Origin of the sequence: Agrobacterium tumefaciens (genome assembly GCF_005221385.1) — a bacterium.
GTDB lineage: Bacteria > Pseudomonadota > Alphaproteobacteria > Rhizobiales > Rhizobiaceae > Agrobacterium > Agrobacterium tomkonis.
On sequence record NZ_CP039904.1, the window covers coordinates 115344 to 172280 of the forward strand.

Annotated in this window: 51 protein-coding genes (2 of these 51 running past the window's edge); 15 read left to right on the forward strand and 36 right to left on the reverse strand. The window is 60.6% G+C overall.

All coding sequences use genetic code 11. From position 1 onward, the window contains the following. Nucleotides 1-944, forward strand: the 3' portion of a protein-coding gene (locus CFBP6623_RS15760) for a TonB-dependent receptor (protein WP_232370441.1). The gene continues 1561 nt to the left of window position 1, outside the view; 944 of the gene's 2505 nt are visible here — the last part of the coding sequence; the start codon falls outside the window, past its left edge; it ends in the stop codon at nt 942-944. Between the two features lie 59 nt (nt 945-1003). On the opposite strand, the gene CFBP6623_RS15765 is transcribed toward CFBP6623_RS15760, so the two are convergent. The 6 genes from CFBP6623_RS15765 to kduI all read right to left on the reverse strand — a co-directional run bounded on the left by CFBP6623_RS15765 (nt 1004) and on the right by kduI (nt 6846). Then, nucleotides 1004-2098 (reverse strand): glycoside hydrolase family 88/105 protein, encoded by a 1095-nt coding sequence (locus tag CFBP6623_RS15765; RefSeq protein ID WP_046800403.1) that lies wholly within the window; start codon nt 2096-2098, stop codon nt 1004-1006. A 105-nt stretch (nt 2099-2203) separates the two neighbouring features. Then, on the reverse strand, nt 2204-3082 hold the full coding sequence (locus CFBP6623_RS15770) for an amidohydrolase family protein (RefSeq protein WP_046800402.1): 879 nt from the start codon (nt 3080-3082) through the stop codon (nt 2204-2206). Further along, nucleotides 3079-4215: a D-galactarolactone cycloisomerase gene (locus CFBP6623_RS15775; protein WP_046800401.1), complete on the reverse strand. Its 1137-nt coding sequence runs from the start codon at nt 4213-4215 to the stop codon at nt 3079-3081. The genes CFBP6623_RS15770 and CFBP6623_RS15775 overlap by 4 nt, the downstream gene beginning before the upstream one ends. Before the next feature lie 40 nt (nt 4216-4255). After that, the gene (gene kdgD, locus CFBP6623_RS15780) at nt 4256-5167 is read right to left on the reverse strand and encodes a 5-dehydro-4-deoxyglucarate dehydratase (protein WP_046800501.1); all 912 of its coding nucleotides are present in this window, start codon (nt 5165-5167) and stop codon (nt 4256-4258) included. Nucleotides 5168-5281: 114 nt separating this feature from the next. Then, nucleotides 5282-6025, reverse strand: a complete 744-nt coding sequence (gene kduD / locus CFBP6623_RS15785) for a 2-dehydro-3-deoxy-D-gluconate 5-dehydrogenase KduD (RefSeq protein ID WP_046800400.1) — start codon at nt 6023-6025, stop codon at nt 5282-5284. Next, nucleotides 6022-6846, reverse strand: a complete 825-nt coding sequence (gene kduI, locus CFBP6623_RS15790; RefSeq protein WP_046800399.1) for a 5-dehydro-4-deoxy-D-glucuronate isomerase — start codon at nt 6844-6846, stop codon at nt 6022-6024. Before kduI ends, kduD begins: the two co-directional genes overlap by 4 nt. Nucleotides 6847-6983: 137 nt before the next feature. Here kduI and CFBP6623_RS15795 point away from each other — a divergent pair, with 137 nt between their 5' ends. From CFBP6623_RS15795 to CFBP6623_RS15805, 3 genes are all read left to right on the forward strand, one after another. Next, a complete protein-coding gene (locus tag CFBP6623_RS15795; protein WP_046800398.1) occupies nt 6984-7781 on the forward strand; it encodes an NAD-dependent epimerase/dehydratase family protein in 798 nt (265 codons plus the stop codon). A gap of 89 nt (nt 7782-7870) precedes the next feature. Next, on the forward strand, nt 7871-8608 hold the full coding sequence (locus CFBP6623_RS15800) for a FadR/GntR family transcriptional regulator (RefSeq protein WP_046800397.1): 738 nt from the start codon (nt 7871-7873) through the stop codon (nt 8606-8608). A 31-nt stretch (nt 8609-8639) separates the two neighbouring features. After that, a complete protein-coding gene (locus CFBP6623_RS15805; RefSeq protein ID WP_046800500.1) occupies nt 8640-8957 on the forward strand; it encodes a cupin domain-containing protein in 318 nt (105 codons plus the stop codon). 8 nt (nt 8958-8965) lie between these two features. On the opposite strand, the gene CFBP6623_RS15810 is transcribed toward CFBP6623_RS15805, so the two are convergent. From CFBP6623_RS15810 to CFBP6623_RS15835, 6 genes are all read right to left on the reverse strand, one after another. Then, nucleotides 8966-10198 (reverse strand): M24 family metallopeptidase, encoded by a 1233-nt coding sequence (locus CFBP6623_RS15810; RefSeq protein ID WP_046800396.1) that lies wholly within the window; start codon nt 10196-10198, stop codon nt 8966-8968. Nucleotides 10199-10513: 315 nt separating this feature from the next. Next, nucleotides 10514-12517: an aldo/keto reductase gene (locus CFBP6623_RS15815; RefSeq protein ID WP_046800499.1), complete on the reverse strand. Its 2004-nt coding sequence runs from the start codon at nt 12515-12517 to the stop codon at nt 10514-10516. A 45-nt stretch (nt 12518-12562) separates the two neighbouring features. Then, nucleotides 12563-13648, reverse strand: a complete 1086-nt coding sequence (locus CFBP6623_RS15820; protein WP_046800395.1) for an ABC transporter ATP-binding protein — start codon at nt 13646-13648, stop codon at nt 12563-12565. 10 nt (nt 13649-13658) lie between these two features. Then, nucleotides 13659-14495, reverse strand: a complete 837-nt coding sequence (locus tag CFBP6623_RS15825) for a carbohydrate ABC transporter permease (protein WP_046800394.1) — start codon at nt 14493-14495, stop codon at nt 13659-13661. After that, entirely contained in the window at nt 14492-15352 is an 861-nt protein-coding gene (locus CFBP6623_RS15830) for a carbohydrate ABC transporter permease (RefSeq protein ID WP_003523586.1), read from the reverse strand. The genes CFBP6623_RS15825 and CFBP6623_RS15830 overlap by 4 nt, the downstream gene beginning before the upstream one ends. A gap of 509 nt (nt 15353-15861) precedes the next feature. After that, nucleotides 15862-17133, reverse strand: coding sequence for an ABC transporter substrate-binding protein (locus CFBP6623_RS15835; RefSeq protein WP_046800393.1), 1272 nt, complete (start codon nt 17131-17133; stop codon nt 15862-15864). A 92-nt stretch (nt 17134-17225) separates the two neighbouring features. Here CFBP6623_RS15835 and CFBP6623_RS15840 point away from each other — a divergent pair, with 92 nt between their 5' ends. Further along, the gene (locus CFBP6623_RS15840; protein ID WP_046800392.1) at nt 17226-18116 is read left to right on the forward strand and encodes a helix-turn-helix domain-containing protein; all 891 of its coding nucleotides are present in this window, start codon (nt 17226-17228) and stop codon (nt 18114-18116) included. On the opposite strand, the gene CFBP6623_RS15845 is transcribed toward CFBP6623_RS15840, so the two are convergent. Continuing rightward, entirely contained in the window at nt 18113-18967 is an 855-nt protein-coding gene (locus CFBP6623_RS15845) for an AraC family transcriptional regulator (protein ID WP_046800391.1), read from the reverse strand. The two genes, CFBP6623_RS15840 and CFBP6623_RS15845, sit on opposite strands and share 4 nt — an antisense overlap. A gap of 123 nt (nt 18968-19090) precedes the next feature. Here CFBP6623_RS15845 and CFBP6623_RS15850 point away from each other — a divergent pair, with 123 nt between their 5' ends. Next, nucleotides 19091-20293 carry an MFS transporter gene (locus CFBP6623_RS15850; RefSeq protein WP_046800390.1) on the forward strand — a complete coding sequence of 401 codons (1203 nt, stop codon included), beginning with the start codon at nt 19091-19093 and terminating at the stop codon, nt 20291-20293. An 89-nt stretch (nt 20294-20382) separates the two neighbouring features. Then, nucleotides 20383-21279: a LysR substrate-binding domain-containing protein gene (locus CFBP6623_RS15855; protein WP_046800389.1), complete on the forward strand. Its 897-nt coding sequence runs from the start codon at nt 20383-20385 to the stop codon at nt 21277-21279. A gap of 24 nt (nt 21280-21303) precedes the next feature. On the opposite strand, the gene CFBP6623_RS15860 is transcribed toward CFBP6623_RS15855, so the two are convergent. The 10 genes from CFBP6623_RS15860 to CFBP6623_RS15905 form a co-directional block, all read right to left on the reverse strand. Then, nucleotides 21304-22584 (reverse strand): TRAP transporter large permease, encoded by a 1281-nt coding sequence (locus CFBP6623_RS15860; RefSeq protein ID WP_046800388.1) that lies wholly within the window; start codon nt 22582-22584, stop codon nt 21304-21306. Then, nucleotides 22581-23129 carry a TRAP transporter small permease gene (locus CFBP6623_RS15865; protein WP_046800387.1) on the reverse strand — a complete coding sequence of 183 codons (549 nt, stop codon included), beginning with the start codon at nt 23127-23129 and terminating at the stop codon, nt 22581-22583. The genes CFBP6623_RS15860 and CFBP6623_RS15865 overlap by 4 nt, the downstream gene beginning before the upstream one ends. A 55-nt stretch (nt 23130-23184) precedes the next feature. Further along, a complete protein-coding gene (locus CFBP6623_RS15870; RefSeq protein ID WP_046800386.1) occupies nt 23185-24180 on the reverse strand; it encodes a DctP family TRAP transporter solute-binding subunit in 996 nt (331 codons plus the stop codon). Nucleotides 24181-24201: 21 nt separating this feature from the next. Continuing rightward, nucleotides 24202-25104 (reverse strand): NAD(P)-dependent oxidoreductase, encoded by a 903-nt coding sequence (locus CFBP6623_RS15875; RefSeq protein ID WP_046800498.1) that lies wholly within the window; start codon nt 25102-25104, stop codon nt 24202-24204. 12 nt (nt 25105-25116) lie between these two features. Next, the gene (locus CFBP6623_RS15880; protein WP_046800497.1) at nt 25117-25419 is read right to left on the reverse strand and encodes a putative quinol monooxygenase; all 303 of its coding nucleotides are present in this window, start codon (nt 25417-25419) and stop codon (nt 25117-25119) included. 17 nt (nt 25420-25436) lie between these two features. Beyond that, nucleotides 25437-26795: an NAD(P)H-dependent oxidoreductase gene (locus CFBP6623_RS15885; protein ID WP_046800385.1), complete on the reverse strand. Its 1359-nt coding sequence runs from the start codon at nt 26793-26795 to the stop codon at nt 25437-25439. A gap of 262 nt (nt 26796-27057) precedes the next feature. Then, nucleotides 27058-28074, reverse strand: a complete 1017-nt coding sequence (locus CFBP6623_RS15890) for a LacI family DNA-binding transcriptional regulator (protein WP_046800384.1) — start codon at nt 28072-28074, stop codon at nt 27058-27060. Between the two features lie 116 nt (nt 28075-28190). Beyond that, a complete protein-coding gene (locus tag CFBP6623_RS15895) occupies nt 28191-29201 on the reverse strand; it encodes a D-altritol 5-dehydrogenase (RefSeq protein WP_046800496.1) in 1011 nt (336 codons plus the stop codon). A 16-nt stretch (nt 29202-29217) separates the two neighbouring features. After that, nucleotides 29218-29991, reverse strand: coding sequence for a galactitol 2-dehydrogenase (locus CFBP6623_RS15900; protein ID WP_080842768.1), 774 nt, complete (start codon nt 29989-29991; stop codon nt 29218-29220). A gap of 263 nt (nt 29992-30254) precedes the next feature. Continuing rightward, the gene (locus CFBP6623_RS15905) at nt 30255-31568 is read right to left on the reverse strand and encodes an ABC transporter substrate-binding protein (protein ID WP_046800382.1); all 1314 of its coding nucleotides are present in this window, start codon (nt 31566-31568) and stop codon (nt 30255-30257) included. Between the two features lie 319 nt (nt 31569-31887). Here CFBP6623_RS15905 and CFBP6623_RS15910 point away from each other — a divergent pair, with 319 nt between their 5' ends. From CFBP6623_RS15910 to CFBP6623_RS15930, 5 genes are all read left to right on the forward strand, one after another. Next, complete coding sequence (locus tag CFBP6623_RS15910) at nt 31888-32877, forward strand: tagatose kinase (RefSeq protein WP_046800495.1); 990 nt, start codon at nt 31888-31890, stop codon at nt 32875-32877. Then, the gene (locus tag CFBP6623_RS15915) at nt 32874-34151 is read left to right on the forward strand and encodes a D-tagatose-bisphosphate aldolase, class II, non-catalytic subunit (protein WP_046800381.1); all 1278 of its coding nucleotides are present in this window, start codon (nt 32874-32876) and stop codon (nt 34149-34151) included. The genes CFBP6623_RS15910 and CFBP6623_RS15915 overlap by 4 nt, the downstream gene beginning before the upstream one ends. Nucleotides 34152-34322: 171 nt before the next feature. Next, a complete protein-coding gene (locus CFBP6623_RS15920) occupies nt 34323-35195 on the forward strand; it encodes a carbohydrate ABC transporter permease (RefSeq protein ID WP_046800893.1) in 873 nt (290 codons plus the stop codon). 12 nt (nt 35196-35207) lie between these two features. Next, the gene (locus CFBP6623_RS15925; protein WP_046800892.1) at nt 35208-36032 is read left to right on the forward strand and encodes a carbohydrate ABC transporter permease; all 825 of its coding nucleotides are present in this window, start codon (nt 35208-35210) and stop codon (nt 36030-36032) included. A 12-nt stretch (nt 36033-36044) separates the two neighbouring features. After that, on the forward strand, nt 36045-37043 hold the full coding sequence (locus CFBP6623_RS15930; RefSeq protein WP_046800891.1) for an ABC transporter ATP-binding protein: 999 nt from the start codon (nt 36045-36047) through the stop codon (nt 37041-37043). 434 nt (nt 37044-37477) lie between these two features. Here CFBP6623_RS15930 and CFBP6623_RS15935 read toward each other — a convergent pair whose 3' ends face one another. From CFBP6623_RS15935 to aztA, 9 genes are all read right to left on the reverse strand, one after another. After that, complete coding sequence (locus CFBP6623_RS15935) at nt 37478-38554, reverse strand: ABC transporter ATP-binding protein (RefSeq protein ID WP_046800890.1); 1077 nt, start codon at nt 38552-38554, stop codon at nt 37478-37480. A gap of 4 nt (nt 38555-38558) precedes the next feature. Then, nucleotides 38559-39389 carry a carbohydrate ABC transporter permease gene (locus tag CFBP6623_RS15940; protein WP_046800889.1) on the reverse strand — a complete coding sequence of 277 codons (831 nt, stop codon included), beginning with the start codon at nt 39387-39389 and terminating at the stop codon, nt 38559-38561. Between the two features lie 3 nt (nt 39390-39392). Beyond that, the gene (locus CFBP6623_RS15945; RefSeq protein WP_046801101.1) at nt 39393-40337 is read right to left on the reverse strand and encodes a carbohydrate ABC transporter permease; all 945 of its coding nucleotides are present in this window, start codon (nt 40335-40337) and stop codon (nt 39393-39395) included. A gap of 149 nt (nt 40338-40486) precedes the next feature. Further along, complete coding sequence (locus tag CFBP6623_RS15950) at nt 40487-41746, reverse strand: ABC transporter substrate-binding protein (RefSeq protein ID WP_046800888.1); 1260 nt, start codon at nt 41744-41746, stop codon at nt 40487-40489. Between the two features lie 38 nt (nt 41747-41784). Next, nucleotides 41785-42957, reverse strand: coding sequence for a PLP-dependent transferase (locus CFBP6623_RS15955; protein ID WP_046800887.1), 1173 nt, complete (start codon nt 42955-42957; stop codon nt 41785-41787). Then, nucleotides 42954-43646: a FadR/GntR family transcriptional regulator gene (locus tag CFBP6623_RS15960; protein WP_046800886.1), complete on the reverse strand. Its 693-nt coding sequence runs from the start codon at nt 43644-43646 to the stop codon at nt 42954-42956. Before CFBP6623_RS15960 ends, CFBP6623_RS15955 begins: the two co-directional genes overlap by 4 nt. A 389-nt stretch (nt 43647-44035) precedes the next feature. Further along, complete coding sequence (gene aztC, locus CFBP6623_RS15965) at nt 44036-45061, reverse strand: zinc ABC transporter substrate-binding protein AztC (RefSeq protein WP_046800885.1); 1026 nt, start codon at nt 45059-45061, stop codon at nt 44036-44038. A 29-nt stretch (nt 45062-45090) separates the two neighbouring features. Further along, nucleotides 45091-45957, reverse strand: coding sequence for a zinc ABC transporter permease AztB (gene aztB / locus CFBP6623_RS15970; protein ID WP_046801100.1), 867 nt, complete (start codon nt 45955-45957; stop codon nt 45091-45093). Further along, on the reverse strand, nt 45950-46792 hold the full coding sequence (gene aztA / locus CFBP6623_RS15975; protein ID WP_046800884.1) for a zinc ABC transporter ATP-binding protein AztA: 843 nt from the start codon (nt 46790-46792) through the stop codon (nt 45950-45952). The genes aztB and aztA overlap by 8 nt, the downstream gene beginning before the upstream one ends. Nucleotides 46793-47209: 417 nt before the next feature. Between aztA and zigA the strand changes: the two genes are divergently transcribed. After that, nucleotides 47210-48415, forward strand: coding sequence for a zinc metallochaperone GTPase ZigA (gene zigA / locus CFBP6623_RS15980; RefSeq protein WP_046800883.1), 1206 nt, complete (start codon nt 47210-47212; stop codon nt 48413-48415). A gap of 126 nt (nt 48416-48541) precedes the next feature. Here the strand turns inward: zigA and CFBP6623_RS15985 are convergent, their stop codons facing one another. Then, the gene (locus CFBP6623_RS15985; protein WP_046800882.1) at nt 48542-49759 is read right to left on the reverse strand and encodes an MFS transporter; all 1218 of its coding nucleotides are present in this window, start codon (nt 49757-49759) and stop codon (nt 48542-48544) included. A 182-nt stretch (nt 49760-49941) separates the two neighbouring features. Between CFBP6623_RS15985 and CFBP6623_RS15990 the strand changes: the two genes are divergently transcribed. Both CFBP6623_RS15990 and CFBP6623_RS15995 read left to right on the forward strand, forming a co-directional pair. Then, nucleotides 49942-50880, forward strand: a complete 939-nt coding sequence (locus CFBP6623_RS15990; RefSeq protein ID WP_046800881.1) for an AraC family transcriptional regulator — start codon at nt 49942-49944, stop codon at nt 50878-50880. An 83-nt stretch (nt 50881-50963) separates the two neighbouring features. Then, nucleotides 50964-51602, forward strand: a complete 639-nt coding sequence (locus CFBP6623_RS15995; RefSeq protein ID WP_046800880.1) for a class I SAM-dependent methyltransferase — start codon at nt 50964-50966, stop codon at nt 51600-51602. A gap of 14 nt (nt 51603-51616) precedes the next feature. On the opposite strand, the gene CFBP6623_RS16000 is transcribed toward CFBP6623_RS15995, so the two are convergent. The 3 genes in view from CFBP6623_RS16000 to CFBP6623_RS16010 are tightly spaced (each overlapping or abutting the next) and all read right to left on the reverse strand, a layout consistent with a single transcriptional unit that may run on beyond the window. After that, entirely contained in the window at nt 51617-54892 is a 3276-nt protein-coding gene (locus CFBP6623_RS16000) for an error-prone DNA polymerase (protein ID WP_046800879.1), read from the reverse strand. Further along, nucleotides 54889-56406 (reverse strand): Y-family DNA polymerase, encoded by a 1518-nt coding sequence (locus CFBP6623_RS16005; RefSeq protein WP_046800878.1) that lies wholly within the window; start codon nt 56404-56406, stop codon nt 54889-54891. The genes CFBP6623_RS16000 and CFBP6623_RS16005 overlap by 4 nt, the downstream gene beginning before the upstream one ends. After that, nucleotides 56321-56937: the 3' portion of an ImuA family protein gene (locus CFBP6623_RS16010; RefSeq protein WP_062654461.1), read on the reverse strand. 148 nt of this gene lie beyond the right edge of the window; the window shows 617 of its 765 coding nt (coding positions 149-765); its start codon lies beyond the right edge, outside the window; the stop codon is at nt 56321-56323. The genes CFBP6623_RS16005 and CFBP6623_RS16010 overlap by 86 nt, the downstream gene beginning before the upstream one ends.

Below are 56937 nucleotides of genomic sequence, written 5' to 3' on the forward strand. Positions count from 1 at the left end.
GCCTGACCGACACGTTCAAGGTGACGCCGGGCATCAGGTTCGACCATATCCGCTCGCAAGGCGTGCCCAATGCCGCGCCGCGCTACAACACGCCGGCCGCCGGTCACGATTATTCGGCCGTGTCCCACAGCGGCGCGACGCCGGCTCTCAGCATGCGCTGGGAAGCGGTGCCGGGCACCACCTTCTTTGCCGACTGGGCCTATGCCATGCGCGCGCCCGTCATCGACGAACTCTATTCAAGCCAGAGTCTCGCAACCACGGCGTCGGGAACCTCCCGTAACCTGAAGGTGGAGCGCAATAACAACTTCAATCTGGGTGTTTCCCAGCGTTTCGATGACGTGTTCCAGAACGGCGACAGCCTGACGGCCTCGATCGGCGGCTTTTATAACAACGTTACCAATCCCATCACCCGGCGGTTCGGCAGCGCCAACCTTGCCCGCGTCAAGAATGTGCCCTTCTACTGGAACACACCGTCCTACAAGATTTACGGCCTCGATTTCTCGGCAAGTTACGATTCCGACTACGTCTTCGGAAATCTCGGCCTCTCCTGGATGAACGGTTCCCGCAACGGCGCGATCAACGACGTCTATGGTCCCGATACCTATATGAACGACCTGTCGCCGCTGACCGCCAACCTTCAACTGGGTTACAAGCTGCCGGACTGGGATCTGGCGCTCAGCTGGAACGGGCAGTTCGTGGCCCATCAGGAGCGCACGCCCGTCAATCAGGGCACGGGCTCTTTTTATGCCCGGCCGGAAAGCCTTGGTTACGCCGTGCATGGCATCGCTCTCGACTGGACACCGAAGGAAGGCATGATGGCCGGGCTGGAAGTGCATGCCGCAGTCGAAAATCTGTTCGACAAATATTACTTCCCTTATCTCAGCGATGGCATCGCTGCCCAGCCGGGCCGCAATTTCAAGCTGTCGATCAGCCGCAAATTCTGATCCCCATAAGAGGCGGAAACCAAAGGGGCGGAAACCGTTTCCGCCCCCTCGCCCGTTTTTCAATCCACAAGCAGACTTTCGGCGTAGGCCATCATCAGCGGCCCGACGCCTTTGGCGTCATCGGAGACAACCGGCTCGGTCAGGTAATAGTCCGGGGAGCCGTCACGATAATTGCCCTCGAAGCCGCCAAGGCCGGCGACATGGACGATGCCGGCAAGGTGGACGACACCCTCCTCGTCAGCCTTGAGCCGCGTCTCCAGCAATGCATCAAGCGCGCGACGGCCAGCCGCGCGGGCAACATCCGCCTCTTTACCTGATAGAAGCCGCAGCCGGCTCGCCCGCAGCAACGCGTAAGCGAACATTGCCGAGGCGGAGGTCTCCTCGTAATTGCCGGCAAGGGCCGGATTATCGAGCACCTGCATCCACAAACCGTTTCGCGTCTGCCGTGCAACAAGTCCGGTCAGAAGCAGACGCGTCTTTTCCCGAAGCTCCGCCGTCCTGTCGTCATCCGGCAGGATGACCAGCGCATCCACCAGCGCCATCGCAAGCCAGCCCACCGCACGCGCCCAGATGGCCGGCGATTTGCCGCTTGCAGGATCGGCCCAGCGCTGGTCGCGGCTTTCATCATAACCATGGACGTAAAGCCCGCCGGCATCGGCCGTCAGCGCAAGCGCGGTTGCGAATTGCCGAAGCGCATCATCGATCAGTTCGGTGCGGCCAGTTGCCTGTGCATATTCGATCTGGAAAGGCAGCCCCATATAAAGCCCATCCAGCCAGACCTGATGCGGGTAACGCTTCTTGTGCCAATAATTGCCCGCCTTGATGCGCGGATGGCTGCGGAGCTGGCCTGCCAGATGTTCTGCGGCGGCCAGATAACGCGCCTCACCCGTTTTCGCCGCCAGCGGAAAGAGGACCCGCCCGGCAAGAACATGATCGATATTATATTCCTCCGGCGCGTAGCCGGCGAGCATTCCATCGGCCGATATCTGAGCATCAGCCAGACGATGAAGATGATCGCTCCAGCGCCGGTCCCCGCTCGCCTGAAACAGAAGCTGCAGCCCCCGATAGATACACCCATCCTCGTAACACCAGCTACCACCCTTGTAGTGCCGGTATCGTTTCGAGAATTGGTCAAAATAATCAGTGGCTTTCATAAGTTTTCTCAACAAATTTCCATGGCGCACCGGGCCGGCATACGAAAAACCTTTCACTCAGGAAGGGACGGTGAAGCATCCCCGCCCAATCGTCCCCGACCGAAATTATGCCGCAGCGAATGGTGGCAGCTTGAACAGGGCCTCAGGATTATCCACCAGTGCACGCTGGCGCGCAGCGTCATCCGGCAGCCAGCCAAGAACCAGTTCTGCAAGCCTTGCATCATCGGGATAGGCTGAGGTCTCCCTGATGGAGTTATGTGGCCAGTTGGTGCCCCAGACGATGCGTTCCGGCGCATGGGCCGCAATCACCCGCGAAAAGGCGGCGACGTCTTCATAGGGCCAGCTCTCACGCGAACTTTCGTAAACGCCGGCAAACTTGAACCAGAGATTGCCGCGATCGATGAGTTTTAGAAGTGCTGCCATTTCCGGGCCATCAGTTTTGATGCCCTTGAAGAACTTGCCATGGTGATCGAACACCCAGCGCGAGCGGATTTTCTGAAGGCGCGACAGGTGATCGAGCAGCGTATTGCCATCAAACTGCACCGCCACCATCCAGTCTGCGGCGTGCGCCCGCTCATCCACCACTTCCAGTTCGGACAGGTTCACCGCACCACCCGGCAGGTCCATGATACGCGCCCCGACGGTACCGGCAGCGGTGAGGATTTCCATGTCCTTTTCGGTGGTGCTCGCATCAATGATGACAACCGCGCGGGCCGCCTCGCCGATTTCAGCAACGCAGGCAAGCGTATTGGCATTGTCACGCTGATGGGCATTACCCTGGGTGATGATGACCCGGTCGATGCCGAGCCATTGCATCAGCTTGCGATAGTCGGCGGGACCGGGAAGCGAGCCCGGCGGCAGGCCCGGCCCGCCCGGCAAGGCGGGGTAGCCGGGCAGATAGAGATGCATCTGCGTATCGACGGCGCCCTTCGGAAAAGCAGGCTTCGGCGCTTCACCCGTCAGCTGGCGTTCAAGCTCACTCATGCGTCCGGCATCCTGAATTCGGTGAGGGCATCACGGTTGATTTCTATGCCGAGACCCGGACCATCGGGAATGGCGACTACACCATTGATCGCCTCGATCGGCTTGCTCAGAACCGCCTGCCGGAACGGATTATAGGTGCGGTCGAATTCCATGATCGGCTCTATCGGATTGACGCGAACCGGATCGGGCGTCATCGCCGCCATGAATTGCAGCGCGGCGGCGATCTGCACACCGGTGCCCCAGACATGCGGCACGATACGCACGCCATGCAGCGTGGCGAGCGTGGCGATCTTCTGCGTTTCGGAAAAACCGCCGCAGCCGCAGAGATCGGGCTGGAGAATATCCACGGCACCGGCGGAAAGCGCCTGCCACATGCCATAACGCCCATGCCAGGTCTCACCGCCCGCAACCGGGATCGGCTGACCGGCCCGCACCCGCTGATAGGCATCCAGCTGTTCGGGAACAACAGGCTCTTCGAACCAGTCGATGCCATATTCGGCAGCGCGGTTGCCGAGCATTATGGCTTCGGTGACGGTATAACCGTGATTGGCGTCGATCATCAGCCGCATATCCGGCCCGATCGCATCGCGCACGGCGGCGATGACCCGGAGGTCTTCTTCGATGCCGAAACCGATCTTGATCTTGCAGGCATGAAAGCCTTCCGCCCGCCGCTCCGCCATCTCCGAGGCATTGTCGGAAACGCGGTCGACACCATCACGCTTGAAGCTGCCGGTGGCATAGGCGCGCACGCTTTCGCGCCAGCGCCCGCCAAGCAGCATGGAGATGGAGGTACCGTAATGCTTGCCCTTGATATCCCAGAGCGCGATATCGATGCCGGAAAGCGCCGTGAGGCTGAGGCCGCGCTGGCCCTGATCGCGCAGGGCATTATAAAGCACGGCCCAGAGCTTCTCATTCTCACGCGGGTCCTGGCCGATGAGCCAGCCGGCGTAAGCCTGAACCACGGCGGCGTTCGGTCTGGCCGGGCCGAGGCATTCGCCCCAGCCGACCGTTCCGTCATCGCATTCGATCTCCACCAGAATATGGGCGCGGCGGTCGAAGCGCATGGAAGCGCTTTCAAACGGCGTGTCCAGCCGGTGTTCGAGCAGATGCGTGCGCACCGCAGTGATTTTCATGGCTCGCCTCCCGTTATGCCGTAATCAGGCCCCCGTGTGATCAGGCTTTACGCTTGTGCGTGCCGATCAGGGCTTCGAGCATGCCGATTTCCTCATTGGTCAGGTCCTTCAGCGGCGCACGCACCGGACCGGCATTGAAGCCCTGCAGGCGAACACCAGCCTTGACGGCGGAGACGGCATAACCCTTGGCGCGGTTGCGGATGGCCATGAACGGATAGAAGAAATCCGTGAGGATACGTTCGCAGGTGGCGCGTTCGCCGGCACGCAGCGCCGCATAGAACTCATTGGCAAGGCCGGGTACGAAGTTGAAGACCGCCGAGGAATAGGTGGTGAAACCGGCGCCGAGATAGGCTTCGGCAAACAGTTCCGCCGTCGGCATGCCGCCGAGATACATCAGGCGGTCGCCCATCTTGGCGGTGATCTGGCGCACGAGGCCGATATCGCCGGTGCCATCCTTGAAACCGACAAGGTTCGGGCACTCGTCGCAAAGACGCGCCAGCGTATCGGCCTGCAGCACAGAATTGTCGCGGTTATAAACCATGACGCCGATGCCCACCGACTGACAAACCTTCTTGATATGGGCATAGAGCCCTTCCTGCGGCGCATCGATGAGATAATGCGGCAGAAGCAGAATGCCATCGGCACCGACCTTTTCCACCGAGCGGGCAATGTCGACTGCGATCTCGGTGCCGTAACCGCAGCCCGAAACGATGGCGGTTTCGCCGGCCACTTCCTTGGCGGCGGAAACGATGGTGGGGATTTCATCCGGCTTCAGCGAGAAGAATTCGCCCGTGCCGCCGGCGGCAAACAGCACCGGGGCTTTATAACCGGCGAGCCATTCGACATGCGCCCTGTAGCTATCGGCCGCAAAACGACCCTCGGCATCAAAATGGGTGACCGGGAAGGACAAAAGACCGGAGCCGAGCGCCGTCTTGATTTGTTCAGGGTTCATCATCGAAATTCCTCTGCAAGTTCACTGACTGAAAGCCACCTAAGCCGCTTGCCGCATCTTTGTCAACAACTCATCATACATCTTGTATGATGAATTTTGAAAATCTGTCACAGATTATCGCGCCAGCCAGCCGCCATCGACATTGAGAATGGCGCCATGCACGTAATCCGCCGCCGGCGACGCCAGAAATACCGCCGCTCCGGCGATATCCTGCGAGTGCCCCCAGCGGCCCGCCGGAATGCGCTCGAGAATGGCCTTGTTGCGGGCGGCATCCGCACGCAACGCCTCAGTATTGTTGGTTTCGATATAACCGGGGGCAATGGCATTCACATTGATGCCCTTGGCCGCCCACTCATTGGCCAGAAGCTTGGTGAGACCAGCCACGCCGTGTTTCGCCGCCGTATAGGACGGCACGCGAATGCCACCCTGAAACGACAGGAGCGAGGCGATATTGACCACCTTGCCGGAGCGGCCCTTCGCCAGCAGCTCTTTTGCGAAAGCCTGCGTGGTGAAAAACAGCGCCTTGAGATTGACGTCCATCACCTCATCCCAGTCGAGCTCGGAAAACTCGACGGAATCGGCGCGGCGGATGATGCCGGCATTGTTGACGAGAATATCGAAACCGGCGTCAGCAAAACTGTCCTTCGCCGCCAGCGGATCGGCAAAATCGATGAGCAGCGCACTCGCCTTGCCGCCATCCTTTGCGATGAGATGAAGGGTTTCATCCGGCGCGCGACGGGCGGCGCAGACCACCTCCGCGCCAGCGGCGGCGAGACCCACCGCAATCGCCTGGCCGAGACCGGTATTTGCGCCCGTCACAAGCGCCTTGCGCCCTTCAAGCGAAAAGGGGTTTCTCATTTCAGATCCCCCGGCTGAATGAAGTCCATGTCGGTGTAATCGACATTGTCGCCGGCCATGGCCCAGATGAAGGTGTAAGAGCCGATGCCCGCGCCGGAATGGATGGACCAGGGCGGCGAAATGGCGCCTTCCTCATTGGAAATGAACAGATGGCGGGTTTCCTGCGGCTCACCCATCAGATGCAGCACACGCGACTTTTCATCCATGCCGAAATAGAGATAGGCCTCCATGCGGCGATCATGGATGTGCGAGGGAATGGTATTCCAGACCGAGCCGTCCTCCAGCATCGTATAACCCAGCACCAGCTGGCAGCTTTCCATGACCAACGGATGAATGAACTGGTTGATGGTGCGCTTGTTGGAGGTTTCCGTCGCGCCCAGCTTGACTTCCTTGCTATTGGCAAGCGTGACGAGCTTGGCCGGCAGGCTGCGATGCGCCGGGCAGGAGGTGATATAGAATCGGCCTGCCCCGTCAAAGGTGACAGCACCGCTACCGGCACCGAGATAAAGCACATCGCCGCGATTAAGCGTGTAGGTCTGCCCGCCCGCGCTGACAGTGCCGCTCTCGCCGATATTGACGATGCCCATTTCGCGCCGGTCGAGGAAGGACGGCGTCTTGGTTTCCTCCACCTTGTCCAGCGTCAGCGGCGCGCCATTTGGCACCGCACCGCCCATGACGAACCGGTCATAGTGTGTATAGATCAGCCTGATTTCACCGGAACGGAACATGTCGTTGGCGAGGAAATGCCGGCGGAGCCCTTCGGTATCCAGCGTCTTTGCATATTCCGGGTTCACGGCCTGCCTTGTTTCGACGGTCAACATCAAACTCATCCTTCATGATTGTTGCGTATGGCACATAATATATGTTATCCGCTTTTTGTACGATCTGTATGACAAGGTCAAGAGGCGCCGCCGTATCTCGACCGCGTTGCAGACGGCAAAGCTCAGGGAGAATGGCAATGAAACGGCTTCTTGTTACCGGTGCGGCGGGCCAGCTTGGCCGCGTCATGCGTGAGCGCCTCGCACCCATGGCCGAGATATTGCGTCTTGCCGATCTCTCCCCGCTCGATCCGGCAGGGCCGAACGAGGAATGTGTGCAATGCGACCTTGCGGATGCGGATGCCGTGAATGCGATGGTTGCCGGTTGCGACGGTATCGTTCATCTGGGCGGCATATCCGTGGAAAAGCCCTTCGAGCAGATCCTTCAGGGCAATATCATCGGGCTTTATAATCTTTACGAGGCCGCCCGCGCCCACGGCCAGCCGCGGATCGTCTTTGCCAGTTCCAACCATACGATCGGTTATTACCCGCAAACCGAGCGGCTCGGCCCCGACGTTCCCGTGCGGCCGGATGGACTTTACGGCGTCTCCAAATGTTTCGGTGAAAACCTCGCCCGCATGTATTTCGATAAATTCGGGCAGGAGACGGCGCTGGTGCGCATCGGCTCCTGCACGCCGGTGCCCAACAATTACCGCATGCTGTCCACCTGGTTTTCCCACGACGATTTCGTGTCGCTGATCGAGGCGGTGTTTCGCGCACCTGTTCTCGGCTGCCCGGTCGTCTGGGGCGCGTCGGCCAATGATGCCGGCTGGTGGGACAATTCGCATCTCGGCTTTCTGGGCTGGAAGCCGAAGGACAATGCCGAGGCCTTCCGGCAGCATATAGCCGAGACGACCCCGCCGCCGGACCCGAAGGATGCGTTGGTGCGGTTTCAGGGCGGCACGTTTGTCGACAACCCGATCTTCAAGCAGAGCTGAGTGATCAGCGGGATTGCAAGCCGGGCCGCGAATAACGTATCGAGGACTTCCGGAAGCAACCCCGCATCCTTTTTAGAACGGCGACACAGATGACAAAAGCGACAACCTCCGAACCGGCAGCTCCGCAAGCCAAGACGCTTGTGGTGAAGGTTTCGGAGGAACTCCGCAGCCAGATCGCCAAGGGCCGTTACAAGACGGGCGACCGCCTGCCATCAGAAGCGCAGCTGACGCAGGAATTTGGGGTGAGCCGCACCGTGGTGCGCGAGGCCATCGCCTCGCTGCGCTCCGACGGTCTGGTCGAGCCACGTCAGGGCGCCGGCGTCTTCGTGCTGGAGCCCGCACCCGTCGAGCGGCGGCCGTTTCACAATATCGATCTCGCCCGGGTTTCCTCGCTGATTGAAATGCTGGAACTGCGCACCGCCGTGGAAGGCGATGCCGCCGGTCTTGCCGCCATTCGCCGCTCGCCGGCACAGGAAGAAAAGATCATCGAGGCCTTCGATGCCTTCCGCGCCAGCGCCGCCAGGGGCATTCCGACAGCCGAGGCCGATTTTGCCTTTCATCTTGCCGTGGCCGAAGCGACCAACAATCCCCGCTTCAGCGAGTTTCTGCAGGTGCTTGGCCCAACCGTCATTCCGCGCCGTGCCGTAGCTGATAATGGCGCAGAAACCGTGCTTTCACCCGCCGATCTCAGCCGTCTCGTCGGCGAGCATGAAGCGATCCTGATCGCCATACAGGACGGCAACGAGGATGCGGCGCGAAGCGCCATGCGCAACCACCTGAAAAGCAGCCAGACGCGTTATCGCGCCATGCTGCGTGCGCCGCGCTGAAAATCAATACTGCAAGACAGAGGAGAACGACATGCAGCAGCTTCCCAAATTCCCCACCGTTTCGCCCGATGACGGCGTGGAACGCACCGTGCTTTCCGAAGCGCCCGAGCTGATGGTCGTGTCATTCCGGTTCAAGACCGGCGCGGAAGGCAAGCTGCACAGCCACCCGCATGTGCAGTCCACCTATGTCGCCAGCGGCAGTTTTCGCTTTTACCGCGACGGTGACGCCTATGACCTGCAGAAAGGCGACAGCCTTGTCGTTCCCGGCCATATCGAACATGGCTGCCTGTGTCTGGAAGAGGGCGAGCTGATCGACTGCTTCACCCCGCGTCGCGACGACTTTCTCTGAGCCGGCGCTTAGTTCGCGGATAAATCCCTGAGAGTGCGTGGCAGGTTGTTCATGCACTCCGCACCTGATGATGTGACGAGGAACTGGTCCTCGATCATCAACGCCCCCAGCCCTTCGCCATAGAAGGGCGCTTCAAGTGCGACCACCATGCCGGGAAGGATGATTTCCGGATTGCCATGGGAAAAGAACGGCCATTCCTCGATACCGACCCCGCCGCCGACGGAATGGCCGAAATGACCGCGATAATATTCGCTGAAGCCGTCCTTGCGCATCGAAGCCAGCATGGCGGCGTGCACCGCGCCGAATGTATTGCCGGGGCGGAGCGCTTCCAGTCCACAGGCGAAGGCTGCCTCCAGCGCCTTGAAAATATCGGCAGCAAGAGCCGAGACCGGCCCCCATGAGAAGGTTCTTGCGCCATCAGAGGAATAACTGTCTACCAGCGTGCCGACATCGGCCTTGATCAGTGCGCCCGGTGTGACCGCCGCCGTCATATCCGACAGGGCCGGACCGACGGAAATATAGTCCCAATGCCCGCTCAGCGAAAAACCGGATTTTGCGGCATGTGCCTGCGCGCCGGATTTCCAGGCGGCGGAAAGTTGACCAAGCGCTACTCCCGGTCGAACGGCGGCTGCCATCTCGACCAACCCTGCCTCGGCGGCGGCTGCCGCCTGCTTCAGAAGTTTGATCTCGCGTTCGGATTTCACCGCCCTCAGACGTCTCAGCACCATCGAACCATCAACCCAGTTCACGTCGGGCAGCGCCTGCCGCAGCGCTGAAAAATCGGCGGCGGGCATGAATTCAAGGTCCGCACCAATGCGCGCCGCAGACAGCCCGCGCTCCCGCAAAAGATCGGAGAGCAGGCCGAAACAGGCGGCACGATCGAATGTCTCCGGCCGCGGCCCACCGGAATTGTTGCGGCGATAGGCATCATCCACCTGCGCGACAGTTTCCACACCCGAAAGATCGACCATATCGATCCAGATGCGATGGCAGCGCAGATCTATATCAGGCGCCGCCTTCCCGACGAGCGGGGCGGCATGATCGCTGACGACGGCGGCGAGCCCTGCCCCGGCATCAGCCGGCACCAGCGCGATTGCCGAACCCGCCCTGCCCCACATGGTCGCCACGCCGGCATGCGCACCGACGGCATAACGGAAGGCTTCGGGCTGGAACAGCACCAGCGCGTCGATATCCGCCTCCCGCATCAGCTGCTGCGCACGGCTTCGGTCGATATCGCTCATGGGAACCCCGGTGATTGTTTGGCGGCAGGTTTGTGAACCTACGCTTTAGCAGTCACCGGGAGAGGAAAGAAGGTGGAAGATGACATCTCCACCCTGAGAATCGTCAGTGGAAGCGAGCGCTTACCGCTTGTTTCTTCTCCCCGCCGGGGAGAAGTCCGCGGCAGCGGGATGAGGGGGCGAGCTCTCCGAAATTCGGCAACGTTACCCCCTCATCCGACCCTTCGGGCCACCTTCTCCCCCTCGGGGAGAAGAAATATGCCGCAATGCCTTGCCCTATCCGAACGAGCGGCGGATAAATCCGCCGCTCATTGTCTTTCAAGCCTCCAGCCACTTCACCTGCTCACCGGTCAGCACGATATCCAGCGCCGAAAGGCTATCCTCCAGCTCCGCAATCGTGCGCGGTCCGATCAGCGGGATGACCGGGAAAGGCTGGGCGATGACATAAGCGAGCGCGATGTGGATCGGGTGGCGGCCCAGTTTCTGCGCAAGCTCGATTGCCCGGTCACGGCGCACGAAATTGCGATCTGAATACCAGACGCGGACGATTTCCTCATCGTCATGCTTGTCGCGCCCTGCCCGGTCCGTGAAGAAACCGCGCCCCTGGCTGGACCAGGCAAAATTGGGGATCTGGCGCGATTGCAACCATGCCTTCCACTCATCGTCAGATGCCGCAACGCAGCCCGCCCAGATGGGATCAAGCATTTCGGCAAGCGAGAAGTTGTTGGAAAGCGCGCCGGGCGCCTGTTTGCCGTTCTTCTGCGCGTAAGCCGCGGCCTCGTCCATGCGCTCGCGCGTCCAGTTGGAGCCACCGAAAATGCCGCGAATGCGCCCGCGCCGAACTTCGGCATCCATGGCATCGACGAACTCGCCGACCGGAATATCCAGATTATCGCGATGCATGAAATAGGCATCGACATAATCCGTCTTCAGCCGCGCGAGCGACTGATCGAGCTGCTTTGCGATCATGTCAGGATAGCAGAGCGGCGAATGCGCACCCTTGCCGATCAGAACGATCTCCTCACGCGGCACCTTGCGGCTGGTCTGCCAGTCGCCGAAGATCGCCTCGGTCCTGCCTGCGCCATAGACATAGGCCGTATCGAAGAGATTGCCGCCCGCCTCATAGAAGGCATCCAGTGTCAGCGATGCGGAGGCGAAATTGGGGAAGAATTCGAAACCGAGCGCGACCACGGAAGCGGGTTTGGCAAGGCCCGGAATCTGCCGCTTCGGCACTGCGTTTCCGGCCACGACCTTGCCGCCGGTAATATTGGCAACGCGCGACGTTGCTTTTTCGACGCTGTATTCCAGCCCGACGGAAGCGCGCCATTGATCCATGACACGAAGATTGCCGAGGCTGTCGGCCCAGGCCATGCCGGGTGCATCAAATTCCTTTTTACCCTGCCGTATCGCTTCGCCCGCCGCATCGACCTCGAAGGAATAAAGCCAGCGATCCTCCGGCAATTCGATGGTTTCGACCTTGTCACCCCTGACGATATCAATCCGCCCGGTGCCGCCCTTGTGGCCGGCAGCAAACCAGAAATCCTTGACCTCGATGCGCCCTTCCGAGCCGATGATGCGCAGCACATTATCCTGCGCCGCCATGATCGAGCATGAGACTTCGGCGACGATGCCGTTTGAGAATTTAAGCACGGCGGAGGCCCATTCATCGACGCCCGACTGGCCGAGATGGGCGGCGCCCGCCACCTTTTCCGGCTCGGCAAAGGGTTTTCCGTCCACGGCGCCGGCGATCATCCGCACCATGGAAACCGGATAACCGCCGACATCCAGAATGCCGCCGCCCGCCATTTCATTGGCGAAAAGCCGGTGATCGGCCCGGAACGAGCCCATGTTGAAACCGAAGCTGGAGCGGATGATGCGGATATCGCCAACCGCACGGCTCTTGACCAGTTCCAGCAATTTCGCCGTCTGCGGGTGCAGGCGATACATATAGGCTTCGCCCGCGAAGACGCCGGCCTTTTTCGCCTCGTGGAAAATGGCGTCGGCATCATAGGCGGAAAGCGCGATGGGCTTTTCCACCAGTACGTTTTTACCTGCCCGGATCGCCTTGATCGCCCATTCGGCATGGCCGGTATGGGGTGTGGCGACATAGACGGCATCGATATCGGGATCGGCCAGCAGCGCGTCGTACCCATGGATGATGCGCGCACCGGGGAAGGCCTCCGCAAGGCCGGGCTTGTCCGGGTTGCGGGTGGCGATGGCCTCTAACCTGCCGGTGCGGGAATGGGCTATGCCATCAGCAAAAGTCCTGGCGATGGTGCCCGGGCCGATGATGCCCCAGCGGATCGGTTGTTCGGTCGTCATGAAATCCTCGTCCTTCATATCAGTCTTGGGTGCTTGGGAAAGGGTTCAGCGCAGGCGTTCGCCCTTGCTGTCGAAAAGAAAGGCCTTGCGGGCGGAAAGGCCGACCGTCAGCCGGTCGCGATTGCCGACATCGCGCGATTCCGGCCGTTCGATGATCAGCTGCTCGCCGCCTTCGGTTCGGGCATAGACATAGCTGGTATTGCCGAGATGCTCGGCGACATCGACATGAACGGTGAGATCGGCATCACCTTGCCCCGCATCGCAAAAATGTTCTGGCCGGATGCCAAGCGAGACCCTGGTGCCGTCGTTCAAACGGTGTCTTATCGGCAGGTTGAGCCGCACCGCCGGATCGCTGTCGAGCGCGAGCGTAACGTTCTCCGCACCGCTGCCGATGATGGTAGCGTCGAGAAAATTCATCTTCGGCGAACCGACGAAACCGGCGACAAAACGATTGGCGGGGTCGTCATAGAGATCGAGCGGCGCTCCGACCTGTTCGATATTGCCCGCCCGCAGCACCACGATCTTGTCGGCCAGCGTCATCGCCTCGGTCTGGTCGTGGGTCACATAGATCATCGTCGTGCCCAGCTGCTTGTGCAGCCGCGAGATTTCCACGCGCATCTGCACCCGCAGTTCCGCATCGAGGTTCGACAAAGGCTCATCGAACAGGAAGACCTGCGGTTCGCGCACGATGGCGCGGCCGATGGCGACACGCTGCCGCTGGCCGCCGGAAAGCTGTTTCGGCCGGCGCTCCATCAGCTCGTTGATCTGCAGGATTTCGGCGGCGCGGTTGACACGCTTTTGCGTATCGGCCTTCGGGTTGCCATTCATTCTAAGGCCGAAGGACAGGTTTTCGGCCACCGTCATATGCGGATAAAGCGCATAGGACTGGAATACCATGGCGATGCCGCGGTCTGCCGGATCGGCATCGTTGACCGTCCTGCCGCCGATGCTGACATCGCCATCCGATATGTCTTCCAGCCCGGCGATCATGCGCAGCAACGTGGACTTGCCGCAACCGGAGGGGCCGACGAAGACGACGAACTCACCATCGGCAATATCGAGGTCGGCGCCATGGATGACTTCGAGCGCGCCATAACGCTTGACGACGTTCTTGAGCGAAAGTTCCGCCATGCGGCCTCCCTTACTTGACTGCCCCGGCGGAAATGCCGGCGATGAAATGACGTTGCAGAGCCACGAAAACCACGAGGATGGGCGCTGTGAGCAGCACCGCGCCGGCCATGATGCCGCCCCATGACACTTTGGTGAGCCCGATGAGGGTGCCAAGCGCCACGGGTGCGGTCATCATTCCTGGGCGGGAATTGATGAGAAGCGGCCAGAGATAATTGTTCCACGAGGCCAGGAAGAGAATGATCGACAGCGCCGCCATGGTGGGACGCGCCAATGGCAAAGCGATGCGCAGGAAGATTTGCCACTCCTTGACGCCCTCCACCCGTGCCGCATCGAAAAGCTCGGTCGGCATCATCGAGAAGGATTGCCGCATGAACAGCACGCCGAGCGAGTTGAACAGCGGCGGCACGATCAGGGCCACCCAGGTATTGGCGAGCTTGAATTCACGCGCCACCATGATGAATTGCGGAATGACGACGACCGCGAAAGGCAGGGTTATTGTGCCGAGAATGATGGCGATCACCACGCCGCGCCCGGCAAAACGATAACGCGCCAGCGCCCAGCCCGCCATCGACGTCAGGAACACCGAAAGCACCGTGTAGATGACGGCGACGGTGATCGAGATGAACATGGCCCTGAGGAAGTTAGTGTCCGCCTGCAGGTTGTTGAAATTCTCGACGAAGTTGGTGGAGGGCACCAGCACGATATCGGGGCTGAAAATGCCGTAATCCGGCATGGTCGAAAACACGAACATCATCCACAGCGGAAACAGCCAGATGATGGCGAGCGGTGTCAGCGCCGCGTGCAGCGCGATCTTCTGCCAGAAAAGCGATCTCGATTTCGATCTCATTTCGGCTCCCTCCCGACCCAGAGATTGAGGAGTGAAATTGCGATGGCGAGCGCCGCCATGGTGTAGGCAATGGCCGAGGCGTAACCGAAATTGAGCGAAGTAAAGCCCTGCCGGTAAAGGAACAGCCCCAGCGTTTCCGTGCCGCCGCCCGGCCCGCCCCTGTTGGTGATGAGGAAGGGTTCGGCAAAAAGCTGCATGGTGCCGATGACCGACAGGACAACGCAGAACAGGATGATGGGTTTAAGCAACGGCAGGGTGATATAAAAGAACTGCTGGCGCTTGCTGACCTTGTCCAGCGTCGCCGCTTCATATACATCGCCGGGGATCGATTGCAGCCCGGCCAGAATGATGATGGCGTTATAACCCGCCCAGCGCCAGGTCACCGCGATGATGACGAGCGCCATGGCCGCATTGGCATTGTCGAACCACGAGATGGGCGAAAGGCCAACTGATGTGATGAGCTTGTTGATGATGCCGAAATCGGCGCTGAACATCAGCCGGAACACCGCCGCATAGGCCACCTCGCCGACAACGACAGGCGCAAAAAAGGCAAAACGATAAAGCGGCCGCGCCTTCAATAGCGGCGAGTTCAGCAGCACCGCCATGACGGTGGCAAGCGCGATCATCACGGGCACCTGAATGACCAGAATGATCAGCGTATTATAAAGCGCGTTATAAAAGGCCGGATCGGAAACGAGCCGCCCCCAGTTCATGGAGGGCGCAAACCGCCACGGGTTTATGCGCGTATTCTGGAACGACAGCATGAACGAGCTGATGATCGGCCAGACCCAGAAGGTGGCGAAAATCAGGAGATAGGGCGCAAGGAACGCATAAGCGATCCTGTTCCTGGACGGCATGACGACCTCCATGTGCCGGACGATGGCCGGATAAATGGAAAAGCTTCAGAAAGAGCGCGCCCCTATGAGGGGAATGCCTTTGCAAAACGGCGCGGCCTATTTCTTCTCCCCGAGGGGGAGAAGGTGGCCCGAAGGGTCGGATGAGGGGGCTAGCTCTCGATTTATCACTAACGTCGCCCCCTCATCCCGCTGCCGCGGACTTCTCCCCCTCGGGGAGAAGAAACTTGTGGCACCCGCTCGGCCCTAACCGCTGGCTTACTCCGCGACGGGCAGCCCCGTCGCCGTTTCGATCTGCTTTGCGGCAAGCCCGGCCCCGGTTCTGGGGAAGTGCCGTCGCAAAACGGTGCGGCATATTTCTTCTCCCCGAGGGGGAGAAGGTGGCCCGAAGGGTCGGATGAGGGGGCTGGCTCTCCGGAAATCGCTACCCTCACCCCCTCATCCCGCTGCCGCGGACTTCTCCCCCTCGGGGAGAAGAAATTTGTGGCACCCGCCCGGTCCTCGCCGCCGGCTTACTGCGCAACGGGGAGCCCCGTCGCCGTTTCGATCTGCTTGGCCGCATCATCGAGCGCCGCTTTCGCATCGGGATATCCGCCCGCGAAATATTTCGTCTGCGTCGCCTTGTAGATCGCATCCGCATCCGACTGGAACGCCGTGCCGCGGCTCGGCACGATCTTCGGCAGGGTGGCGAGAATATCGGTCCACACCGCCTGCCCGCCCCAATAGGGCTGCTTTTCCTTGACGAAAGGATCGTCGATGGCGGACAGCAGTGAGGGGACGAGACCGAAGGATTTCAGCATCGTCACCTGCCCTTCATTGGTGGTGAGCGCGTAATCGATATATTTCCACGCGGCTTCCTTGCGCTCGGATGTCGAGCTGATCGCCAGCGAAGAGCCGCCGAGATTGGCGGCATGCGGACCATCCGGCGTCAGGCTCGGCATCAGATACACGCCCCATTTGCCTGAAAGATCGGGAGAGCCGGAACGCACCGTGCCTTCATACCAGGCGCCATACATCTGGCTTGCAGCCTTGCCGGCCGTGTTGGCCTGGATTTTTTCATCCCAGATCGCCGCCGTGATGATGCCGGCATCCTTCATCTCCTTGACCTTTTCAAGGGTCGCGACGCAGGCAGGCTTGTTGATGGTGATGTTCTGGCCATCGGTCGAAAAGTAACCGCATCCCTGCTCATTGGCGATCATGCGGAACCATTCGCTGTCGCCGTTGAAATCGGCCTGCGCCATGACGGTGCCGGGATTGGCGGCCATGACCTTCTTGCCGGCAGCAATGAAATCATCCCAGCTCTTGATGGTGGCCGGGTCGACACCTGCCTTCTCATAGAAGTCGCGGCGATAAAAAACCGCTACAGGGCCGGAGTCCCACGGAACCGCATAGGCGACGCCGTCAACCTCCAGCTCCGTGCGTTTGAAATCCGGGAAAAGCGCCTGTTTCTCAGGCGTGTAGCCAAGCTCGGTCAGATTGGCGAAACAATCGGGAAAGCGGCTCCAGAACAGTTCCGCCTCGAAATTCTCGATGGTGACGATATCCGGAAGACCATCGCCACCGGCTGCGCAGGCGGCCAGCGTCTTGTCAAAAACCTGATTGTTTCCAAGGTCTTCAACGACGATCTTGATATCCGGATTCTGCTTGTTGAAGCCCTCTACCGTGGATTTCAGCGCAGAAGCCGCGACATTCCAGCTCCAGATGGTGACGGTTTCGGTTTGCGCGAAAGCCGGGGCTGCGAGAAGCAGCATGGCCGTAGACGCGCCAAGAAATTTCAAGCACATTGAAAACCTCCCTTTTTCAATTGCCGTTCTTCAGCGAACATGGGCACATTACCGGCGGCAGGAAATCTGTCTCGTAAAAAGGGAACATCGATTTGGCGGAAAGTAAGATTGCTGAAAGAGCCTTCTACCAGCCGGGTGCAAGCAGCATCGAAGGCATGCCGACAACGCTTCAGCTTTTTCACAATCACCCGCCCATCATGCTCAGGCCCCACTGGCACGCGCAGGTGGAAGTGAATTACGTGATGTCGGGATCGGTGCATTATCGCATGGGCGATCACGACCTGACGCTCGATGCCGGCCAGATGTGCATTTTCTGGGGCGGTCAGCCGCACCAGATGGACCATTCCTCAGACGATTCCTTTTACGCCGGCGCGCATCTGCCACTCGTGCATTTCTTCCGCATGCGGCTGCCCGCCGCCGTTTCCAGCCTGCTGATGGGTGGTGCGACGATGGTGAGTGCTGAGACCGACCGGGCGGATGCGGAAAATTTTGGCCGCTGGTTCCGCTACGTCACGTCGGGGGATCCGGCGAAAGCCCAGCACGCGGTAGAAGAACTGCTGCTGCGGGTGGAGCGGATGTTCCTTGAACCCTACTCCGTCATGTCATCCGCCGCCGATGGCAAACGCAGAGAGGATGACGAGGGCATGGCGCCCTCCATCGGCGTGGTGCGCATGTGCGATTTCATCGCCGCCAATTTTCTCGACGATATCGACGCGACGGAAATTGCCCGCGCCGCATCGCTTCACCCGAAATATGCGATGAACCTGTTCCGCAAATCCACCGGCATGACGCTGATCAAATATCTGACCCTGCTGCGGCTTTCACGCGCACAGGCAATGCTGATGACGGGCAAGGACAATATCCTGCAGATCGCCATGGAAAGCGGCTTCGGCTCCGTCAGCGCCTTCAACAAGGCGTTTCGCCAGATATCAGGCATGTCGCCTTCGGATTTCCGCCGCGATATGCGGGCGACAGCGGCTTAATCTTCGATGTCTTCGAAATCGGAAAAAGCAGCACTGCGCTGTCGCGCCGCCTGCCGATAGGCTCGTGGCGAACTGCCCAGCATCCGCCGGAACATGGTCGTAAAGGCCGGGATGTTTTCATAACCCGCATCCAGCGCCACATTGGTCACCGCCTCGCCGGCAGCGAGCCTCGGCAATGATGCGAAAATGCAGGCCTGCTGGCGCCAGGTGACGAAGCTTACCCCCATCTCCCGGCGGAACAGGCGCGTGAAGGAGCGGCGGCTGATGCCCATGACTTCGGCCCAATCGTCGATCTCTACCCTTGCGACAGGCTTCTTCAGGAAGTCACGGCAAAGCGCGGCCAGACGCTGGTTATCGGGGAAAGGCAGCCCCAGCGGCCGTTCCGGCAGGCGGTTTACCTCATCCAGCAAAAGCGCCCGCACAAGACCCTGCCGGTGGAAAGCCGACGGCTGGTGCTCCTCGGCCAGCAGTTCCGAAATCAGGCTGGAGGCGAGATCGGTTATTTCCACCACCCTTGGCGCACCGGCATGGAAAAGGTCCGGGTGCACATAGATCGAGTGCATCTCCACCGTCGAGATGGTTTCCGCTTCATGTTGCAGCCCGGCGGGAATAAGCAATCCATGACCGGGCGGTATCATCCAGCGGCCATCCGCGGTGCTGACCAGCACGACACCCCGCCGGGCACACCAGATCTGCACGCGGCTATGGCTGTGGGGCGGGGTCCGGTGTCCGGTGGGGTAAACACGGCAAAGCGCCAGCACCGGCTCATTGGTGCCGTCGATCAATTTCAGACTGCGTTCATGCTCGTCAAGCGTCAGTCCCGAAGGCTGCCGCGATTTGATTTTTGCCATTTGGCCCACTCACAAAGAAAATCGTCCAGAACACAAATGCAGGCCAGAAACAATATGAATAAAAGCGGGAAGAAATAAAGACATGTTTCCCGTCTTCCGCCGGGAGCCAAAGAGGACTTCATCATGGCCACTGTCACCAGCGCCAGCACCAGCTTCAACCCGCAACGCACGGCGTTTTCAATCATTGCAGCCGCCAGCTTCTGCCATATGCTGAACGACATCATGCAATCGCTGCTGACGTCGCTTTATCCGCTGCTGAAAGCCAATTACGCGCTCGACTTCATGCAGATCGGCCTGCTCACCTTCGCATTTCAGGTCACAGCATCGCTGCTGCAGCCGGTTGTCGGCATGGTGACGGATCGCTGGCCCATGCCGTTCTCGCTGCCGGTGGCCATGCTGTCCACCTGCGCCGGCCTCATCACGCTTGCCTTCGCCCATAGTTTCGAGGTTCTGGTGATCGGCGCCTGCCTCATCGGCATCGGTTCGGCGATCTTCCATCCGGAAGCCTCCCGCGTTGCACGTCTGGCATCCGGCGGTCGCCACGGTCTGGCGCAATCCTTCTTCCAGGTGGGTGGCAATACCGGCACGGCCATCGGCCCGCTGCTCGCCGCCTTCATCGTCATCCCGCTTGGCCAGTCCAGCCTCAGCTGGTTCTCGCTGATCGCGCTCGTCGGTTTTGGCGTGCTTTCCTGGGTCGGCGTCTGGTACACCCGCCACCGCCGCGCAACCGTCGGCAAGGCGCCGGCCAGCCGCACCCTTCCCCTCGCCCGTGGCACTGTCATGATGACGCTTCTGGTACTGGTGGTTCTGACCGCCACCAAGAATGCCTATCTCGCCAGCCTGTCCAGCTACTTCACCTTCTACACCATCGACAAGTTCGGCCTTGGTGTTCAGGATGCACAGGTTCTGCTGTTCCTCTTCCTCGGGGCTTCGGCGCTCGGCGTGTTCTTCGGCGGCCCGATCGGTGACCGTTTCGGCTCGCGCGTCGTCATCTGGTTCTCGATCCTCGGCGTCATTCCCTTCGCGCTGCTGCTGCCCTATGCGAACCTGTTCTGGACCGCCATTCTCGTCGTCGTCATCGGCTTCGTGTTCTCCTCCGCCTTCTCGGCCATCGTCGTCTTCGCGCAGGAACTGGTGCCGGGCCGCGTCGGCCTCATCGCCGGCATGTTCTTCGGTTTCGCCTTCGGTTTCGGCGGCATCGGGGCTGCGGTTCTCGGCATCTATGCGGATAAGGAAGGCATCGAATTCGTCTACCGCATCTGCTCCTATATGCCGCTGCTCGGCCTGTTGACGGTGTTGCTGCCAAAACTGCCGAGCCATCGGTAAAGGCCTTTCGCTGCAAACGTTTCATCGCGGCAGTCACCTGTGCTAATCAGCAGGTGACTGCCGTAATCCGTTCAGCGAAGACTTAAGCCATGCAAATCCCGATAAAATCGATCCTGGTCTTTCACGCCGCCGCAAGGGCCGGCAGCATTTCACGGGCGGCGGAAGAACTGAGCGTGACGCCTTCGGCCGTTTCGCAGCAGATCCAGCTACTGGAAGGCCAGCTTGGCACGACCCTGATGGCCCGCACCGGCCGCAGGGTGACGCTGACCGAGGCCGGCGAGCGGTATTTCTCGATGATCACCGCCCAGATCGAGCAGATTTCCGACGCCACCGACAGCATTCGCGGCTTCCGTTCGGTCACGACGCTAACGATCAGGGCGACGCCGACCATTTCCAACAAATGGCTGCTGCCGCGCCTCGGCTCGTTTCTGGAGGAGCACCCCGAACTGGAAGTGCGCCTTGACGGCACCAACGAGCCGACCGATTTTTCGCAGGAACTCGTCGACATAGAGCTGCGCCACGGCGATGGCCGCTGGCCGGGTCTCTTCGTGGAAGGGCTGGTTGAGGAGGAATTCCTGCCGGTCTGTTCACCAAACCACCCGGGCGCGGGTAAATTTCTGCCCGAGGAATTGCAGAGCCAGCGGCTGATCCATTCCGTCAAGGCACAGGCGCAATGGAACCATTGGTTCCCTCTGGCGGGCGTGACAGCCGAAAAGCGCTGGCGGCGCGTCCTGTTCGATCGCAGCCACATGGCCATCGACGCCGCCGTTCTCGGCATCGGCGTGGCGCTGGAAAGCACCTTGATGATGGAGCGGGAGTTGCAGGACAAAATGCTGGTCCCGGCCGTGGCCGATGCGCCGCGTATCAAGCTCGTCACGCAATGGATCGTTTGTCCGCATTCCCACCTGCGGCAGAGAAAAGTGACGCTGTTTCTGGAGTGGATGCGAAAACAACGCGACGAGTGGCAAACCCGTCGCGTTGTCTGATGTTTCAGGCTTTCCGTTTCCGCGTCAGTAAAGACCCATCAGCCTGATCGGCGCCAGCGTCAGATCCGGGAACAGCACCAGGGCCAGGATCGCGGCGACAAGAATGGACATCGGCGCAAGCGATCCCTTGATCACATCCTCGATCGACATTTTCGCCACCTGCGCCACCGCAAACAGGCATACACCGACCGGAGGCGTGACAAGCCCAAGCGTGAGGGTGATGACCATGACGATCAGGAAGTGGATCGGATCGACCCCAAGCAAGACGGCCGGCGGCATAAGCACCGGGATCAGAATGAACATGGCGGCAATCGCATCCATGAACATGCCGACGACGATGAGGAACAGGAAGATCAGAACCATCGCCATGGTCGGCCCGGTGCTGATATGGCCAAGGAAGACCGCAACCTGCGCCGGCAGGCCATCAAAGGTGAAGACCCAGGCCGCCAGTTTTGCCGTCGCCGCGATGAACAGGATCGAGCCGGATGTGCGCGCCGTTTCCATGAAGATGCCGAGCAGCGCCGAAAACGGGATCGTGCGGTAAAGTATGACGGCCAGAAACAGCGTGTAGACAACGGCAATGCCGGCCGCTTCCGTGGGCGTGAAATAGCCATCGACAATACCGATCAGCAGGATCACCGGCGTCAGCATCGGCAGGATGGCCGCAAGGCCGGTCGTCACCACACGCCGGACATTGAAAGGCGTGGGCGGATTGAACCCATTTCGCACCGCATAGATGTGATTGTAGACCATGAAGACGAATGCGAGGAACAATCCCGGCACCAGCCCCGCGACGAGCAGGGTTCCGATGGAGGCATTGGCGACGGAACCGGCGATGACGATGAGGATCGACGGCGGGATGATCGAGGAAAGGGTGGAGGTGCAGAGCGTCAGGCCGACGGCATATCCCTTTGGAAAACCGTGGCGCTCCATGGCCTTGATCTCGATGGCGCCGATGGAGGCGATATCGGCGACGGACGAACCGGAGACGCCGCCGAAAATCACCGACGAGGCGACATTGACGTGGCCGAGACCGCCGGGAAGCCAGCCGACAATCGCCTCGGCAAAGTCGAACAACCGTTCGGCGACCTTGCCCCGTTCCATCAGGACGCCGACAAGAATGAAAAGCGGCACCGCAACCAGAAGGAAGGAGTTCATGCCCGAAAACATGGTTTGCGCCAGAAGGTCCATCGGCATCGACGTATAAAGCGCGATGGACGCCAGGCTGGCGAGACCAAGTGCAACGGCAAGCGGAACGCCGAAAGCGCTCATGAGAAGGAAAAGTCCAAGCAGCGTCAGGCTCATGGCCGTTTCTCCATATTTCCAACCACCAGATCGTCATCGGCGAGAGGCTGCAGGCCCTCCGGCAGTTCGATGCGGTCGCGATGCTGGCGCAGGGATTCCACGATGGCGGCAATGCCGAGAGCCGCGCTGAGCGGAATGATGATGCCGATCATCCACATCGGCGTGGCAAGCGTCGCGGCGGCTTCATTCATCACATATTGCTGGCGCACCAGCGTCCAGCCCGTCCAGATCATCAGGCCGAAAAAGACGACCGACGACACGACGTAGATGGGCAGCGCAAGACGCCGCACACAGGCCGGCATCAGCGCGATGAACACCGTTACCCGCGCCATGTCGGCGGTGCGGAAGCTGCCCGCCACGCCCAGGAACACCATCCATATGAAAAGATACCGTGTCGCTTCCTCGGTCCAGGAGACCGGAGTGCCCCACATTCGGGTCGACACCTGCAAAAGCACGACGGCCAGAACCCCGATAGCGGCCAGACCGGCCAGCACGTCGGTCGCCAATCTGATGACCCTGCCGAAAAATGATGACGTTTCGTCCATAAACCTGTCCTCCCAACCGGACCGGCTGCGCGCCGGCCCGGAAGACCTGATGGCCTTACTTCTTGCCGACGGCGGCAATGGTCTTGTCAAAGAAAGCCTGATCCTTCACCAACCCGGCAAAGACCGGATAGAGGCCCTTTGAGACTTCCACGAAAGCCTTCTGCTGCTCCGGCGTCAGGCGATTGATCTCCATTCCGTGTTTCTGCAGTTCGGCAATCGTCGCTTCGGCGCTCGAGGCGTCGTTTTGCACCTTCCACACTTCCGCTTCCTTCGCCGCCTCCTCGACGGCCGCCTTGTGCGCATCGCTCAGGGCGTTGAACTTGGCGGGGCTGATGCCCAGAACCCAGCCGTCACCCATATGGTTGGTGATCGAGACGTATTTCTGCACCTCGTAGAATTTCGCCGACAATGGGACGTTGATGGGGTTTTCCTGGCCGTCGACGACCTTCAGCTGCAGGGCGTTATAAACCTCGGCAAAGGCGAGCGGCGTCGGTGCGGCGCCCATCTTCTTGAAGAATTCCACCCAGAGCGGATTGTTGGGAACGCGGAACTTCAAACCCTTGAGATCATCCGGCGAGGTTATCGGGCGCTTGGAATTGGTCATCTGGCGGAAGGGGCGCGGCCACAGATCCACCGCCTTGATGCCGATCTTTTCCAGCCCGGCAATCAGCTCCTTGCCCTGCTCACCTTCCAGATAGGTGCGAAGCTGTTCTTCATCGTCAAAAAGATAGGGAATGGAAATCGCTGAAAAACGCGGGTCGAAATTCGCATAAAGCGATGTCGCCAGAAGCAGCATGTCGAGCGATCCGCCCGCCAGCTGCTTGACGGCGCCCGATGGATCACCGCCGTAAAGCGAGCCGTTCGGGAAGACCTTGACGGTGACTTCGCCATTTGTCTTGGCGGACACCAGCTCGGCGAACTTGTTGGCCGCGAGCGTAATTTCGGAATTGTCCGGATCCGGCGTCGAAAGCGTGAGCGTTTCCGCCTGCGCGATCGATGCAACCAGCATGGTGGCGGCGAGAGCCAGCCCGTAAAGTTTTGAAATTTTCATGTGTTCCTCCCTTTGTTGTCTCTAGACTGTTTCGAGCGTTCCTCCGAACGCATTCATGCGTTTAATTTCAAGGATCACACCGCTGTGATCAAGCTCACCCGCACCATGCTCGACCATGGAACGGAACAGCCGGTCAACCTCCTCGCCGACCGGTAATCTGAGGCCACGGCTCTTGGCGAAAGCCAGCGCCGTGGAGGTATCCTTCACCTGATATTTCGCCGGCCCGCCGGGGCGAAAGTTGCTCTCCACCATGCGTTTTCCGTGCTGCCGGAAGACGGTGGAGTCGGCAAAGCCGCCAAGCAGGGCCTCGCGCACCTGCGCCGGCTCGGCTCCCCCCGCTTCAACCAGCGTCAAGGCTTCGGCGACGGCGCAGATCGTCGAGGCGACGATCAGCTGGTTGGCAAGCTTGGCCAGAGAACCGCAGCCCACCGGACCGACATGGGTGACGCGGCCAAGGCAATTGAGGAGTGGCCGCAATGCATCCACATCCCGCTGTTCACCGCCGGCCATGATGGCGAGCGTTCCTTCGATCGCTCCCTTTTCTCCGCCAGAGACCGGCGCATCGATATATCTGACGCCGCGGGCCTTGGCCGCTTCCGCCTGTTGCCGTGCGCTATCGACTGGGATGGAACTCATCACCAGCAGGATAGCACCGGGCTTCATGGTGGAAACGACGCCCGAGACACCGAGCAGCACCTCGTCGCAGACCGGCCCGGAACTCAGCATACAGAGCACGACATCGGCTTCGGCCGCAGCTTCGGCAGCCGTTGCCGCCGGCTGCACACCCTTTTTCGCCAGAACCGCAGCCTTGTCAGCGCTGCGGTTCCAGGCCTTGACGGAAAACCCGGCCTCCGCCAGACGCCCCGCCATGGGGGCACCCATGATACCCGTTCCGATAACGGCGATCTGGCGAATGTCAGCCATCGTTTCCATCTTTCAGAGCCATTGCCGGTTTAAAAAACGTACCGGCAGTTCTTCTTCGATGAGGGCGGGAAAAGCCGCGCGGAACCGGTCGAGATGCGGTGTTTTCAGATGGTCGTCGAAAGCCTCTCTGCTGTCATAGACCTCATAAAACACCACATTGTTTCCGGTTTCCGGCCGCACCACGTCGAATTGCCGGCAACCCGGTTCGTCCTCGACCGAATGCTTGGCGTCATCGCGCGCGGCGTCGAGAAAGGCATCCATCGCATCGGGCTTAACCCGAAATTCCGCGATCACCACGAAGGCTCCCTTTGACATGTCCTCTCCCCCGCCCATCAAGCCGCGGCGTCTTTTTGCGGACGGAAGCGGTTTTCCATGTCTTGACGCAGCTTCACCACATCAAGGTCATTGATGAGCTCCACATCGTCGAAACTGACGATCTGGTCCTTCTTGATGGCGCGCTTCAGCTTGACATTGTGGGCAAGGCCAATCGGCAGCGCCTTGATATCAAGGCTGCGGGTGGCGGGAATGGCGTTGGCCCAGACCGCGTAACCGCCCTCACCGTCCAGCATTTCGCCCGGCTGCATGTCCTTCTTTGCCGTGGCGACGGCATCACCGCGGAACTCCTTGGAGCAACCGGTGGCCTCGTTGCGCAGGACGGCGGAAAGCACGCTGATCGATGTTTCAAGGCCGATGATGTGGAACGGACGCCACATGGAGGCGTACCAGCCCGACGGATCGGTCAGCAGGCCATATTGCTTGAAGCAGGCGCGGGCATATTCATTATGCGCCTTGAAGGTGACGAAAACGCCGTAGCGGATGTTGTTGAACACCTCGCGCCCATCCGGCTCCTGGCTTGCGGCAATATCGACCAGACCGGAGCGCGCCATGCGGCCGCCATCGGCAGCGGGGCGGAAGACGCGGGCCAGATCGTGCAGGCCGGCCGGCGGGAAGGCCAGACCGTCATCCGGGCAATCCAGTCCCGTACCGTTGGCGACGGCCGCCATTTCGATGGCCGCCTTGGTGCCGTCGGTGAAGGAATTGTACATTTTCGGATTGAAGTCGCCCTTGGCCACTTCCTCGTCGGTCCAGCCGAAATAACCCCAGACCGTGTCCGGCGTCGAATAACGGTAACGCGGCTCGAAATTCATGCCCTTGCCGGCGGAGACGACCTCGAAACCGGTGGCGCGCGCCCAGTCAACCAGCTCGCAGATCAGCGCCGGCTGGTCGCCGTAAGCCATCGAATAGATCAGGCCCTTGGCGCGGGCCTTTTCGGCAAGGATCGGCCCGACCATGACGTCGGCTTCGACATTGACCATGACGACATGTTTGTTGTGCTCAATGGCGCCCAGTGCATGGCGCGCACCGGCCAGCGGATGGCCGGTGGCCTCGATGACACATTCGATTTCGCCGCAGGCGAAAAGCTCGTTCACATCATCGGTCACATAGGTCTTGCCGCTTTTCAGCGCATCGGCGCAGCTCGTCGCGTCATAACGCTCCTTCGGCCAGCCGACGCGGTCAAACGATTCCCTCGCCTTGCCGACATTGAGGTCTGCGACGGCGACCATGTGGAAACCGGCGATGCGCTGCGCCTGCGCCAGCACCATGGAGCCGAACTTGCCGGCGCCGATGAGACCGACCCTGACAGGTTTGCCACCGGCTGCACGCGCTGACAGAAGAGAATAGAGATTCATGTTTTGACATCCTTCGCTGGGGAAATTGCTGGCAAGAGTGTCCAGTCTGCCCGGCGAAGGCCATGCGATACCGAGGCTACGAAGGCGTGACCCTCGCGGCAGCGACAACATGACGTTTCTGCGTTCCTCCCGGATCCCGGCACGCCTTTGCGCCGGCTCTCGCGGTCGCCTCCCAAAGCAACCTTGGGAACAGAGTAGGAGCGTTCAAATATTAGTTCTATTTAGAAAATCAGATTTTTTGTTTAGTTTATCTAACAAGTCATCAGGCCGATTTACGCAGCATCAGATCGGCGCTGAGCAGGATGCGTTCCCGCATCCGGGTGGCGGCATCATCCGCCTCTTCGTTCAGCTTCTGCAACAGAAGCTCGATCGACAGCCTGCCGATCTCGTTATAATTCTGCGCCACCGTGGTAATCGGCGGGCAGGCATAACGCGACAACGGATGATCGTCATGACCGGCAACCCTGAGATCGTAATCCGCGCCGTGACCAACCTTGATGCCCTTCTGGAAAGCGGCGGCGATGACGCCGAAGGCAATACGGTCATTGGCGCATAAAATGGTGCGGGATGGCAAATGCCCTGCCCCATCCAGCAGCCGGCTCGCTTCATCAAAAGCGAAACGCTCGAAATCCCAGGTGACGATGCCGGGCACATCGATCACATGCGGTTCGAAACCAAGACGCTGCATCGCCTCCTCATAGGCCGTGCGGCGTGTCGCGGCATTGGTGTTGACCTGCGGCATGTCGAAGAAACAGGGCGGCTCGCCCGAACGGCAGAGATAATCCACCATCAGCCCGACGCTCTGGCGATTGTCGGTGCCGACAAAGGCCGAGGTCTCATCCAGCGGCGAATCGACATAAACGATGGGAATGCTGGCCGCGAGTTGCTCCAGCGTCGCGCGATGGGATTTGACGCCAAGCGGGGCGATGATCGCACCGGCGACATTCATCGACTTGAAGGTGCGGATGGCCCGGTCTTCGATTTCCGCCTTGCCATCCGAAGACAGCACGAAGGCAAGGAACCCAGCCTCATTGGCGATGAGTTCGATACGGCTCGTTAGCGCCATATAAAACGGGTCGGTGGAGTTCGGAATGATGATGCCGATGATATTGGAGCGGCGGCGGTTGAGGTTGACGGCGAAGATATTGGGCCTGAATCCCGATTTCTTCAGCGCATCCTCGATGGTGTCCCGCGTCTTCTTGCGAACCGAGGCCGGATCATTGAAGTATTTCGAAACGGTCGGGCGGGAAAGGCCGACGAATTCCGAAAATTCTTCCATCGTCCTGATAGATTTGGCCAAAGTGCTTGCCCCCATGAAATATTACATGTGGTACTTTATATCGACCGGCCTTCGCACGAAAAGCCGGTCGACTGCGGTTATCAACCACCAAACGATCATTCGGCTGCAAATTGCACTTTCATCGTGGCCGGATCGGATGGTTTCTTCGTAAAGAACGGCAGCATCTCCGAAAGCGGCAACCGGTGCGAGACGAGCCGCGCCATGACATCGCCATCCGTTTCCAGAATGGCGAGCGCCTGCGGGATGTTACGGTTCAGCGAATGCGAGCCGACAAGCTTCAGCTGCCGCCGGAAGATTTCGAAAGGCGCCACCGAAATGCGGGCATCCGGCGCGCAGACGCCGAAAAACAGCGCGGTGCCGCCATCCGCAACCAGCGGGATCATCGCTTCCGCAACGGGGGCAATACCCGTCGCATCGGCCACAAGATCAAAAGACTTCTGCTGCCGCAGGAGCGCTTGCGAGCCGGAAACCGCCACCTTGAGCCCGAGATTTTCGGCAAAGGCCAGTCTGCTTTCATTGATATCGGCCATCGTTACCGTGGCAATGCCGCGTGCTTTCAGCGACAGGGCCAGCAGCAGGCCGATGGGACCGGCACCAAACACAAGCGCACTCTCCGGCACCACGCCACTCTCACCAATGCCAGCGCTCTGCATGCCGTTGACGACGCAGGCGAGCGGTTCGGCCAGCGCTGCGACATGATAGGGCATGGAACCGATGCCGTGCAGGTGATCCGCACGCACCACGCTGAATTCCGCAAAGCCGCCATTATGGGAAACGCCATAGGCCTTCAGCGTGCTGCAAAGGTTGGTCAGCCCCTTCCTGCAGCTGACGCAGGTGCCGCAGGGCAGATTGGGATCGACGGCCACCCGGTCACCGGCCTTGATATCAGTGACATCGGAAGCCACGGCCGCAACTTCACCGGCATATTCATGGCCGGGAATGACGGGAAACGCACCGTCACCATAACGCGCATGCAGCACGTCTATATCGGTGTGGCAAAGCCCCGAAGCCTTGACCCGCACAAGCGCGTGGCCCGGCGGCAGATCGGCGACGGGGAGTTCCGCCAGCACGGCGCGTCCCTTCTCGACGAATTGAATGGCATGCATGGTCATCTCCGGCTTTTCAGCTCATCCAGTTGCCGCCATCGACATTATATGTCTGGGCGAGAATATAGTCGCTGTCGGCGGAGGCGAGGAAAACCGCCAACCCTTTGATGTCATCAGGCGTCGCGAAACGGCCGATCGGCACGGATTTGGCCACCGCCGCCTTCTTCTCACCCGGCTTCAGGCCTTCCCATTTGGCGAATTCCGCATCGACCACTTCCCAATGCTCGCCATCCACCACACCGGGCGCAATGGCGTTGACATTGATGCCGTGTTTAACGAGCGCCAGCGCCGCCGATTGCGTGGCGGAAATGATCGCCGCCTTGGAGGCGCAATAAAGCGTGACGAGCGCCTCGCCGCGCCGTCCGGCCTGGCTCGCCATATTGATGATCTTGCCGCCGCGCGCACGGGCGATCATCACATTGGAGACGGCCTTCATCATGAACAGCGGCCCCTTGAGATTGATGTCGAACACCCGCTCATAGCTCTCTTTGGTAATGCCGTTGATCGGCGCCATGTCGAAGATCGCGGCATTGTTGACGAGAATATCGATACCGCCGAACTCTTCATCCACCGCCTTCACCACGGCGTCGATCTCGGAAAGATCGGTCACATCCAGCTTCACGGCCTTGGCGGCAGGGCCGATGGCGGCGGCGGCGGAAGCCGTCGCGCGGGCAATATCGATATCGGCGATAATCACCTTCGCGCCTTCATCGGCAAAAGCCTGCGCGAAACCAAGGCCGATACCGCGGGCGGCGCCGGTGATCAGCGCGACCTTGTTCTTCAATCTCATGTCGATCTCCGTGATGCATGGCGGGGAATCTGGCCATGCCCGTTTGTTGTTAGATGCTTTTCCTCACTCGCCTCATTCCTGTGCTTGTCACAGAAATCCAGCCGACGCGCGTCTGCGCGGCGAGAGAGTCCTTCCAGCCCAAAGACTTGGGCTGACTGGATTCCTGTGACAGGCACAGGAATGAGGGAAGAACTGGCCCTTAATCCCCACCCATGCCGCCCGCCGCCAAAGTGACGAACGGGCGGCACGCCGGGAGGACGCGGCTACTTGATGTAGCCCGCGCGGGTCATGTCACGCTCGACCTGCTTCTGCGCGCCTTCGAGCGCCGCATCGACGGTCTGCTGGCCGGAAAGGGCGGCCGCGATCTGCTGGCCGACAACCGTACCGATGGACTGGAATTCCGGTATGGCCACGAACTGCACACCGGTATAGGGCACCGGATCCTTGGTCGGCTTGGACGGATCGGCAGACATGATCGCCTTCAGCACGGTATCCGCAAAGGGTGCGGCCTTCTTGTATTCCGGCAGCTCGTAGGTGGATTTGCGCGTGCCCGGCGGCACGGCCACCCAGCCTTCGCTTTCACCAACCGTCTTCACATAGGACTTCGAGGTCGCCCATTTGACGAAGGACTTGGCGGTTTCAAGCTTCTTCGTGCTGTTGGGAATGGCAAGGTTCCACGACCACGACCAGCTCGAACCGTTAGGCGTTACCTCGACCGGAGCACGGGTAAACGCGGTCTTGTCGGCAACCTGGCTCTGCTTGGGGTCATAAACGCGGCCCGCCGCCGAGGTGGCGTCGATCCACATGGCGCAACGGCCGGATGAAAACAGCGTCTGGTTTTCGTTGAAGCCGTTGGCGGCCGCACCGGGCGGGCCGTAAGAGGTCATCAGCGCCACATAATCCGCAATCGCCTTTTTCCACGGCTCGCTCGTCAGCTGCGGTTTCCAGTCCATGTCGAACCAGCGGCCGCCATAGGTGTTGATCATGGTGCCGAGGAAGGCCATGTTTTCGCCCCAGCCCGGCTTGCCGCGCAGGCATATGCCATATTGCTGTTTCGACTTGTCGGTCAGCTTGGCAGCGAAATCCTTGATCTGGTCGTAGGTCGGATTATCAGGCATTTTCAGGCCGGCGGCGTCGAACAGGTCCTTGCGGTAAAGCGTGAACGAGCTTTCGGTGTAGAACGGCACGGCGTAAAGCTTGCCATCCACCGTCAGGCCCTTTTTGATCGGGTCGAGCAGATCGGCGTAATCGTAATCGTCGCCGAGATCGTCGACCGGCGCCAGCCAGCCCTGCTTGCCCCAGATCGGCGCTTCGTAACCGCCGATGGTCATGATGTCGAACTGGCCGCCATTGGTGGCGATATCGGTGGTGACGCGTTCGCGCAGAACATTCTCTTCCAGCACGATCCAGTTGATCTTGTTGCCTGTTTCCTTCTCCCAGGCGCTGGAAAGCTTCTGCATGATGATCATGTCGCCATTATTCACGGTGGCGATGTTGATTTCTTCCGCCTGCGCCAGCCCGGCCAAAAGGCCCGCTCCCACCACAGACGACGACAGAATTCCAATGAATTTGCTCATGAGACCCGCTCCTCCTTTACGGATGTCCACGCATAACAATACATGCGTAAATTTTTTATCTCGCAAAACCACACCGATTGTCAACATCCAAAATAAATGATGGCGCCGCCATGCTGGCTCGAAATGTGTACAACACTTTGTTTATAAAAACATATCTTCACAATCATTTATTATTTCACGTATTTCCCTTGCTGCATTGCAGCAGATTTTTCATCAATTAATATCTTGACGCGTGTAAACTTTAATTGATATTCGAAAAATCAACAGACCGAAATGCACCTGCCCGGCAGGACGAGAGCACACGCTTATGGAGGAAACGATGAGGCAGGCATCTGCACTGGCGCCGCAGACCCAGGGCCCGACCATCACGGCCGGGGAAATCCTCGTGGAGATCATGGCGACGACGGTGGGAAATGGCTTTCTTGAGCCGCAGACGTTGATCGGCCCTTTCCCGAGCGGCGCACCCGCCATCTTCATCGATCAGGTGGCGCGCTGCGGCGGAACCGCCGGCATCATCGCGGCAGTCGGTGACGATGATTTCGGCCGCCTCAATGTCGAAAGGCTGCGCCGTGACGGCGTCGACGTCTCGGCCATCGCCACTATTCCAGATCGCCCGACCGGCAGCGCCTTCGTGCGCTACCGCGAGAACGGCGCGCGCGACTTCGTTTTCAACATCGCCCATTCAGCGGCCAGTGAAACGCAAATGACCGATGAAGCGCAGGCGCTCATCGAAAAAGCCGGCCATGTGCACGTCATGGGGTCGGCCTTCGCGATAGCCGGCATTGGCGAAATCATTCTCGAAGCCATCAAGAGCGTCAAGGCACGCGGCGGCTCGGTCTCCTTCGATCCGAACATCCGCAAGGAACTGGCGCAGGGTGATGCCGGCCGCAGGCTGATCGACGATCTGCTTGCCGTCACCGATCTCCTGCTGCCGTCAGGCGAGGAACTTCAGGCGGCCTCCGGTCTGGACGATGAGGATGCTGCGATAGAGAAGCTGCTCGTCTCCGGTGTCGGTGAAATCGTGCTGAAACGCGGCGCGAAGGGCGCAAGCCATTTCAGCCGCGCCCATGGGCGCATCGACGCCCCCGGCCTGAAGGTCACGGAAATCGACCCGACCGGTGCCGGCGACTGTTTCGGCGCAACCTACCTCACCTGCCGCCGCCTCGGCATGCACCCCGGACAGGCGCTCGCTTATGCCAATGCATCGGGCGCCCACAACGTCATCAGGCGCGGCCCGATGGAGGGCGCCGCCAGCCTTGCCGAACTCGACGCCTTCATCGCCGCGCAATTGTCGGAGGAAGTCCCATGACCGCCATTCTGGAAAATCTAGCCGCCGCGCGCCGCGCCGGTAAACCTGCGGGCATCACGTCTGTCTGTTCGGCCCACCCCGTTGTCCTGCGCGCCGCAATCCGCCGCGCCGCCGCCAGCAAGACAGCCGTGCTGATCGAGGCGACCTGCAATCAGGTCAATCATCTCGGCGGTTATACCGGCATGACGCCGCTGGATTTTGTTGCCTTCGTCAACAGCATCGCCTCCGAAGAAGGGCTGCCCGCCGAACTGCTGATCTTCGGCGGCGATCATCTCGGCCCCAACCCCTGGCGCCGGGAAAAGGCCGAGGACGCGCTGACAAAAGCCGCCGCCATGGTCGAAGCCTATGTTTCAGCTGGTTTTCGCAAGATCCACCTCGATGCATCCATGGGCTGCGCCGGTGAACCGGTGGCTTTAGACGACGTAACGATTGCCAACCGCGCCGCGAAACTCGCAGCCGTCGCCGAAAAGGCCGCCACCGATGCCGGCCTGCCCAAACCGCTCTACATTCTCGGCACCGAAGTGCCGGTGCCCGGTGGTGCAGACCATGTGCTCGACACGGTTGCGCCGACCGAACCACAGGCGGCGCGCAACACCATCGATCTGCACCGCGAAATATTCGCGCAGCACGGCCTTTCGCAAGCCTTCGAACGGGTCATCGCCTTCGTCGTACAGCCCGGCGTGGAATTCGGCAGCGACAATGTTGTCGCTTATGATCCGCAGGCAGCGCAGAGCCTCAGCGCCGTGCTGGACGGCGAACCGCAACTGGTCTTCGAAGCCCATTCGACCGATTACCAGACGGAGACAGCACTTACCGCACTCGTGCATGACGGATATCCGATCCTCAAAGTTGGCCCCGGCCTCACCTTCGCTTACCGGGAAGCGCTTTACGCTCTTGATATGATCGCCTCCGAAATGGTCGGCACCTATGGCGACCGGCCGCTGGCGCGGACCATGGAAAAATTGATGTTAAGCGCACCGGGCGACTGGCAGGGCCATTACCATGGCGATGACATCACGCTCCGATTGCAGCGCCACTACAGCTACAGCGACCGCATCCGTTATTACTGGACGCGGCCGGAAGCGCTTGCAGCCGTTTCCGCCTTGCATAAGGCGCTGGATGGGAAGACAATTCCCGAAACCCTGCTGCGCCAGTATCTCGGTGAGTTGCCGCTCGCGGCGGTTGCGGGCAGGACGATGGAGGAGGTTCTGGTCGCGGCGGTGGATCAGGTGCTGGCGACCTACCATGCAGCGACGGGCGAAGCCCGCCACTAGAGCGGCTTTCCGTCCTTCCAGACGCACAAAGGACGCTCTAGCCCTTTTAATCTGCGCATCGTTACGCACGAAAATCGAATACGATTTTCTGCCCGATGCACCAAGACAATCGTTAAATCCGGCTGCACCGGCGGGCAACGCCGCGGCTATCGGTCAGGGAGGGGACTACCAATGGCAACCCGAAACACGAGCGGTCTTGCGCGGGTGATGCTTGCGCCATCGGTGCTGTTATTGCTGGTGTGGATGATCGTGCCTCTGGCGATGACGCTCTGGTTCTCGTTCCAGAACTACAATCTCCTCAACCCGGCCAATGTCAGCTTTGCCGGTCTGTTCAATTACCAGTATTTCTACACCGACCCGGCCTTCTTCCAGTCGATCTGGAACACGTTGCTGATCGTCGGCGGTGTGCTGTTGATCACCGTCATCGGCGGCATCGCCATTGCGCTCCTGCTCGACAATGACATTTTCGGCCAGGGCATCGTGCGCATCATGATCATCTCGCCCTTCTTCGTCATGCCGCCGGTGGCCGCATTGGTGTGGAAGAACATGATCATGCATCCCGGTTACGGCGTGCTTGCCGATCTCTCGCGCTTCTTCGGTCTGCAGCCGGTCGACTGGTTCGCGCAGTTTCCGCTGCTGTCGATCATCATCATCGTCGCCTGGCAATGGCTGCCGTTTGCGACCCTGATCCTGCTCACCGCCCTGCAGTCGCTCGATGGCGAACAGAAGGAAGCCGCCGAGATGGATGGCGCCAACTTCGTCAACCGCTTCGTCTATCTGACCCTGCCGCATCTTTCCCGCGCCATCACCGTCGTCATTTTGATCCAGACGATCTTCCTGCTCGGCGTTTACGCGGAAATCCTCGTCACCACCAATGGCGGGCCGGGTTATGCCTCGACCAACCTCGCCTTCCTCATCTATCGCACGGCACTTCTGGGCTACGACGTCGGCGGCGCATCGGCCGGCGGCATCATCGCCGTCATCCTCGCCAATATCGTCGCCATCTTCCTGATGCGCGCCGTCGGCAAGAACCTCGACCGGTAAAGGGGAAACATCATGGCCCGCAAGACAACCACACGTGCGAAGATCGGCTTTTCCATCGCGGCCTGGGCCGTGGCGCTCCTGCTGTTCTTCCCGATCCTTTACGCCTTCCTCACCTCGATCAAGACCGAGCCGGAGGCAATCGCCGGCTTCAGCCTCATTCCCTCGGGCACGCTTGAGAATTACGTGACGGTTCAGACCCAGCGCGATTACTTCAAGCCGTTCATGAACTCGGTGGTGCTGTCGCTCGGCTCGACGATCATCGCGCTGATCATCGCCATTCCCGCCGCCTGGGCCATGGCCTTCTCACCGACCAAGCGCACCAAGGACATTTTGATGTGGATGCTCTCCACCAAGATGATGCCGGCCGTCGCCGTCCTGGTGCCGATCTACCTGATCTTCCGCAATGCCGGCCTGCTCGATACCCGCATCGGGCTGACCGTCATGCTTACCTTCATCAACCTGCCGATCGTCGTGTGGATGCTCTACACCTATTTCCGGGAAATCCCCGGCGAGATTCTGGAAGCCGCCCGCATGGATGGCGCATCGCTGTGGAACGAGATCGTGCATGTGCTCACCCCGATGGCGGTGCCCGGCATTGCCTCGACGCTACTTTTGAACGTCATCCTCGCCTGGAATGAATCCTTCTGGACCATCCGGCTGACGACCACCAATGCGGCGCCGCTGACGGCCTTCATCGCCTCCTTCTCCTCACCGCAGGGGCTGTTCTGGGCAAAACTCTCGGCCGCCTCGATGATGGCGATCGCCCCCATTCTCGTCATCGGCTGGTTCTCGCAGAAACAACTCGTGCGTGGCCTGACCTTCGGCGCCGTGAAATAAGGAACGACAAACATGGGCAGCATTTCCCTTCAGAACGTGTCCAAGCTCTTCGGTGAGGCGAAAGTCATCCCGTCGATCGACCTCGATATCAACGACGGCGAGTTCGTCGTCTTCGTCGGTCCCTCAGGCTGCGGCAAGTCGACGCTTCTGCGCCTCATCGCCGGGCTGGAAGACGTCTCCGGCGGCAAGATCGTCATCGACGGCAATGACGCCACCGAAAAGGCGCCGGCCGAGCGCGGCCTTGCCATGGTGTTCCAGTCCTATGCGCTTTATCCGCATATGAGTGTCAGGAACAACATCGCCTTCCCGCTGAAGATGGCCAAGCTCGACAAGGCGGTGATCGATAAAAAGGTCGAGGATGCCGCCCGGGTGCTGAACCTCACCGATTATCTCGAGCGCCGGCCCTCGCAGCTGTCGGGCGGCCAGCGCCAGCGTGTCGCCATCGGCCGCGCCATCGTGCGCGAACCGAAAGCCTTCCTGTTCGACGAGCCGCTTTCCAACCTTGATGCGGCGCTGCGCGGCACCATGCGACTGGAAATCTCCGAGCTGCACAACACGCTGAAGACGACGATGATCTACGTCACCCACGACCAGGTGGAGGCCATGACCATGGCCGACAAGATCGTCGTCCTCAACCGCGGCAATATCGAGCAGGTCGGTTCGCCGATGCAGCTTTACCGCTCCCCCGCCAACCTCTTCGTCGCCGGCTTCATCGGCTCGCCGCGCATGAACCTCATCACCGGCGACTTCGCCCGCAGCAAGAACGCCGCCACCGCCGGCGTGCGACCGGAGCATCTGGCGCTGTCGAAAGAAAGCGGGCTGTGGCAGGGCAAGGTCACCGTCGCCGAACATCTCGGCTCCGATACCTTCCTGCATCTCGAGGTGTCAGGCATCGGCCCGATTACCGCAAGGACCGATGGCGAGTTCGAATGCAGGCATGGCGATACCGTCTTCATCACCCCGGACGAGACAAAGATCCACAGGTTCGATGAAAAGGGTGGGGCGATCTAGGTGCTGGCTTTCACAAGGTTTTTCATTCACAGCGGACCCGCAGGCGCGTGGGCTTACCCCCTCTGCCCTGCCGGGCATCTCCCCCTCAAGGGGGGAGATCGATCTGCGGCAAAGTCTCGCACATCTCGAAGCTTGCGAGTGAAGCGATGAAAGAGCCTCTTGCCGATCTCCCCCCTTGAGGGGGAGATGCCCGGCAGGGCAGAGGGCGGTAAGCCCACGCGCCTGCGGGTCCGCGTGAATGGAAAATCTTGTGAAAGCTCACTTCCAGCCGGAGCCTCCACAATAGACGACCGAAGGGCAATCTGATGCCACGGTTGGCGCGTTTGCGAAGGTTCTCAACGTCTCCAGCTTTTCGTCGTTCCGGCTTTAGCCAAAATGACGGAGGGGGCATACAACGGCACAGGAAACCCTCCCGCCGAGTACTATGCCAAACCTCACGCCTCCCCGATCCTGACGCCATTCCTGTCGAAGACATGCAGCCTTTCCTGCGGGAAACCGACCCGCAGGGACTTGCCCGGCTGCAACAATGCCCGGTCCGACGAGAACAGCTTGAAGGGCAATCCATGCACGGTGAGGTGCAGGATAACGCCGAGGCCGGTCGGTTCGACGAGATCCACCGTCGCCTCGACGCTGCTTTCGGCGGGTGAGACGGTGACATGTTCCGGGCGGATGCCGAGCGTAACCGGCTCGCCATCGGCAAGCTTCACATCACGGCCGAGCGCGAGGCGCGTGCCGTCACCCAGCACGACGAAACTGCCGCCATTCTCCCGTTGCAGCCGTCCTTCGAGGAAATTCATGCCCGGCGAACCGATGAAACCGGCGACGAAAAGATTGGCGGGACGGTCGTAGAGATCAAGTGGCGCGCCGATCTGCTGCACATGGCCGGCATTCATGGCGACGATACGCGAGGCGAGCGTCATCGCCTCGATCTGGTCATGGGTGACGTATACCGAGGTCGCGCCGAGATCGGCATGCATGCGCTTGATTTCGGCGCGCATCTGCTCGCGAAGCCGGGCATCGAGGTTGGAGAGCGGTTCATCGAACAGGAAGGCTTTCGGCTGGCGCACGATGGCGCGGCCCATGGCGACGCGCTGGCGCTGGCCGCCGGAGAGCGCCTTCGGGCGACGGGCGAGATAGGGATCGAGGCCGAGCTTTGCCGAAGCACCTGCCACCGCCGCCGCGATGGTTTCCTTGGTGCTGCGGCGCAGGCGCAGGCTATAGCTCATATTGTCGGCGACGCTCATATGCGGATAGAGCGCATAGGACTGGAACACCATGGCGATATCGCGATCCTTCGGCCGGCGATCATTGACGCGTTCGCCGTCGATGGACAGGTCGCCGGATGTTATCTCTTCAAGCCCGGCGATCATGCGCAGCAGCGTCGATTTTCCGCAACCGGAGGGACCGACGAGGACGATGAACTCGCCATCCCTGATATCAAGATCGACGCCATGCAGCACGGCGAGGTCGCCATAGGTCTTGCCGACATTCTTCAGCTCGATGGAAGCCATGGGATTATCCTTTCACCGCGCCGGCCGTCAGGCCCTGCACGAGATAACGTTGAATGAGCAGGAAGAAGAGGCAGGCCGGTATGAGCGCCAGAACGCCCGCCGCCATCATCTGCCCGAAATCGACGGAAAATTTCGAAACGAAGGTCAGAAGGCCAACCGGGAATGTGGCGCTCTGGTTGCCGGAAATCAGCATCAGCGCAAACAGAAGTTCACTCCACGCGGCGGTGAAGACGAAGCCGAGCGTGGCGGCAATGCCCGGCAATGTCAGCGGCAGGATGATCTGGCGGAAGGCCGTAAACCGGCTCGCCCCGTCGATCATCGCCGCCTCTTCCAGATCCTTCGGAATGCCATCGAAGAACGACTGCATGAGGAAGGTAGCAAAGGGCACGTTGAAGGCCGTATAGACGATGACGAGGCCCGTCAGGCTGTTGGTGAGGCCGAGCGGCGACAGCATCTTGAAGATCGGCGCGACCAGCATGACCAGCGGGAACATCTGGGTGATCAGCATCAGGGCGATGATCCAGTATTTGCCCTTGAAGCGGAATCGCGACAGGGCATAACCCGACAGCGAGGAGAGTACCGTTACGGCAAGCGCCGTTGAGCCGGCGACGATGACGCTGTTCTTAAAAAACGTCGGGAAAGCACTGTTTTCTATGACGAAACGATAGTGATCCCATGTCGCCCGCGATGGCCACATCCTGACGCCTTCGCTATAAAGCAGGTCATTCGGCGTCACGGACACCTTGAGCAGCCAGAACAGCGGGAAAAGCGCGAAGGCGATGTATGCGAGGATCGCCAGACGATGGGCAAGGGTGAGAAATATCCTTGATGTCATCGGTCAGTCCTTCTCGATCAGGCGCTGGCGCAAAAGCACGATCAGCATGGAATAGGCGAGCAGCAGCACCAGAAGCACCAGCGCAATGGCCGAGGCATAACCGAAATCCAGACGCCGGAAGGCCTGGGTGAAGATGTAGCTGGCGACGATCTGCGTGCGGTCGGCCGGCCCGCCATTGGTCATGACGATGATGAGATCGGCGAAATTGGCGATCCAGACGGTGCGCAACAGGATGGTGATGGCGATGGTGGGCGCCAGGAATGGCAGGGTGATGGAGGTGAAGCGCTGCAGCGGGTTCGCGCCGTCGATTTCCGCCGCCTCGTAAAGATCGCGCGGGATAGCCTGAAGCGCGGCCAACAGGGTAATGGCGAAGAAGGGAATGCCCCACCAGACATTGGCGATGATCGGCCCCCACATGGCAAGCTGCGGATCGGCGAGAATATTGTTGGGTGCGGATAACAGCCCGAGCGACACCATCCAGTGTGGCAACGGCCCGATGACCGGGTTGAACAGCCAGGCCCAGTTGAGACCGGCAAGGAAGGTCGGCACGGCCCATGGCAGGAACACCAGCGCCTGCGCCAGCCCCCTGCCCGCAAAGGGCTTGTCCAGCAGCAGCGCCAGAATGAGACCGAAGAAGAATTGCAGGAAGACGGAAGCGCCGGTCCACCACAGCGTATTTTTCAACGCCCGGTAAAAGGCCGTGTCCTGCGACAGCGCCTCCAGATGTTTCAGGCCAACGAAACCGCCGGAAAACGGATTGAGCAGTTGCACATCGCGAAAGGCATAAGACAGGCCAAGCACCAGCGGCACCAGCATGACGGCGACGATGAGCACAAGCACAGGCGCGCTGTAGAGCCAGGGTTCGGCCCAGTCGGCAAAGCGCCGCATTGCGGGCTTGCCAGCCGGTTTGCGCGCGGCCACCGGCCCGGCGCCATGGGCATAGGACATTGTATCGCTCCCTGATCGGACGACGGAACGGATGGGTTTCCAGCCTTTCGGCCGGCCGATCCGAAAAATTGCGAGGAAAAGGCCTGTCGCAGCGAAGGCCGGCAAGACCGCCGCACGGGCATTTTCGCCCGCACGGCCGGTCAATGTCGTTACTTCGAGGCCAGGAACTTCTGCTGCGCCTTGGTCATGTACTCAGCCCATTGCTTGGCGAGGTCTTCCGGCGTGATATCGCCGAGCAACGCTTCCTGCGATGTCTTGATCACGAGCGAATCCTTGAAGAAGGCGAATTCCTCAAGATAGGTCGGCATCGTTGTCGGCACGGCGTTCTTGTCCGCCAGCTCGTCGAACCAGCCCTTGAACTGCTCGCTGGCATAGAAGGGGTCCTTCTCCGCCGACTTGTGCACCGGCAGCGCACCGGTCTTCTTGTTCCACTCGATATTGCCTTCCGGCCCTTCGAGCGTCTCGATCAGCTTCCAGGACAGGTTCTTGTTTTCGGATTTCGACATCATCGACCAGCCTGCAAAACCAATCGTCGGGAAGGTCTTGCCGTCAGGTCCCTTGGGCATGGTCATGATGCCGAAATCTTCCGGCTTCATGCGCTGGGCAATGGCGATCAGCGCATCCGGGTCCTGATCGAGGAAGGCGCAGGTGCCGGAATAAAAGCCGGCGACGATCTCGTTGAAGCCCCAGTTGACGCTGTCCTTCGGCGCCAGGCCGTTCTTGTAGAGATCGACCACATAGGTCAGGCCCTTCACCCAGCCGGGGCTGTCGAAGGTGGAGGTGCCTTCCTTGGTGAAGAACTCGTTCGAGCCGGCCATGGATGCGCCGAACATGACCCAGCCGTTGAGGCCACCCGGGCCGCCGCGAAGGCAATAACCGTATTTGCCGGGAAGTGCCGCGACCTTCTTGGAAGCATCGGCGAATTCGTCGAGCGTCTTCGGCGGCTCCTTCACGCCGGCTTCGGCCAGCAGCTTCTTGTTGTAGAACATGGCGCGCAGGTAGAAACCATAGGGCAGCATATAGGCCGTGTCCTTCACGTCACGGCCGAGTTCCAGCGTGCGCTCGCTCAGGCCCGCGGTGTGTTCCCACTTGGCGAGGTAAGGCTCAAGGCTTTCGAGCATGCCATTATTGGCGTAGAGCGACAGCCATGTGTCGGGCATTTCCATCACATCAGGCACATCGCCGGCCGAGACCATGGTGGCGAATTTCTGGAAAGCTTCGCTCCACGGCAGAGAGATGATTTCCACCTTGGTGCCGGGATTGGCAGCCTCGAATTTCGAAACGATACCCTTCAGCGTTTCGGTGCGTTCCGGGCTGGTGATGACTTCCACCAGCTTCAAGGTCGTGTCCGCCAGCGCCGTTCCGGTCATCAGGGCGGTGAAGATTGCTGCTGTTACCAGTTTTTTCATGTCGTTCTCCCCTTTTTTGTCGTCAGTTTAAAAACACGTCAGGCGGCGGAGGCCGCCTTGATCGCGGGTTCGAGATCGTTCCAGAGGGCTTCCGTGCCCTCCAGCCCGACATGCAGGCGCACCGAACGCGCGCTGATGCCGAAGGTGTGGGCGGAGTTTGGCTGCGCCTTCTGTTCGAGCACCACTTCGCCGGGGACGATAAGGCTTTCATGCCCGCCCCAGGAAACACCCAGTTTGAAAAGCTTGAGGCGGTCGGCAAAAGCGCGCACATCCACCCCTTCCTTGAAGATGAAGGAAAACAGGCCCGACGTGCCGTTAAGGCCGGGCGGCAGGCGGTTCGCCAGCCCCGGATGGCAGACTTTCTCCACTACATCCAGCGCCTGCAGGCGCGTTGCGATCTCAAGCGCCGAGGCCTGATGCGCCTTCATGCGCAGCGGCAGGGTGCGAAGCCCGCGAATGAGCAGCCAGGCATCGAAAGGCGACATCTTGCCGCCGAGATAGGGATAGGTCTCCGCCCGGATGCGGTCGATCATCGCCTTCGATCCCGCCACCACGCCGGAGACCACATCGCTGTGACCGCCGAGATATTTCGACGCCGAATGCACGACCAGATCGACGCCGAGCGAAATCGGCTGCTGGAAGACCGGGCTTGCCCAGGAATTGTCGATGACGATGACGGCACCATGCCGCTTGCCGATGGCCGCCAGCGCGCCGACATCATGCGCCTCCATCACCCAGCTCGTCGGGCTTTCCATGTAGAACAGCTTCGCGCCCGGCATCGCCTTTTCAACCGCCGCTTCATCACGGCCGTCGACATAGACCACCTCGATATTCATGCGCTGCATGAAGGCGCCGAACAGACGGAACGCATCGGGATAGACATGGCGAACGGCGACGATCCGGTCGCCCGGCGAAACGAAGGAGAGCACGGTGGAGGAAATGGCCGACATGCCGCTTGCAAAACCGAGCGCATCTTCGGCCCCTTCGAGCTTCGCCAGCATCTCCTCAAACAGCCGCACAGTGGGGTTCAGCCCGCGCGTATAGACCGGCCGCACCTTTTCGCCGCGATAGGTGGAAACCATTTCGTCATAGCTGGAAAAGGTGAAAAGCGAGGTCTGCACGATGGGCGGCACCACGGCCTCGAAGGCGTGGGCCTCGTCATGCGCAACGATAAATGAGGCGGGATCGAAGAGATCGTTGCCATGGTTCATTTCGACATGTCCTTGATATCCTCCTCGACGACGGCGAGGATTTTCAGTGTTTCTTCACGGGCGGTCTCCGCATCGCCGGCGGCGATGGCGTTGAACAGCGTGCGGTGAAAGGGGAAGGAGCGGCCGGCGAAATCCGGGCGGTCGAAGGGTTTCGACCAGAAACGTTCGAAACCTTCGCGCATCTGCTCCAGAAGCTGCTTGAACAGCGTATTGTGGGTGGCGTCGTAAATCGACAGATGGAAGGCAAGGTCGGCCTTGCCGGAGGTTCCCTCGGCCAGATGCACCCGCTCCATCTCATCAAGCCGCGCTTCCATCGTGGCGATATCATCTGCCGTGCGGCGGCGCGCAGCGGCCATGGAGGCCTCCACCTCGATGCCACGCCGCACTTCCAGCGTCATCAGCAGCGCATCACGCAGGCTTTCGGCATCGATGGAAATCGGCATATGCACGGTGGCGGCGGAAATCGGCTTCAGCAGATAATTGCCGCTGCCCTTGCGGCTGTCGATGACGCCGAGCGCCTGGAATTTACGGATGACTTCGCGGATGGTGGACCGCCCGACACCCAGCGCCGCCATAAGCTCCCGCTCGGCCGGCAGCCGCTCCCCGGCCTTCAGCCCGGCCCGCTCCACATAGTCGGAAAGCGCTGCCTCGACCTGGCGCACGCGGTCGCTCGGCGGAATGGGCTGCATCAGTTCCCGGCTGGACCTGTCCAAGACGTACCCTCTAAATTGGTCTGACATCTTACCATTTCAAAGGGTCGATCGATTGTCAACGGGCAACGCGAGACGTGCACCGGGAAGATCGCTGCCCATGCTCGTTCGTATTGGAGGTGCGGGGGGAAATTTCAGCGGATCGCAAAAAGGCGAAGATTGCCAGCACGACGTGGATGACAAAGGCCGAAAGCCTCTCTTTCGTCATGCTCGGGCCTGTCCCGAGCATCTGCTCCGTCTCGACTAAACGAGACGTGTGTGGATCCTCGGGACAGGCCCGAGCATGACGCCGCGTGCAGGGAAAGGTTCAACAAAAGGCAGAGGGTGGCCTTGAGCCACCCTCCTTTGATTCATTGAGCTCACGCAATTTACTGCGTCAGAACCGCTGCCTTGATGGTCTGGATATTGTGGTTGATCATGTCGATATAGGTCGCGGCCGGACCATCGGCGGTGGAAAGCGCGTCGGAATAGAGCGTGCCGCCAACCTTAAGGCCAGTTTCGCTGGCGATCTGGTCGATCAGTCGCTTGTCGGTGATGTTTTCGACGAAGATCGCCGATGCCTTGTCGTGTTTGACCTGATCCACGAGCTTGGCGACATCGGCGGCCGAAGCTTCGGATTCCGTTGAGATGCCCTCGGGCGCAAGGAAGTTCAGTCCATAAGCGTGCTCGAAATAACCGAAGGCATCATGTGAGGTGATGATGACGCGCTTTTCCGGCGGGATGGCGGCAATCTCGGTCTTCACCTTTTCATTCAGGGCGGCAAGCTTGGCGATATAGGCATCGGAATTGGCGGTGTATGTGGCGCAACCGGCCTTGTCGACTTCGCAAAATGCGCCGGCAATGTTCTTCACGTATATTTCGGCGTTCTTGATCGACTGCCAGGCATGCGGGTCGAATTCACCGTGGTGATGGTGACCTTCATGGCCGTGGTCGTGATCATGGGCCTCGGCGGTCTCCTGGCTGTGGCCGGCTTCTCCCGCCTTGTGGTCGTGGCCTTCCTCTTCTTCCGCTTCCGGATGGGCATGGCCGGCCGGTTCTTCGGAAAGCTTCAGCGGTTCGACACCCTTGGTCAGTTCAACGACAGGCGCCTTGGTGCCGCTGGTGTCGATCAGCCGTTTCAGGAAGCCTTCAAATTCCAGGCCATTGACCAGCACGACGCCAGCCTTGCTGACGGCAACGGCATCGGCCGGACGTGGCTCATAAACATGCGCATCGCCATCCGGACCGACCAGCGTCGTGATCTCGACGCGGTCACCGCCGACATTTTTGGCGAAATCGGCGATGATCGAGAAGCTGGCCACGACCTTTAATTCGGCGGCGGACGCCTGGGCCATCAGGACCGGGGAGAGGGTAAGAAGGCTTGCGCAGGTGGCAAGACGGAAGGTTCTGAACATGAAGGTTCTCCTTTTTTCGAACGCTGTTTTCAGGCCGTTCTGTGGCGGCCGGAACCGAGAAGATCGCCGAGCACGCCGCGCGTGCCGACGAGAATGGAAAGCGCGTAGATGACGCCCGCGGACAGGATGATCGCCGGGCCTGAGGGCAGCGACGCGTGATAGGACAGGATGAGGCCGGCAAAGCAGGACACCATGCCGATGCCGATCGAGATGAAGCACATGGGCGCCACGCGGTTGGACCAGAAACGGCTGGCAGCGGCGGGCAACATCATCAGGCCCACCGAAAGCAGCGTTCCGAGCGCCTGAAAGCCGCCGACCAGATTGAGCACGACGATGGCAAGGAAGAGGAAATGCACCGGGCTGCCCCAGTTGCTGACCGAGCGCAGGAACAGGGGATCGAGGCATTCCGCCAGAAGCGCCCGCCAGAAAGTGATCATCACCACCAGCGTCACGATGCAGATGCCGCTGATGAGGCCAAGCGCCTCGTTGTTCAGCGCCAGAACGGTGCCGAACAACACATGCATGAGATCGACGCTGGAGCCGCGCCATGAAACGAGCAGCACGCCAAGCGCCAGTGAAATCAGATAAAAGGCGGCAAGCGAGGCATCTTCCTTCTGGACGGTGAAACGCGATACCGCGCCGGCGCCCAGCGCCACCATAAGGCCGACCACCAGCCCGCCGATCGTCATCGGCAGGATTTCCAGCCCGTAAAACAGAAAGCCGACGGCCGCTCCCGGCAGGATGGCGTGCGACATGGCATCGCCCGTAAGGCTCATGCGGCGCAGCATCAGGAACACCCCGACCGGCCCGCAGCTGATGGCAAGGATCAAGGCGCCGGCAAGCGCCCGCTGCATGAAGACATATTGAACAAAGGGTTCGATGAAGAAATCAGCCATGGGCATTCGAATTTGCGTGGGAGTGGAGGTGGGAATGGGATGACGCCGCCCGCGGCCCGACATCGAGCGCATGGGTCGTTGGCGTATTGGTCACCAGCGCATCGCCCGGCGCACACCACGGTGCATTTTCCTCCCATGCCTCGTGGAAATGCCGCGCTTGGCGCATGTTCTCCGGCTTCAGGACATCGGCTGTCGGGCCGAGGCCCACGAGACGTCGCGCGAGGAACAGGGTCTGGGGAAAATGCTGTCGCACCAGCTGATGGTCGTGGAGGACGGCGAGCACCGTGCGCCCTTCCGCAACCCATGCCTTGATCAGCACCAGAAGATCGGTGACGGTGCGCTCATCGACGGCATTGAAGGGTTCATCCAGCAGGATCAACTGCGCATCCTGCAACATGGCGCGGGCAAACAGGGCACGTTGCATCTGGCCGCCGGAAAGCGAGTCGATATTGCGTTTTTCAAAACCGGAAAGCCCGACCGCTTCCATCACCCGCCCCATCGCCGCTTTGTCTTGGGAACGGTGACGACCAAGCAGGCCGCGTTTCGGCCAGAGACCCAGCGCAACGAGATCGCGCACCTGAGCCGGGAACGACCGGTCGAGTTCCGACTGCTGCGGCAGATAGGCGACGGAAATGCCTGAACTGATCCGGCATTCACCACCGAGTGGTTTCAAGATACCGGCGATACCCTTCATCAGCGTCGATTTTCCCGAGCCATTGGCGCCGACAACCGCCGTGAGCGATCCCTTGGTGATATCGCCATCCAGATGATGCACGGCTGCGCGGCCGGCATATCCAAGCGTCAGATTTGTGAAGGTGAGGCACGGATCGCTCATCGATCCCTCCTGGGCGGGGTTTCATTCGATGGCCCTTGATATGTAATGTTATTACATTCGTCAAACGAATATGTAATGAAATAACATTAACTATCGGAAAAGGTGAACTGTGCTCCACACTCGGCGTCACCCTCGGGCTTGACCCGAGGGTCCATGGCCACACCGGTTGTGGATCCTCGGGTCGAGCCCGAGGGTGACGTTGAGTGTGGAGAAGATGGCGCTTTTTACTTATCCGCGCGAGCAGCTGCCCGACCGACCCGGCACGCAATTTTTCTACCACCTGTTGACACAATGCATGCATGTAATGTTATTACGTTACATATCCAAAAACAATGTAGCAGTAAGCCGCATCGTTTTCAGATCGCCTGCGTGGCCGCCATGACGTCCACGCGACCGTTGCTATAAAACGAGGTCCCAATGTCGAAAAAACTCCCCGTCACCGTCCTCTCCGGCTTTTTAGGCGCTGGCAAAACCACCCTTCTCAACCACATCCTCGCCAATCGCGATGGCCTGCGCGTGGCGTTGATCGTCAACGATATGAGCGAAATCAATATCGATGCGGCGCTGGTGCGGGATGGCGGCGCCAATCTCTCGCGCACCGAGGAACAGCTGGTGGAAATGACCAATGGCTGCATCTGTTGCACACTGCGCGACGACCTCTTGACCGAGGTCCGTGCGCTCGCCGAACAGGGTCGCTTCGATTATCTGCTGATTGAATCCACCGGCATCGCCGAGCCGCTTCCCGTGGCCGCCACCTTCGATTTCCGTGACGAGAACGGCCGCAGCCTGTCGGATGTCGCGCAGCTGGATACGATGGTGACGGTGGTGGATGCCGCCAATCTCCTCAATGACTACGGTTCGTCCGATTTTCTGGCCGACCGGGGCGAAACGGCGGGTGATGGCGACAATCGCACCATCGTCGACCTTCTGGTCGAGCAGATCGAATTTGCCGATGTCGTCGTCCTCAACAAGATCGGCACCGCCACGCCCGAGGAGCGGGATGCGGCCCGCAAGATCATCGTCGGACTGAACCCGGATGCGAAACTCATCGAGGCGGATTTCGGCAGGGTGGAACTGAAGGAGGTGCTCGGCACCGGTCGCTTCGATTTCGCCAGGGCCGAAGAACATCCCCTGTGGTTCAAGGAACTGCACGGCTTCAAGGACCACATTCCCGAAACCGAGGAATATGGCATCCGTTCCTTCGTTTACCGCGCCAAAAAGCCATTCGACCCCGTGCTGTTCCAGCGCTTTATCGATCGCGCATGGCCGGGGGTGGTGCGCGCCAAGGGCTTCTTCTGGCTGGCGACACGGCCGCGTTATGTCGGCGAGATCAGCCAGGCGGGCGCATTGGTCCGCACCGGCAAGATGGGCCTCTGGTGGTCCGCCGTGCCGAAGGAGCAATGGCCGCGTGAAAAACAGTTTCTCGACATGATGAAGCCCTATCTCGACCCGGTCTTTGGTGACAGGCGACAGGAAATCGTCTTCATCGGTTCCGACCCGATGAGCGAGGCCCGCATCCGCGCCCAGCTCGACGCCTGCCTGATCGACACCGAAGCCTTCACGCCGGATGCGTGGCGGCACCTGCCGGACCCCTTCGCCAACTGGGACAGACAGGCCGCTTAACCGGGCCGGGGCGACGCACTGGACATCCGGTTCCCCCTGCCCCTCACCCGACAAAAAAAGAGCCGCATTACGCGGCTCTTATCCGGAGGCCCGCACGGATGCGGGCCTTTTTGTTTGGCCGGGTTCTTATCCCTGCGACGCCTCGACCTGCGGCACCACACCACGGCGCGACGCCATGAGCGATGCGCCGAGAAGCGCGGCAATCGCCACAAAGACGAAGACCATCGTCGCCCCCTGCAGATCGATCAGCAGGCCGCCCAGAACCGCGCCGCTGGAAATGGCGATCTGGAAGGTGGTGAGCAGCAGCGCACCGGCGCTTTCCGCCTCATCGGAAGCGACCCGGGTGATGAAGCTCTGGACGCTGACCGGAAGCGCGCCGAAGGCAAAACCCCAGGAAGCGATGGCGACACCCGCAACGACGGGAGATGCGCCGGCAATCACCAGAGTGGAGGCCGAAGCGGCAATCAGCGTGGCGGCGAAGGTCACCGCCCATGCCGTGTTCCTCTCGGCAAGGAAACCGCCGAACAGATTGCCGAAAAAGCCGCCGATACCATAGACCAGAAGAACGAGGGAAATCGCCTCAACGCCGAGCTGCGGCACGTCCTCCAGGAACGGGCGAACATAGGTGAAGCCGGCAAAGTGACCCGCAACGATGAACAGCGTCGTCAGGAGGCCGATCCGGACCTGCGGCCGCTGCAACAGCCGGAACATGGTGGAGAGACCGGGTGCGCCGGCCGGCGGCAGAGACGGAATGGTGAGCAGCTGCACGGCAAGTGCGATGACACCGAGCACACCTGCAACCACGAAGGCAGAACGCCAGCCGAGCGTCGCGCCGATCCACGCGCCCACAGGTGCGGCGCAGACGGTAGCGACCGAAACCCCCGTGAGGATGATGGCCATGGCGCGCGGCATCTTATCGAGCGGCACGAGTCTCAACGCCAGCGCCGCCGACATTGCCCAGAAACCGCCAAGGCCGATGCCGAGCAGAACGCGCGATGCGAACAGCATGAAAAGCCCGTTGGCAAAGGCGGCAAGCGTGCTGGAAATGATCAGCAGCGTGGTCAGCCCGAGAAGTGTCCAGCGGCGGTCGATGCCGCGTGTGCCAATGACGACACCGGGGCCGGCAACCGCCGCAACCAGCGCAGTGACGGTGATGGATTGCCCGGCAATACCGGAGCTGATGGCAAGATCTTGCGATAGCGGCGTCAGAAGGCTGACCGGCAGAAATTCCGCCGTCACCAGCCCGAAGACGCCGAGAGAAAGCGAAACCACGGCGGCCCACTTCGCATCCGGCTCTTTTCTGCGCGGCACATATTCGAGTTCGTTTATGGTCCGGTTATTCATGAAAATCTCCTGATGCGCATGGTCAGAATGCGCCCTGAAATGGAAAGGCAATAACGATGAAACCGCTGGGAGGCCGGTTCAGCGCCCGCAAATCGATGATCATAAGCTATGCGTGACATCCCGGCGTTTCCATGCTAGAAAATCCGTATTCCTTAACCAATCGTCCGAATTTGCGAGATGCCATGAATGATGCCCTGACGGAAATGCTGCGAGGTCTGAGGCTTGACGGCGTGGAATATGGCCGCTGCCGCATGGCCACCCCCTGGGCGACTGCCTTTCCCGAACAGGAAGCGGCGCGGTTTCATTTCATCGGTGTCGGCCAGGCGAAACTGCGAAAACCTTCCGGTGAATGGCTGATGCTGAAATGCGGCGATGCCGTGCTTCTGCCGCGCGGGCATGCCCATGTGCTTGCCAGCGGTGAGAATGTGACGCCCTCGCCCTTTGACCGTTTCGGCAAAAAGGAAGTCTGCCAGGGCATTTTCGACATGCAATGCGCCAGCGCCGGCGGCGATACCGTGGCCTTTACCGCTTCCATGCGTTTCAACATGGATAATCTGCACCCTCTGTTGCAGCTGATGCCGGATGTGATGTTGACCAGCGATCTGGCCAAAAGCGATCCGGCCATTCCCCACCTGCTGGAAGCCATGGCGCGCGAAGTGGAGCTGAACCGCGTCGGCGCCGGCGGCATTCTCGCAAGGCTTGCCGATGTGCTGACCGCGACCCTGATCCGCACCTGGGTGGAATATGGCTGCGGCGATTCCAGCGGCTGGCTGGCCGCCGTGCGCAATCCAGAACTCGGGCGGGTGCTGGCCGCCATCCACCTCAGCCCGGAAAAGGACTGGAGCGTGGAGGAGCTTGCCTCGCTGATGGGCGCATCCCGCTCCAGTTTCGCGGAACGTTTCACCCGCATAGTGGGTGAAAGCCCGGCCCGTTATGTGGTACGCGTGCGCATGCATCAGGCGCGGCTATGGCTGCGCGAAGGCATGCGCGTGACGCTGGCGGCGGAAAAGCTCGGTTACGATTCCGAAGCCTCCTTCAGCCGCGCCTTCAAACGGGTGCTCGGCGCGCCACCCAGCCAGTTCCGCCGGAAGGACGCGGCCGGGCTGGAGGATGCGGCTTAAAAGCTTCAGACAAAACGGGTAAGGATACTGTGTAAGAACAGATCCGCCTGAAGCGGAAGGGCGCCGTCCGGGGAGCATCCACCATGAGCATGGCCGACGACGCCCGTTTCTGGAACCGGTCAGCACGGAAATATGCGAAAGGCAGAATTTCAGACGAGGCTGGATATGCGCGCACGCTGGAGCGGACCCGCGCCCTGCTGAAACCCGACGACAGCATACTGGAACTGGGCTGCGGCACCGGGACAACGGCGATCCGGCTGGCAGGCGGCGTCAAAGACTATCTTGCGACGGATATTTCCGCCGCCATGATCGCAATCGCCGAGGAGAGAAAACAAGCCACCGGCTCTTTCCACAACCTCACCTTCAGCGTAACGACTGCGGAAGCGCTTGTGCCCGGCGACATGCAGTTCAACGCGGTGCTGGGTTTCAACTATCTTCATCTGGTCCGCGACCTGCCCGGCACGCTGCGGCACATTCACGCCCTGCTTGCCCCGCACGGCCTGCTCATCACCAAGACCCCTTGTGTCGGCGATATGAACCCGCTTATCCGCCTTATCCTGCCGGTGATGCGGGCAATCGGCAAGGCGCCCTATGCCGGCGTGTTCAACGCCGCCGAGCTTGGCCGGCATATAAGCGCCAGTGGTTTCGACATTCTGGCAACGGAAATTCACGCAACGAAGGGCCATGACAACCGCCCTTACATCGTGGCGCGCAAGAGGTGAGCCGAGCCGCCCTCTCAGTGGAAATTGCGCGAAATGACCTTTATCCGCTCGACCGCATCGTCATCATGGTCGGCGGGCGGCGGGCGTTTCCTGATGACGCGGTGATCATCCGGCGGCATGCCGTGATGGAACTCGTCACCACGCCCATGCGGCAGAGGAAAGGCGTGGTTGCGCTCGCCCACGCTTGCCAACGCCTCCGACAGATCGGTCAGCCGGTGGGCGACCAGATGCACCACCTCACCTTCCCGCTGGATCTTGCCGTAAATGCCGACCATGCCGGCGGACAGTACCACGCGGCGGTATTTTTCGAAGGTTTTGACCCACAGCACCGCATTGGCAATGCCCGTCTCGTCTTCCAGCGTCATGAAGATCACGCCCTTTGCCGAACCGGGGCGCTGGCGCACCAGCACCAGACCGGCCGTTTCCAGCCATGTGCCATCCCGAACGCGCACCGCCTCCGCACAGGTGACGATGCGGCGGCGGGAAAGATCGCGACGCAGGAAGGTCATGGGGTGTTCGCGCAGCGTCAGCCCCACATGGCCGTAATCCTGCACCACCTCGCCACCGTCAGTCATGGGGCGGAGCGCAACGGAGGGTTCCTGAAGCTCTTCGATAACGGCATTTTCCCTGATGGCAGCGGCGGCGAAAAGCGGCAGCGGCTCATCCCGCAAGGCCTTGATGGCCCACAGCGCCTCGCGTCTGGCAAGCGAAAGCGACGGCAGAAAGGCATCGGCTTCGGCGAGACAGACAAGGGCGGCGGCAGGAACGCCGGCCCTGCGCCACAGATCATCCACCGACGCAAACACCCGATCCTGCCGGCCGGCAACGATATTGGCGGCATGTTTGTTGGAAAGCCCCTTCACCAGACGCAGGCCAAGCCGCACGGCAAAACGCTCCTCACCCTTGCCATTCTTCTTGCCCGTAGGCTCCAGCGTACAATCGAAGCGGCTGTTATTGACGCAGACCGGGCGCACCTCGACGCCATGATCACGCGCATCACGCACGATCTGCGCCGGGGCGTAAAACCCCATCGGCTGCGAATTGAGAAGCGCGGTACAGAAAATATCGGGATGATGGCACTTCAGCCATGAAGAGGCGTAAGCAATCAGCGCGAAGGAAGCCGCATGGCTTTCGGGAAAACCATAACTGCCGAAGCCTTCCAGCTGCTTGAAGATGCGTTCGGCGAATTCCTGCTCATAACCGCGCTCCACCATGCCGTCGATCAGATCCTGCCTGAATTTGGAAATGGTGCCGACATTCTTGAAGGTTGCCATGGCGCGGCGCAACTGATCCGCCTTGCCGGGTGAAAATCCGGCGCATTCGATGGCGACGCGCATAGCCTGTTCCTGAAACAGCGGCACGCCCAGTGTCTTGCCGAGCACGCCTCTCAGCTCCTCTTTGGGATAATGTTCCGCCTCTTTTTTGTCACGACGTCGCAAATATGGATGTACCATATCACCCTGAATGGGGCCGGGGCGAACAATGGCGACCTGAATGACGAGGTCATAGAATTTTGCGGGCTTCAGGCGTGGCAGCATCGACATCTGCGCCCGGCTTTCAATCTGGAAGGTGCCAAGCGTATCGGCCTTCTGGATCATTTTGAAGGTTGCCGCATCATCATCCGGCATGGAAGTGAGATCGTATTTCTCCCCATACCGCTCCTCCAGCATGTTGAAGCCGCGCTTCATGCAGGAAAGCATGCCAAGTGCCAGGCAATCCATCTTCATGAACTTCACGACATCGATATCGTCCTTGTCCCATTCGATGATCTGGCGATCATCCATGGCGGCGGGTTCGATCGGCACCAGCTCGTCCAGCCGGTCATGGGTCAGAACGAAGCCGCCCGGATGCTGGCTGTGATGGCGCGGTGTGCCGACAAGCTGGTTGGCCAGCTCGAAAGCGAGTTGCAGGCGGCGATCCTCCATATTGAGGTTCAGTTCCTTCACCTGCTTTTCACCCACCCCCTCGCTCCAGCGCCAGACCTGCGACGAGAGGAGTTTCGTCAAGTCTTCCGGCAGGCCCAGAACCTTGCCGACATCGCGCAACGCCCCACGCCCGCGATAACGGGTGACGACCGAACACAGTGCGGCCTTGTCGCGACCATAGGTATCATAAACCCACTGGATGACCTCCTCACGCCGCTGATGTTCGAAATCCACATCGATGTCAGGCGGTTCGCGCCGTTCTTCCGAAACGAAACGTTCAAACAGAAGATCGACCTTGAGGGGATCAATGGCGGTGATGCCGAGCACGTAGCAGACAACCGAATTGGCTGCCGAGCCGCGTCCCTGGCAGAGAATATCCAATGAGCGCGCATGGCGAACAATGGCGTTCACCGTCAGGAAATAGGGGGCATATTCCAGCCTTCCGATCAGGCCAAGTTCATGATGCAGCGCCCTTTCTACCTTTTCCGGCGCACCATGCGGATAACGATCCGGCACCGCTTCCCAGACCATCTTCTCCAGCGCCTGCTGCGCCGTCAGCCCCGGCAGGGTGCGTTCCTCTGGATATTGGTAGACCAGTTCCTTCAGCGAAAATTTGCAGCGTTTCGCAATTTCAAGGCTGCGGGAGAGCGCTTCAGGGTAACGGGCAAACAGCCGGTGCATCTCTTCCGGCGGTTTCATATAGCGGTCGGCATGGCGCTCGCGCCGGAAACCCGCCTCGTCGATGGTGCAATTGTGCCGGATGCAGGTGACGACATCCTGCAGCATGCGCCGCTCGGGCACATGAAACAGCACGTCATTGGTCACCACGGTCGGCACACCCGCGGCTAATGCCATGTTCGAGAGTTCGAAAAGCCGCATCTGGTCGTTGGGGCGTCTTCGGAGGCTGAGTGCCATATAGGCCCTGTCGGCAAAAGCAGCTTTGAGACGTCGCAGCCGCAGTGCGCAGAGATCATCCGCGAGGTCAGCGAGCAACACGACAATCAGGCCTTCGCCATAGGTCACGAGATCATCCCATGCCAGCCGGCATTTGCCCTTGCCACCCCTTTTCTTGCCGACGGAAAGCAGCCGGCAAAGCCGCCCGTAAGCCGGGCGATCCATGGGGTAGACGAGCACGGAAAAATCGTCATCCAGATCGAGCCGGCAGCCGATGATGAGGCGGATACCATGATTATTGGCGGCTTCATAAGCGCGGGGAATGCCCGCAAGGCTGTTGCGGTCGGCAATGCCGAGCGCCTCGATGCCGAGATTTTTGGCCTGTTCGAAAAGCTCTTCACAGGAACTCGCTCCGCGCAGGAAGGAAAAATGCGTGGTCACCTGCAATTCGGCATAATGCGGCGCGCTCATGCGAAAACCCCGTGGATGAACCAGCCCTGCGAGCCCGTTTCGGCATGTTCGCCGTCACCGGAGCGGAAAATCCAGAAGCGCTCGCCGCTTTCGTTTTCCACCATGAAATAATCGCGCACGGCGGCTTTTTCCCGGTCGCGTTTCCACCATTCGCCGAACACCCGCTCCGGCCCGTCGGCGCGGCGCACATTGTGGCGCACGCCTTTCCAGAGGAAATAACGCGGCGGATGGTCCGGCAGCAGCGCCAGCGTCTCGATGGGTTCCGGCCTTGCAAACAGCCTGACCGGGCGTGGCCAGTGGCCGGGCCAGCCGAGCGTATCCTCAGGCGCAAGCGCCGCAACTGAAGCAAGGGAGCGTTCCGGCACATCGCTTGCCACCGCCGCATAACGATAGACCTTATGACCACGATTGAGGATGACATCGACCGTATCGGCGATGTCCGCACGGCCTTCCTCCAGAAGCGAGGATCGGGCCTGCGCGGCGACAAGCGGCTCGGTATGGGTGGCGGTCAGCACCATCATCTCGATGCCGAAACCGGGATCGATGGTGTCGATACGATCAGTCAGAAGCCGGACAAGCTGTTTGACATCGCGCACCGGTCTGGAGGTGCCGGCCCGCACCGCCTGCAGGCCGCTATCCACCCGGTGCAGCACCAGATCGACACGGCGCGCGCCGAGGCCGCGCCTTTCCAGCGCGGCGCAAAGGCCTATAACCAGCTTTTGGCTATAACGGGCAATCGTCTCCGCCGCAGCAATCGGCTCGGGAAATGCGCGCCGCACCTCCACCAGTTCAGCCACCCGCACCGGTTCGATGGGTTCGCCGATCTCCCCGAGCGCCTGGGAAAGACGGCGGACGAGCTCGGGGCCGAAACGCAGGGTCAGCGGCGCGCGCGGGGCTTCGGCAAGCTCGCCGATGCTGCGAAAACCGAGCACCTTCAGCCCGGAAACGATGCGTTCCTCCAGCCTGAGCGCAGCAAGCGGCAAGCCGCTGATCGCCGCACGCTGCCCGCCCGGCGGCACGATGCTGATCGCCTCACGGCTAAAACGCGCCAGCGCATGGGCCGCGCCCCAGCTATCGGCAATGGCGGCGCGGGCGGCAAAGCCTGCGGCATGCAGGCGGTTGACCATGCCGCTCAGCATCAGCGTCTCATTGCCGTGCAGATGGTCCGCACCCGCCGTGTCCAGCACCAGCCCGTCCGGCGGGTCGGCAGCGACGATGGGGGCATAGATGCGCAGGAAATGAAAGGCCAGCTGCTGCAGGGCGCGGGCATCACCAGCCGTATCCATATCTTCCACGAGAAGACCCGGCACCAGCGCCTGCGCCTTGCTGACCGGCGTGCCCGGCCGGATACCCGCCGCCTTTGCCGCCTTGTCGAGCGCCAGCACCAGCCGGCGGCTGCCCTGACGACCAATCATGACCAGCGGCTTTTCAACCGGCGGCGCGTCCTTGCCCGAAAGACGCCGGAAACGATCCGTCGGCCATGTCGGCAGGTAGAGCGAGACGACCCTTTGCATCACAGGCTTCCACTTCAAATTCGGCACTTTCGCCGCCGCGACATCGCAAAAGCTCCAGCAACCAGCGCGGCCTGCCCACCCCCGGCACCGGCAGGGGTGATGAAGGCCGCACGGAAATGCGCCAGCGGGTCACCGCCGCCGTCGGCTCACCGAACAGCGCCGCATCGGCCGCACGCCGGAAGCGGCGGATGGCGATGCCGGTAACCCCTGAGGTTTCCGCTGCCAGTTGCAGCCGCCGCGAGGCATTCATCGGCAGTTTCGCCAATTCGCCCATCACCGCGCCGAAACCATTGCAGCGCAAACCCTCCTCAAAACAGTCGAGCACGCCTTTCTCATCGCGGCATTCAACGATGATGAGCCGGTTCTGCGACAGGCCGGCCTGTGTCAGGCCCGGCATGAACAGATCCCGCCGGGTGACACACCATAAAACCTTGCCGGAAAGCCGTGCCGCCACACCGGCTGCAAACAACGCTGCCGCCGCACCATCGGCAGCGCCATTGCCGCCGCCGCTCACCTCATGCAGGCAACCGA

Excerpts from the sequence above, each read along its gene's own strand:
- CFBP6623_RS15765 (WP_046800403.1), bottom strand. The coding sequence starts at position 2,098 with ATGAAAGCCACTGATTATTTTGACCAATTCTCGAAACGATACCGGCAC.
- CFBP6623_RS15770 (WP_046800402.1), bottom strand. The coding sequence starts at position 3,082 with ATGAGTGAGCTTGAACGCCAGCTGACGGGTGAAGCGCCGAAGCCTGCT.
- CFBP6623_RS15775 (WP_046800401.1), bottom strand. The coding sequence starts at position 4,215 with ATGAAAATCACTGCGGTGCGCACGCATCTGCTCGAACACCGGCTGGAC.
- kdgD (WP_046800501.1), bottom strand. The coding sequence starts at position 5,167 with ATGAACCCTGAACAAATCAAGACGGCGCTCGGCTCCGGTCTTTTGTCC.
- kduD (WP_046800400.1), bottom strand. The coding sequence starts at position 6,025 with ATGAGAAACCCCTTTTCGCTTGAAGGGCGCAAGGCGCTTGTGACGGGC.
- kduI (WP_046800399.1), bottom strand. The coding sequence starts at position 6,846 with ATGTTGACCGTCGAAACAAGGCAGGCCGTGAACCCGGAATATGCAAAG.
- CFBP6623_RS15795 (WP_046800398.1), top strand. The coding sequence starts at position 6,984 with ATGAAACGGCTTCTTGTTACCGGTGCGGCGGGCCAGCTTGGCCGCGTC.
- CFBP6623_RS15800 (WP_046800397.1), top strand. The coding sequence starts at position 7,871 with ATGACAAAAGCGACAACCTCCGAACCGGCAGCTCCGCAAGCCAAGACG.
- CFBP6623_RS15805 (WP_046800500.1), top strand. The coding sequence starts at position 8,640 with ATGCAGCAGCTTCCCAAATTCCCCACCGTTTCGCCCGATGACGGCGTG.
- CFBP6623_RS15810 (WP_046800396.1), bottom strand. The coding sequence starts at position 10,198 with ATGAGCGATATCGACCGAAGCCGTGCGCAGCAGCTGATGCGGGAGGCG.
- CFBP6623_RS15815 (WP_046800499.1), bottom strand. The coding sequence starts at position 12,517 with ATGACGACCGAACAACCGATCCGCTGGGGCATCATCGGCCCGGGCACC.
- CFBP6623_RS15820 (WP_046800395.1), bottom strand. The coding sequence starts at position 13,648 with ATGGCGGAACTTTCGCTCAAGAACGTCGTCAAGCGTTATGGCGCGCTC.
- CFBP6623_RS15825 (WP_046800394.1), bottom strand. The coding sequence starts at position 14,495 with ATGAGATCGAAATCGAGATCGCTTTTCTGGCAGAAGATCGCGCTGCAC.
- CFBP6623_RS15830 (WP_003523586.1), bottom strand. The coding sequence starts at position 15,352 with ATGCCGTCCAGGAACAGGATCGCTTATGCGTTCCTTGCGCCCTATCTC.
- CFBP6623_RS15835 (WP_046800393.1), bottom strand. The coding sequence starts at position 17,133 with ATGTGCTTGAAATTTCTTGGCGCGTCTACGGCCATGCTGCTTCTCGCA.
- CFBP6623_RS15845 (WP_046800391.1), bottom strand. The coding sequence starts at position 18,967 with ATGGCAAAAATCAAATCGCGGCAGCCTTCGGGACTGACGCTTGACGAG.
- CFBP6623_RS15850 (WP_046800390.1), top strand. The coding sequence starts at position 19,091 with ATGGCCACTGTCACCAGCGCCAGCACCAGCTTCAACCCGCAACGCACG.
- CFBP6623_RS15855 (WP_046800389.1), top strand. The coding sequence starts at position 20,383 with ATGCAAATCCCGATAAAATCGATCCTGGTCTTTCACGCCGCCGCAAGG.
- CFBP6623_RS15860 (WP_046800388.1), bottom strand. The coding sequence starts at position 22,584 with ATGAGCCTGACGCTGCTTGGACTTTTCCTTCTCATGAGCGCTTTCGGC.
- CFBP6623_RS15865 (WP_046800387.1), bottom strand. The coding sequence starts at position 23,129 with ATGGACGAAACGTCATCATTTTTCGGCAGGGTCATCAGATTGGCGACC.
- CFBP6623_RS15870 (WP_046800386.1), bottom strand. The coding sequence starts at position 24,180 with ATGAAAATTTCAAAACTTTACGGGCTGGCTCTCGCCGCCACCATGCTG.
- CFBP6623_RS15875 (WP_046800498.1), bottom strand. The coding sequence starts at position 25,104 with ATGGCTGACATTCGCCAGATCGCCGTTATCGGAACGGGTATCATGGGT.
- CFBP6623_RS15880 (WP_046800497.1), bottom strand. The coding sequence starts at position 25,419 with ATGTCAAAGGGAGCCTTCGTGGTGATCGCGGAATTTCGGGTTAAGCCC.
- CFBP6623_RS15885 (WP_046800385.1), bottom strand. The coding sequence starts at position 26,795 with ATGAATCTCTATTCTCTTCTGTCAGCGCGTGCAGCCGGTGGCAAACCT.
- CFBP6623_RS15890 (WP_046800384.1), bottom strand. The coding sequence starts at position 28,074 with ATGGAAGAATTTTCGGAATTCGTCGGCCTTTCCCGCCCGACCGTTTCG.
- CFBP6623_RS15895 (WP_046800496.1), bottom strand. The coding sequence starts at position 29,201 with ATGCATGCCATTCAATTCGTCGAGAAGGGACGCGCCGTGCTGGCGGAA.
- CFBP6623_RS15900 (WP_080842768.1), bottom strand. The coding sequence starts at position 29,991 with ATGAGATTGAAGAACAAGGTCGCGCTGATCACCGGCGCCGCCCGCGGT.
- CFBP6623_RS15905 (WP_046800382.1), bottom strand. The coding sequence starts at position 31,568 with ATGAGCAAATTCATTGGAATTCTGTCGTCGTCTGTGGTGGGAGCGGGC.
- CFBP6623_RS15910 (WP_046800495.1), top strand. The coding sequence starts at position 31,888 with ATGAGGCAGGCATCTGCACTGGCGCCGCAGACCCAGGGCCCGACCATC.
- CFBP6623_RS15915 (WP_046800381.1), top strand. The coding sequence starts at position 32,874 with ATGACCGCCATTCTGGAAAATCTAGCCGCCGCGCGCCGCGCCGGTAAA.
- CFBP6623_RS15920 (WP_046800893.1), top strand. The coding sequence starts at position 34,323 with ATGGCAACCCGAAACACGAGCGGTCTTGCGCGGGTGATGCTTGCGCCA.
- CFBP6623_RS15925 (WP_046800892.1), top strand. The coding sequence starts at position 35,208 with ATGGCCCGCAAGACAACCACACGTGCGAAGATCGGCTTTTCCATCGCG.
- CFBP6623_RS15930 (WP_046800891.1), top strand. The coding sequence starts at position 36,045 with ATGGGCAGCATTTCCCTTCAGAACGTGTCCAAGCTCTTCGGTGAGGCG.
- CFBP6623_RS15935 (WP_046800890.1), bottom strand. The coding sequence starts at position 38,554 with ATGGCTTCCATCGAGCTGAAGAATGTCGGCAAGACCTATGGCGACCTC.
- CFBP6623_RS15940 (WP_046800889.1), bottom strand. The coding sequence starts at position 39,389 with ATGACATCAAGGATATTTCTCACCCTTGCCCATCGTCTGGCGATCCTC.
- CFBP6623_RS15945 (WP_046801101.1), bottom strand. The coding sequence starts at position 40,337 with ATGTCCTATGCCCATGGCGCCGGGCCGGTGGCCGCGCGCAAACCGGCT.
- CFBP6623_RS15950 (WP_046800888.1), bottom strand. The coding sequence starts at position 41,746 with ATGAAAAAACTGGTAACAGCAGCAATCTTCACCGCCCTGATGACCGGA.
- CFBP6623_RS15955 (WP_046800887.1), bottom strand. The coding sequence starts at position 42,957 with ATGAACCATGGCAACGATCTCTTCGATCCCGCCTCATTTATCGTTGCG.
- CFBP6623_RS15960 (WP_046800886.1), bottom strand. The coding sequence starts at position 43,646 with ATGCAGCCCATTCCGCCGAGCGACCGCGTGCGCCAGGTCGAGGCAGCG.
- aztC (WP_046800885.1), bottom strand. The coding sequence starts at position 45,061 with ATGTTCAGAACCTTCCGTCTTGCCACCTGCGCAAGCCTTCTTACCCTC.
- aztB (WP_046801100.1), bottom strand. The coding sequence starts at position 45,957 with ATGGCTGATTTCTTCATCGAACCCTTTGTTCAATATGTCTTCATGCAG.
- aztA (WP_046800884.1), bottom strand. The coding sequence starts at position 46,792 with ATGAGCGATCCGTGCCTCACCTTCACAAATCTGACGCTTGGATATGCC.
- zigA (WP_046800883.1), top strand. The coding sequence starts at position 47,210 with ATGTCGAAAAAACTCCCCGTCACCGTCCTCTCCGGCTTTTTAGGCGCT.
- CFBP6623_RS15985 (WP_046800882.1), bottom strand. The coding sequence starts at position 49,759 with ATGAATAACCGGACCATAAACGAACTCGAATATGTGCCGCGCAGAAAA.
- CFBP6623_RS15990 (WP_046800881.1), top strand. The coding sequence starts at position 49,942 with ATGAATGATGCCCTGACGGAAATGCTGCGAGGTCTGAGGCTTGACGGC.
- CFBP6623_RS15995 (WP_046800880.1), top strand. The coding sequence starts at position 50,964 with ATGAGCATGGCCGACGACGCCCGTTTCTGGAACCGGTCAGCACGGAAA.
- CFBP6623_RS16000 (WP_046800879.1), bottom strand. The coding sequence starts at position 54,892 with ATGAGCGCGCCGCATTATGCCGAATTGCAGGTGACCACGCATTTTTCC.
- CFBP6623_RS16005 (WP_046800878.1), bottom strand. The coding sequence starts at position 56,406 with ATGCAAAGGGTCGTCTCGCTCTACCTGCCGACATGGCCGACGGATCGT.